The following is a 57671-nucleotide window of genomic DNA, read 5'->3' on the forward strand; positions in this document are numbered from 1 at the left end:
GCCTTCGCGCCAGGCCCCGCGCCGGAAGTCGCCGTCACCCTGGACTACCCGCAGGCTCATCTCGAGCTGCGCGCCGAGTGGCGCGGCGATCCCGACGAGTTTGCCCGCCGCATCGCGCCCGCGCGCACCTTTGCTCTCGCGGGCGAAATCGCCGCCCTCGCCGACAGTGGCATGATGGCGCACGTCGACCCGGAGAGCGTCGTCGTCGTGGACGAACACTCCGTGCACTCTGCAGGCATCCCCGCTGCACCCGACGAACCGGCTCGCCACAAGCTGCTCGATCTGGTCGGCGACCTCGTACTCCATGGTGGCCCGCACGAGGGCCGCATCGAAGCCTTTCGTCCCGGGCACGCGGCCACGCACGAGGCCATGGCCCGCGCACGCGCCATGGGCATCGTCGTCGATCGATAGTATCTACCGCACGGTGCCTCGGAGACTCGCGCCGCTCCTGCTCGTCCTCGCCGCATCGCTGCCCCGTGCGGCGTGGGCCGACAATGCGAGTCGTCTGAGCCGTTTGCCCTCCGCGCCGCGGCCGCCGACCCTTCCCGAGTTGGCCCACCCCGACCGCGAAGCGACCGTGGAGCTGACCTCGGGGGCCTACTACCCGCGCGATACCGGTGTGCTGCGCGGCCACGTGCCCATTCACGTGCTGCGTCTCGCCATGGAGATCCCGCTTCACGAGCGCGCCTACTTCATCGGCGGCACCTACGAGGCGGCCATGGGCTCGCCGGCCAGCCCTCGCGCGCCGTTCGTGCTCGGCGGCAACACGGAGATCTACGGTCGCGCCGTTTGGTCCACCACCACGGGCCTCGCCTTCGGTGCGGGGCTCGGCCTCGTGCTGCCGACGGCGAACTTCAACGTCAATTCCATCGATGCCTTTTCCCTCGCCTCGGCCGCGATTGCACTTCGGCCCTGGGACCATGTCTTCTTCCAAAGCGGCACCTTCGCGCTTCGCCCCTTCGTCGACGTGCACGACACCGTGGGGCCGTTCATCATTCAATTCCGCGAAGGCCTCGATTGGACCTTCGACGTGCGCGAGAACACCGGCCAGCGCGCCTTCTCGCTCGCGACGCTTTACGTGGCCATCCGCCCCGTGAGTTGGGTCGCCCTCGGCCTCGAGGCCTACCAGCTCTACATCATCGACGCCCCCGTGGCCGACGAGCGCCGCGCCTTCTTCGCCGTCTCGCCCACGGTTCGTTTGATGCTCAAGTACGTGCAGCCCTCCATCGGCATGATCCGCAGCGTGGGCGCACCGTTCTATCCCGGCACCGACAGCACCACCGCCATGCGCGCTGGGCTGACGCTTCTTTGGTGAACGCAGGGCGGCCTTCTTCTACGCTGCTCGCCCATGCGCGCCATCGTCATTCCTCGTTTCGGCGGTCCCGAGGTGCTCGAGCTCCGCCAGGTTCCGACGCCCGAGCCTTCCCGCGGCGAAGTCCGTGTTCGCATCCGCGCGACGGCGCTCAATCGCCAGGATCTCCTTCAGATCGCAAGGCCCTATCCCGTGCCGGCTGATGCGCCGCAGGATGTCCCCGGCATCGAATTCGCCGGCGAGGTCGATGCCGTCGGTCACGGCGTGACCGAGCTCGTCGCCGGCGATCGCGTCTTCGGTTTGGCCGGTGGCGGCGCCTTCGCGGAGTCCATCGTCGTCCACGCGCGCACGCTCGCCAAGATGCCCGACGGCCTCTCGTTCACGGATGCCGCCGCGATTCCCGAAGCGTTCATCACCGCGTACGACGCCATGGTTTCCCAGGCGCACCTTGCCGCCGGCGAGGTCGTCCTCGTCCACGCGGTGGGAAGCGGCGTTGGCACCGCCGCGGTCCAGATTGCACGCGCCATCGGCGCATCGTCCATCGGCACCGCGCGCACCGAGGACAAGCTTCCACGCGCGCAGGCACTCGGCATGACCCACGGCCTCTTGGTTCCCGATGGGAAATTCGCCGACGAAGTTCTGTCCCTCACCGGCGGACGCGGCGCCGACGTCATCCTCGATCTGGTGGGCGGCAGCTACATCACGGAGGACATCTCCTGCGCCGCGCCGCGCGGCCGAATCGCGATCGTCGGCCTCATGGGCGGCGTCTCGGCCGAGGTGCCCATCAACGTCGTGCTCTACCGCCGGATCACCATCTTCGGCACCGCCATGCGCTCGCGCCCCCTCGAGGAGAAAATCGCCGCCGCGCAAACCTTCGCCCGCCAAGTAGTCCCCCTCATCGCGCAGGGCAAGCTCACCGCCATCGTCGACCGCATCTTCCCCCTCGAATCCGCCGCCGACGCCCTCCGCCACATGGCCAAAAACCAATCCTTCGGCAAGGTCGTCTTGGAGATTTAGGATTCACAGGGAGGCGGGGAGACGGGGAGATTTTTTGGATTTCAATGGACCAAAGGTGCCAACTGAAAACCACAAAACCTCCCCGCCTCCCCGCCTCCCTGTGAAATCTTCTGGCTGCTCAGTGGTTCTTGGCGTGGGTGAGGCAGAGGTTGCGGGGTTTGCCGCCGCACTTTTCGCAGGAGCACACGCGGATGTCGGCATCGTCTTCCTCGCGGGCGCCGCAGATGGCGCAGCTTCGGCCGCCGGTGGGGGCGGCGGAGGCCTCGGCTTGGAAGGCGTTGCGGCGCGCGGCTTGGCGGACCTGGACGCCGCGTTGGCGGGTGAGGCCTAGCAGGTGACCGCCGAAGAAGATGAAGTAATTGGCCACCGCCGCGATGATCGCTGCGCGCCCTGCCCAGTGCATCTGCTGCACGAAGGCCAGCACCACGTAGCCGCCCGTGAGGACGCCTATCCATTTCATGCGCAGCGGCAGAATGAAGAAGAGCAAAATCTCGTAATCGGGAACGAGCGTCGCCACCGCGAAAATCAATGAGTAATTGAGATACTCATTGCCCATTCCGTAGCCGGTCAGGTACGCGGCCACGGTCGTGCCGATCATGCCGCAGAGGTAATACACGTTCAGCTTGAACGCGCCCCACTCCGACTCGAGCGTCGAGCCGATGAACCAGAGCCAGTACAGCGTGAAGAGGATGAAGAAGTCCGACCCGCGCGGGATGAACAGGTACGTGACGAGTCGCCATACCTCACCCCGCGACACCGCATCGAGATCGAGCGTCAGCCTGGCGAGGTAGCTTTGCTGAAATCTGCTCAGCACGTACACGATCGCCATACCGCCGATGATGAAGCCGGTAAGGTTGGGTACGGCAAATTTACCAAGTCGTCGTTCGAGGCGAGCCAGAAGCCATTCCATGCCTGGAACAACTTAGAGCATGCACCCCCCGAGGGAAACGCCTGGGCTCGAAATCACGCCGATCTAGTTATTCGGGGAGCCGCATTGGACCCACTCGTTGATCTTCGCGAGCTCGTCGGCGGTGATGCCCCCGCCCGGTGGCATTTGGCCGCACTTGTTGTCGAGGTTGCAACCGATCGACGATTCCGCGGGCGTCTTCGTGCACGGATTGATGTAGGGCTTACCGCCCCGCGATGCGCTGATCTTGTAGTTCGTGAGCTGCTGCCACGCCGTTCCTGCGTTGTCCGCACTGATCTCGGGCGGGGTGCTGTTCTTGGAGTGGCAGCCTCCCTTGCCGCAAGCCAACGTTCCGCTCCCCGCGATGGTCTTCGCGAAGATCTCGGACCACTTGGCGGTGCAATCGCCCGCGTCGATGGGACCTTGCCCGCCGCATATCTGACCCGGATCCGGCGGCCCACCGCCGCCGCCAGCACCGTTGCCGGGTTCGGGGTTGGGGAAAGGACGAGGGCCGAGGGCCTCCGCAGGTCCGAACGTCGTGCGCTCTTGCTCGGGGAGACAAGCGGTCACGCTCGCGAGCGCGCTCGCGACCAAAGTCGCGAACAGCGTCGCGACGCGAACCCACATTTGGCGTCGCATGATCTCCTTATTACGGACGCCGCTGGCGCGTGCAACTGAATCTAGCACCCGATTTTTCGGCCGGATCGTATGCGATCCATGGTGGGCACTGGAGTGCCCAATGCCATGTCCGCCAATGCGGATTTCGCGATAAGTGAGGCTCCGTAGCCGCTGGCGCGCGACATGCTTTTATGGAGCTCGATGTCCCGCCACGAAAGATTTCACCGTGTTCTCAAGACTGTCCTTTGCGCGATGGCGCTCGTCGCCATTGCAGGTTGCGCGAAGGTCATGCCCTACGAGCGCGGGACGCTCGCCCATCCGACCATGACGACAGAAGATGTTGGGAGCCCGATCGATGCCCACGTGCGTGACGTTAGCGAAGGCGCAAAAGGTGGTCTCGGCGGCGGCGGGGGCGGTTGCGGTTGCAACTGACGCGACATTCGATTGTTGCCTCGGACCTGGCATCGAACCCCTCACCCTTTCGGTACCGTAAGCCCGTGTTTCCGCGAGTCCGATTCGTCCTCGCGCTGGCCCTATGCCTCGTCGTAGGCCCAGCGTACGCGGCTCCTGATGATGCCGCGACCGAGTCCTTCGTGCAGGACGTTCTCACGAACGAGTATTCCTCCACGAAGTACGCCGACGCGAAGAAAAAGCTGCTCTTGCAGCTGGAGAAGTGTCGCCGCCCGGGTCGTTGCAGCGCCGGGGTGAAGGCGCAAATCTACGTCGCATTGGGAATGGTTGCTTCCCAGATCGGTATGGCCGACGAAGCGAAGAATCATTTCGTCAATGCCTTCTCCGAAGATACCAACGCGAAGTTGCCTGATCGCGGTGGTACCCCGACGATGAAGACGCAGTTCAGCGATGCGAAGGCGAAGAACGCGGGGCCCACGCAGGTGGCACCGCAGGATCCCCCGAGCGACAGCGGCGGTGGAAACGATGCTCCGGCCCCGACACCCGCCGTCGTTCCGGGTGGGAAAATTCCGGGTTGGGACAACAACGAGGCCTTTCAATACGCGAGCGCCGGCCTCAAGGCCGACCAAGCCGGAAAGCAAGACGAGTGCATCGAGAACGACAAAAAGTCGCTCGAGTTGGAAGACAAAGCGCGCACACGCTTGCACTTGGCGGCGTGTGAGAGCAAATCCGGAAAACTGCTCGACGCGCTCAAAGATGCGCAAAAAGCGCTGAAAACGGGCATCGAGCAGAAGGATGCGGGTGTCATGCGTGCGGCCCGCCAGCGCATCCAGGACCTCATTCCGAAGATTCCGCACGTCACCTTCGAGCCCCCGAGCGGCGTGACGGACCTGGAGGTGCGCTTCGACGATCGCGAGGTGAAGGGCGACCTCACGAAGAAATTCTCCGTCGATCCGGGCACGCACCAGGTTCGCGCCGAGGGCAAAAGCAACGGCAACTCCCTGGTGTTCGAGCGAGAGGTCACCATTTCGGAAGGGGAAACGGCCAAGATCGAGCTCAAATTGACCCCGAAGGCCCCCGAGTTCCTCACGCAGGGCCAGCTCGCGTGCATGACGTCGGCGAAGAACCAGGAGGAGGTGCTCAAGTGCCTCCCGTCCAACGCGAAGAACCTCGTCGCCAAAATCGGTTTCGACCTCGCCGCCTACACCGACAGCATCAACGTGCACACCCTCACGCCGGGCATCACCGCGGCGGTGATTTCGCCCACGGCGGGCTGGAACGTGGGTGGAAGCTTCGTCGTGGACTTCGTGACCGCCGCCTCACCGGACATCGTGTCGACGGCTTCGGGGCACTTCGTGGAGCGTCGCTACGGTGGTGGTCTCAGCGGAGGATACAAGCCAGGCAAATACGGTGTGCAGGGCAATGGCGGAGTTTCGAGTTCGCCGGATTATCTGAGCATCAGCGGTGGAGTCGCCCTCACGGCGGACTTGAACGACAAGCTGATCACGCCGCGCATTGCATATTCCCATTCCGACGAGACCGTCGGCCGGAACGACTCGCCATTTTCCAATGTGCCGCTTTATCACCTGGGCGAGAAACGAAAGCTGTTCGTCAATACGTTCGAGGTTGGATCCACCTTCGTTCTATCGCCCACCTCGGTGCTCGTGCTCGGGGCGACGCTGGACACCGAACGCGGTGATGGCTCGAAGATCTACCGCTACGTTCCCATGTTCTCTCCAAGCGTGGCCGGTAAAGTCACGCCCGGCATTCCCGCGGAAATCGTGAATGCCAATCGCCTCGCCTACCGCCCGCAGGAGCAGCTCCCCGTCGAGCGCGATCGCTACGCTGGAGCGCTGCGCTTCGTGCACAGGTTCACCACCGCCACACTGCGGCTCGAGGAACGCCTCTATTACGATACATGGTCCATCAAGGCCACGACGACGGACTTCCGCTACATGCAGGACATCGGCAAGCACCTGCGCGTATGGCCTCACTTACACTTCCACGCGCAGACGGGGGCGAGTTTTTGGCGCCTGGCCTATGCCGCCGTGACCAAAGACGACGGGTCCATCGTGATTCCCACGTACCGCACCGGCAATCGCGAGCTCTCTCCCTTCATGTCCGCGACCGTCGGCTTCGGGACGCGCCTCGCACTGGGCGACACGGAAGCTCCGACGCAATATGCGATTACGGTGACGGGCGATTACATGTACTCGTATTATTTCAATGCGCTCTACATCGTTTCGAGGCAGGCGCTCTATGGGTCGGTTGGCTTCGAGGTGGAATTCCAATGAGCGCAACCCATTTCACCACGAAGTACATTGCGCTGTTGGGTATCCTGGCCAGCGCCGCGGTCTTGGGGTCGTGCACGGACCCGGTGATCGACGACGCCATCGAAAAGCTGGGCGACGAACCGGCCAGCCCGGGCGAGGGGCCGGAGCATCGCCCGGGGCAGCCATGTGTGCTCTGCCATCGTGATGGTGGGCCGGCGAGCTCGCACTTCGCCGTGGCGGGTACGGTTTTCGACAGTGCGGAGCCGGGCTCGAAAGGGGTCGAAGGGGTCGAGGTGCTCTTGGTGGACTCGAATGGGAATTATCCCCGCTCGGGAGGCAAGAAGAAACCGGTCATCACCAACAAGGCGGGCAACTTCTACGTGCCAGCGGATGACTGGCCGGACTTGGCGTTTCCCTTTCACGTCAAGCTCGTGAAAGGGACGACCGAACGGCGCATGCTGAGCCACGTGGGACGTGAGCCCTCCTGCTCGGGATGCCATCGCGATGCGAACAAGAACGTAACCAACGACAAATTCGGAGCCCTGGGCCGTGTCTTCTTCTGATGAGCGAACGATGAGGCGAGCCGAGACGAGATGGAAAAAGGCGTTGGCCTTTCTGGCGTGTGCACCGATGGCCATCTTGGCCGTGGCGACAGCCTGGTCGTGCGCAGCACCGCCGGATGACACGCGTCTGACGGTCCTCAAGAACAAGCCCGACTACGGTGCGTTCGCCACCGGCAACGTCAGCTACTTTCTCGAACGGCGCTGCGGCACGCTCGATTGCCACGGCCGCATCGAGCGGCCCCTTCGCATCTACGGCCAGCGCGGTCTTCGGTTGCCGAACGACGCGGGCCTTACGCCGAGCAGCGGGGAAACATCGGAGGCGGAGAAGACCGCGAACTATCGCTCGGCCCTCGGTTTGGAGCCCGAGCAGTTGAATCGCGTGATGACCGGGGAAAATCCGGCCATCTTGCTGCTCATCTCCAAACCGCTCTCGTACGATCCCGACGTGCCCGGTACCGACAAGGGGGTGCGTCACCGCGGGGGGCCGCAGATCATCCAGGGCCAGGACGGCTACAATTGCCTTTTCAACTGGCTCGGAGGCACGTTCAACGACGATACGGTCGCGGCTTGCAAGAGGGCCGCGGAGGTGCTCCAAGTCCCCGCGAATTGAAGCAAGTCCCGCAAGCCGGCCCGGGACCAGGTATGATGACATGACGAACCATGTCCCGTTTGGATGACGGAACGCTTTCCATCGTCGAAGATTCGTCCGATGCCGGTGCCAGTTCGCGTGGCGCCCATCTTTTTCTCGTTCTCGAAAGCCTGAAGCCTCTCGCGCCACCCGTGCGCATCTCGCTCTCGGGGGTGGCCCAAGTCGTGTTCGGGCGCGGCAGCTCCCGCGCGATTGGGCGGCAGCAGCCCGGCAACCCCATCCAGCTCAGTGTGCGGATGGCCGATCCGTGGCTGTCGTCGATGCACGCGCGGCTCACGTACGTGCTCCGCCGCTGGATCCTCGAGGATGCCGGCTCGAAGAATGGGTGCACGGTGCAGGGCGTGCGGCAGACGCAGGCGCAGCTCGAGGACGGCGACATCATCGAGCTCGGGTACACGTTTTTCATTTTCCGGGAGGACCTGCCCCACGAGCCGGGCGACCCGATGATCTTCGAGGCCCCCGCCCCCGAGCGGCAGACCGGCAAGGGCAAGCTGGCAACGCTGTTGCCCTCGCTGGAGCGCGGTTTTTCGCGGCTTTCCTCGGTTGCGAAGTCCACCGTGTCGGTGCTCATCGAGGGTGAGACCGGGACCGGCAAGGAGGTCATTGCGCGGGCGGTGCACGAGCAATCGGAGCGAAAGGGCGATTTCGTGGCCATCAACTGCGGCGCGCTTCCGCGCGATTTGGTGGAGGGCGAGCTCTTTGGCTATCGCCGGGGCGCCTTTTCGGGGGCCACGGAGGATCGGCCGGGGCTTCTTCGCAGCGCGGATCGGGGGACGCTCTTCCTCGATGAAATTGGCGATCTGCCGGCGCCGTCGCAGGCGGCGTTGCTTCGTGTTCTTCAGGAGCGCGAGGTGAGGCCCGTCGGGGCGACGAAGCCGATTCCGGTCGATTTGCGGGTGGTGGCCGCAACGCACCGTCCACTGGAGCGGATGGTGGAGGAGGGGACCTTCCGCGCCGACCTGTTCGCGCGGCTCGCGGGGTATCGCGTGGAGCTGCCGCCGTTGGCCATGCGGCGCGAAGACCTCGGGGTCATCGCAGGGACGATCCTGCGCGAGCTCGCCCCGGAGCGGGCCGCGAATCTGGAGTTCGCACCACGCGCGGCCCGTGCCCTTTTGTATTACCCGTGGCCGGGCAACGTGCGCGAGTTGGAAAAGTGTCTCGAGTCAGCGTTGGTTCTCGTGGGCGACGGCACGCGCATCGAGCTGGAGCATCTGCCGCTCGCCGTCCAGGCGGCGCTCGTCGAGGCGACCACCGGCGGGCGGCGTAGCGCCGAAAGCAACGCCGAGCGGGAGAAGCTGGTCGGCTTGATGCGCGAGCACAAAGGCAACGTCGCCGCCGTCGCACGCACGATGGGAAAGGCGCGCATGCAGATTCAGCGATGGCTCAAACGCTACGACATCGACGCGGAGAGCTTTCGGAAGTGATCCCAGGCGGGGCTACTGCCCGGGCGAGCCTTTGCTCGCCTCGCGCATGATGCGCGCGGCCTCTTTGTAGGCAGGGTTGCCCGGGTTCTGCTGCGCGAGCTGATCGTACAGCTTCGCCGCCTCGCCGAATTTGCCCTCGACGACGGCGTCCGCGGCGAGTCGCTCCGTGGACTTCTTCGCCGGCATCGGGATGGCCTGCATCAGCGGCGGCAGCTCCGACGGCAGCTTGCCCACGACCGACGCGGCCGGATCGGGTGCCCCCGGCTTGCCACCGCTTGCTGGCGGTGGCGAGCCCGCGGGCGGTGCCGCCGAAGCTTGCGCGGGCGCGCTGGGTGGCGCAGAGGCAGCCGGTGGCGTGTTCACCACGTTGGACGTCGCCCCCGAGTTGACCGCCGCCACAGTGTTCGCGGCCGCCATCACGGATGCGGAGGCGGAGGCCGACGCCGCGGGCTTCGGCTTCGGGGCGGGCGCCTGCTCGTCCTCACTGAAGAGAAGCAGTCCACCCACGGGCAGCGCGATGACCATCAGCACGAGGGCTGCACGCTTCACGGGGCTGAACGACATGAACTCGGTCTTCAGCTTCGCAAGCGGCGAGGTGACCGCGCTCCCGGTCTGCGCACCGGCTTGCCCCGGCATGGCCGGTTGCCCCGGCATGGCCATGCCTCCCGGCGGCGCTCCCCAAGCTTGCCCAACGCCAGGCCCCATCGGGGCCGCACCTGCATGCGGCGGCGTGACGCCCACGCCCACCATGCCCGGGGGCAATGCACCGGCGGGCGCATACCCTTGCTGCTGCGCCATCGCCGCCGGATCGTACGCACCGCCCGCGCCGGCAGGAGCCATTCCCTGGGGCTGCGCCAGAGGCTGCGAACGCGTCACGTCCGCACCCGGCCCGCTGCCCGGCAGCTGCGCCCCTGGAATCAGCGCGGGCTGCGACGGGCGATCCGTCTGCAGATCGAGCGGCTTGTAGCGCGTCGACTCGTCGACCTCACCCTGAGGAGGACCCTGGTTCGAAAACGCACCCCCGTTGGGCACGAACTTCTGCTGCGCCGCCGAGACGCCTTCCGCTGGCGTGCCCGCCGCAGGGCGCGGTGCGCTGATGCGGTGCCGATTCGGATCGTAGCGCACCGTCTTCGGCTCATCGAAGCTGTTCTCCAGCGGCTGCGCGACGGTTTGGTCGGCGTCCTCGAACACGCTGGTGTCGATGCGGTAAACGAGTTGGACCTCGCCCAGCTCGATGGTGCTGGGCATGCGCACCTCCGTCCAGGCGCGCGCGATGCGATGGCGGTTCACCATCATGGGCGCATCGTCGTCGGCGCTCTGCACGAACAGCGCTTTGCCGTCGAAGTAGAGGTACCCGTGCACGTCGAGCACGCCGGCGCCTTCGATGCGCCACATGGCGGTTTGCCCGACGCTGGTGGGATCCAGCACGGAACCCGGTGTCAGGCTGATTTGCCTTGGTTCGCCGTGACCGGCGCGCAGTTCGATGACAGATGCTTCAGCCATGACCGTTTCTTTGCGCACCACCCTGCGCAGCGTTCGCAGCGTCGTAGATGCACGCGGGCAGATCCATGCCGTGCTCGTGCACCTGCTCGAGGCATCGCGGCATGATCCCCGAGGGGACGAACTCGCTCAGAATCTGCCCGTTGGGCCCCAACCCCTGATACTTGCGAACGAAGACATCCTGCGTGATGTACGTGTCGGTCTTTGGGTCGAATCCCAAGACCTCCGTGATGTGGGTCATCTTGCGCGAACCATCCTGCAAGCGCGAAACCTGCACGATCAAGTTTACCGCGGATCCCAGCTGGATGCGCATCGCGACGAGCGGCATGTCGATGTCGCTCATCATGGCCATGGTCTCAAGCCGGCTCAGCGTGTCGCGCGGGTACGTCGCGTGGAGCGTGGAAAGACACCCACCGTGACCGGAGGTCATCGCCTGGATCAAGTCGAGCGCCTCGCCGCTTCGGATCTCTCCAACGACGATTCGGTCGGGCCGCATACGCAAGGTGGCCTTGAAGAGGTCGCGGATGGAGACGGCGCCGCGGCCCTTGGGATCGCCCGGGCGCGCCTCGAGTTGCACGACGTGCTGGCGTTGGAGCTGCAGCTCGCGTGAGTCCTCGATGACGACCACGCGCTCGCCTTCGGGAATGAAGGACGAGAGGGCGTTGAGCATCGACGTTTTGCCCGAGCCCGTTCCACCGGCCACGAGGATATTGAGCTTGCTCGCCACCAGGGCGTGCAGCGCGCTCGCCGCATCTTCGGTGAGGGCGCCGAAACCAATGAGGCGCTCCACGGTGAGCGTCTCCTTGAAGAAGCGACGGATGGCGATGGCCGGCCCATCGGGCGCGCACGGCGGAAGCACCGCCTCGACGCGGGACCCATCGGGAAGGCGTCCTTCGAGGATCGGCTTGAACTCGTCGGCGTGCTTGCCGACGAACTGCGCGAGGTTGCGCAGTCCTGCGGCCAAGTGCTCGCGGCTCTCGAACTTGGCCTCGGTGAGCGTCAGCTGGCCTTTGCGCTCGATGTAAATCTGGCTCGGGCCATTGATCATGACCTCGCTCACCGCCGGGTCGTCGAGGAATGGACGAATCGGCGCGAAGAATTGGAGCAAGGTCTCTTCGAAGACTTCCTTGGGGATCTGATTGAAACCACCGCTCATTGGACACTCTTCAGGAGGGAGGATTGCGCCTCTTCGGCGTGCGATCCGCCGGGGCGGAGACGCAGGTACTCGCGGAAATGATGATCCGCAGCCACGGGATCCTCATGAGTGTCGCGCATGATCACCGCCAGCGCAAAGTGGGCCTCGGCATCGTCGGGTGTGGCCGTGAGCACCTTTTCCAAGTGCGCGCGCGCATGGACTCCGTCGCCGACGCCCAGGTAGAGCGAGGCCAGCAAAAATCGCGACCGATGGTCGGCGGGATGCTGCCCCAGATGGTCTTCCACGTAGTGAATGGCTACCTGATACCGCCCATCTTGAACACAGACACGCACCAGGCGCGGAAGGATCTTTCGCTCGTCGCCGCCGGCCGCAATGGCAGCGGCAAAATATTGCTCGGCACGGGTCAGATCGCCCGCGTCGGCGAACGCGCGGCCATAGTCGTACAAACGCTGCGGATTTTGCTCGCGCTTGAACGTGCGCACGTTCTGCCTGGCTTCGTCCGCCCTCGCGCCCTGCGGCGGCCCGCAGCCGATCGACCAGACAACCGACAATAGAACGAGAGCGGAGAAGGAGGAGAAGCGGCGCATGACAACTCGTTACGAGGCGGGACGGCCCAATTTCAATTTTAGACTACGGTCCAAATTGGATAGCCAAGTGACGTATTCACCCGGTTTCCCTTCGGTGAATTGAAGGAGGGTTTTGACTTCCTTCCGCGCGGTCTGAAGGTCTTCCACCTGCAACGCATGCTCGAGTCGTACCCGGTGGGTGCGGTAATCGTCGGTGATGTCCTGGCGGAGCGTCTTCGCCGCCTGCAGGGCCTCCGCGGCGGACGCGTCGTCGCCGGCCACCTTGTAGCAAGCCGCGGAGATCTCGTAGATGGGCACCGCGGCGATGCCATCCTGCACGTGGAACGGACGGCGCTCGCGGAGCGAGTTGGCTACGCCATAGCGCTCGAGCGCGAAGGCGGCCGCACGATCGCGTTGCGGCTGCGTGCACTGCACCAAGGGCGCGCCCCAGAGTTCCGGCGGCTTGTGCTGCGCGTTGTCGGTGTCCGCGGCTTCGTCCATGAAGAAGAACATGTACCCGCCCCCGAGCAGCGCGAGTATCGCCACGATGGCGATGGGGCCCGTGCCCTTCTTCTTCTTCGCCGTGGCCTGACCCGGGATGCCGCCGACGTTGGTCACGCCCTCGGCGCGGGTCACGTTGATTTGGAATTGCCCCACGCCCAGCACCGCATCGGCGGGCAGCGGACCTTGCGTGAAGGGGATGCCGTTGACCGTGGGCGGAGGCTGGAAGGCGAGAGCCTGCACGAACACGCCCGCGGGGCCGACCTGCACGAGGCAGTGCTCCACCGCCGCTTGATCGAGCGGGAGACGGATCTCGCAGTGGGCGCCGCTTCCGATGAGCACGCGCTCGGACTCGATGAAAATCTGGTCGATTTGTCCGCTCGGTTGCCGGATCTGGAAACGTAGGACGCTCACGATTGCACCATTGCCTTCATATCGCCCCGCTCGTGATCTGCATCATGGCGGGCGCGAGGATCAGTCCGAGGACGCACATGAACACCATCATCAAGGGACCGACGATCGCGACGCCGGCTTTGGCCGCGAGCTCCTCGGCGCGCACCGAGCGTCGGTTGCGCGACGTGGCCGCCTGAATCTGCAGCACCTCGGCGACCGGGTTTCCGCGTTCCTCGGCTTGCACGAGCGCGGCCACGAACTCCTTCACGGTTTCGTTGGGTGCGCGCTTCGCGAACTCGAGCAGTGCGTCCTTGCGCGTGCGCCCGAGCGTCAACGTTTGCATGATGAGCGTGAACTCTTCGACGAGCGGGTCGTCGGGGTTGCTCGACTTCTCGATGACTTGGCGAACGGCACCCGGAAAGTCGAGACCTGCGCCCATGGCGAGGGCCATCAGGTCGATGACGTAGGGGAGGCCGCGGCCGATGGTCTTGAGCCGCTCTTGCGAAGCGCCGGTGACCTGCATCCAGGGGAGCGCTCCGCCCACGAGGCCCATCGGAATGACGGCCACGCTGCCGACGCCGCTGACCAAGCCGAGCACGTAACCGGCGAGGAATCCGCCGATGGACGAAAGAATGCTCATCGCGACGAATTCGTCGGCGGTGATGCCCATGTAGTCGCCGGCGAGGGAGATCTGCTCGTCGATTTTCGCGCGGGTGCCGTCGCTGATCACGCCGCTGACGCGCACGCCGAGCCAGCGCACGAAGGGTTCGACGTTCTGCCACCCTTCGCTCTTCTCGAGGGTGCGCTGTCGCTTGAGGCCGCGCAGACCGAGGCGGCTCGCCACGCGGGTAGGGGCGGCCGCGATGACGTACACGCCGATCATGAGGCCGACCCCGATCACGAGCAACACGGCGTGACGAAGCAGCGTCGTTTGGAACGTCAGCGGGTAGGAGGAGGTCAAATACTGCAGCATGGTCTTTAGATATCGACGTTCAAAACTTTGCGGGCCAAGAGCAGCCCGCCGACCCACAGGCCGCCGCAGGCGAGGATGACGAGGTAGCCGGAGAGGCTCTGCGTGAGCACGTCGAAGTATCCGGGCCACTGCAGGTTGAGGATGTAAATCAGCCCGCCCGGTAGCAGCGCCATGACCCAGAGCTGCGCTTTGCCTTCGGCCGTCTTGGTGCGCACGACGCCTTCGAGGCGGGCCATTTCACGCAGCGACGATGCCGTCTGCTCGAGCACCTTGGGGAGATTTCCACCGACCTGCCGCCCGATGAGCACCGCGGAGAGCGCCGAGTCGACCTGCCGCGACCCAATGCGTGCGGCCATGTGCAAGAGCGCCTGATCGAGCGTGCTGCCGACCTTCATCTCTTTCACGGCAAGCTCGATCTCCTGCCGCGTGGGATCTTGCACGACGAGAACGACGGACTGAAATGCCGCGCCGATGCTCGGGATGGATTTGAGCGCGTTGGCCAGCGCCAAGATGGTTCCATCGAGCTGCGTCTCGATGAGCGTGACCCGGTCGCGCCGCATCTTCTCGACCCACACGGTGGGCCCGATGATGGTGGCGATCGACCCGAGGAGCAGGACGATGTTCGGCAGCTGGATGAGGACGTGGATGAAGAAGAGAGAAAACAGGGCCGCCGCTTGCCCCGCGGCGATGGTCGAGCCTTTGGTCCAGATGAACTGCGGGCGCAGCTTTCGCTCGAGCGAGGAGGTGTAACGCGCCCAGTAACGCCAGACGAAGCTTTGCGGATCCGCGGTGGTCGCCCACACGGCCACGAAGAGGCCTGCACCGGTGAGGGCCAAGCCACCGCCGCTGAGCAGGCTATTGGTGAGCGTGAGCCCCAGTTTCGGAATGCTCATAGATAGGCCTCGCCGCGCTTCACCAGGCCCATGACGATGAAGTCGTTCAAGTACGACGGCAGGTAACCCGTCGCGCGGAACTCGCCGATGACTTTTCCGCCCGGGCCGGTGCCGGTGCGGATGAATTCGAAGATGGGACGCATCTCGATGGTGCCTTCGTCGCCGACGCCCGTGACCTCGCTGATGGCGCTCACGCGGCGTGAGCCGTCGGAGAAGCGCGTCTGCTGGACGATGACGTGGACGGCGCCTGCGATCTGGTCACGGATGGCGCGCACGGGAAGATCGACACCGGCCATGAGCACCAGCGTCTCGATGCGGGAGATGGCCTCTTCCGGCGAGTTCGCGTGGGTCGTGGTGAGCGATCCGTCGTGGCCCGTGTTCATGGCCTGGAGCATGTCGAGCGCTTCGCCACCGCGGCACTCTCCGACGACGATGCGGTCGGGGCGCATACGCAGCGAGTTTTTCACCAGGTCGCGGATGGTGTACTCGCCCTTGCCTTCCAAGTTGGCCGGGCGCGTTTCCAGCGAGACGACGTGCGGCTGCGCGAGCTGGAGCTCGGCGGCGTCCTCGATGGTGACGATGCGCTCCTCCGACGGGATGGCGCCCGAGAGCACGTTGAGCAAGGTGGTCTTGCCGCTACCCGTACCGCCGGAGATTACGATGTTGCGCTTGGCGATGACGCTACGGGTGAGAAAGAGGCCCATCTGCGGCGTGAGCGCGCCGAAGCCGATGAGCTTTTCCAAGGTGAGCGGCGTCTTGGAGAACTTACGAATCGTGATGCACGAGCCGCGCAGCGCGAGGGGCTTGATGACGGCGTTCACGCGGGAGCCGTCCTTCAAGCGGGCGTCGACCAGCGGCGACGATTCGTCGATGCGGCGTCCGAGCGGGGTGACGATGCGCTCGATGACGGCGCGAACGCGTTCGTCGTCGGTGAAGCGCGTTTCGGACAAGGTGAGCTTGCCGCTGCGCTCGATGTAGATCGTGTTCGGGTCGACGACCATGATCTCGGTGATCTGCGGGTCGGCCAGAAAGCGCTCAAGCGGCCCGAGGCCGAGGGCTTCGTCGGTGAGCTCGCCGATGAGTTGATCGCGGTCGGTGTCCGCCGGAAGACGCGACTCGAGGTTCGCGATGATGCGTCGAAGCGCGTTGAGCACCTTGGGACGCATCGACGGGTCGTCGACCTTCGACGGATCCATGGCTGCGAGATCGAGGTGCTCCAAGAGCAGCTTGTGGATCTCACGGCGAAGCGCGACCTGCTTCTCGCGCTTCTGCAGCGCTTCCGGCGTGGTGATCGCACCTTGCGAGAGCACGCGCGGCTGCTGCGGACGATCGCCACCCGGAGCAGGCGCCGCGCCCGGCGGAGCGGCCACCGGCGGGGTGGGCTGTCCTCCGTGCGCTGCGGGCACCGCGGCGAGCGGCGGGCGTCCGTGCCCGCCGGGAATCTGCGGCAGCTGCCCAGGCATCTGGTGCGAGGGCTGCGCGCGCGGGGCCGGCGCCGGGGCGGCCCCGGCCGGCGGCATGAAGTAAACCGTGAAGTTGCCCAACACGACGGGCGTGCCGAAGGGCACATCCACCGCCTGACGGCGCAGGAGCATCTCGCCGGCGATGGTGCCGTTGGTCGAGACGTCCTCCACGCGCATCGACGCGGGGCCAATCTCGACCACGGCATGCTGGCGGGAGACCAAGTCACTGTCGAGACGCAGCACGCAGTTGACGTGGCGCCCGATGGTGATGGGTGCCCCGATGGGGACCATCTCCGTGCGTTCGCTGCCGTCGTCCGTGTGAATGACGACTTGAACTTGGTTGGAGCTTGGTCGTGCCGCCACGTGCTGCCTCTCGTCGCTCTTTGCGTTTGGCGCTTATTTCGCCGATGGTGGGGTCTTGTTGTAGCTGTCGACCCGATCGATATCGCCCGAGTAGTCCTCGTACGCCGTCAGCGCGTTCTTGATGACTTCCACCGCGGACTTGGGAACGGTTTCAATGACGCTGGGGATGATGAAAATAGCACCTTCTACTTCGTGCTGATCATCCTGGTGCGTTCCGAATAGGAGTCCCAAGATCGGAATCGAGCTGAGCCCGGGCAGGCCGGAGACGTTGTGGCGCTGGTCGCGTGTGCGGATGCCCGAGAGTACGAGTGCCTGACCGAGCTTCAGGTTGACCAACGTGTTCAGCTTCGTGGTGTTGCGCCCGGGCAACCCGGCCGACGACGACGGCGGGGTGAGATCGGACACTTCCGAGTCGAGTTTGACCTCGACCTCCTTGCTCGCCGCGTCGTAACGCGAGAGCACGGACACATTGGTGCCGAACGGAATCTTGACCAGGGACGCCGTGAGGCCGTTGGCGGCCGTGAAGTTCGACTCGCCGCCGGACTGGAACGTGGCTTCCGTTCCGTTGGCCGCGATGACCGTGGACTGCTTGAGCACCTTCAACCAACCGTGCTGCGAGCCAATGTCCAACTTGGGAAGCGGCTGGTTCACGATGGACGCCTGCGCGGCCGTCGTCGTGTTGTTGAGCAAGTCGCGATCGATGCGGGTCTGGAAGACGGGCTGCCCGTCCTGACCCAAGCCGCCGATCGTGGTGGGCCACCCGAGGCCGACGACGTAGCTCGAAGTCTTCTCGTACTGCACGAAGAAGAAGTCCATGCGCACGAGGAGCTTGCGGTCCGTGCCGCCCTGGCCCACGACGACGAGGTTGTCGACCTGGCCCGGGTAGCCCGCGGCAATCTGCTGGATGCGCCGGAGCTCGCCCTCGGTGGTCACGCCGCCCTCGATGAAGAAGCGACTGCCAACGCGACGCAGCTTCACGCCCGGGGTGCCCTCCAGAGCCTGCTGCAACTCCTTCTCGACCTGCGCCATCGACCGAGTCGTGACGGTGATGGGAATGGTAATCTGCGATTGATCGTTCTTGATCAGGAGCAGGGTGGTGGACCCGGCTTTTTTACCTGCAATGACGAACTGGGATTTGTCGCCGGTGAGCGAAACGGAGATGATGCCCTCGGCACCCAACGAGTAGTTCGCAACGTCCTTCGTGGGCAGCGTCTTGGTTTCGCCGATGGCGAGGACGATTTCGTCGTTCGCATGATCGTCGGCAGCCGCTGGCTTGCCGCGACCTTGTGCGAATGCCGGATTGCTCGATGAAACGACTGCAACGCCGGCAAAGGTGGTCGCAAGGGCAATTGCGACCGCGTTAAGCGTGAGCCTCATTTGTTCTCCGTGCCTCCAATGACTTGGGGTCCGCTGGTGTTGCTACGTCGAATGTTGAGGTTGGCGCGCTCTTTCGCTTCGAAGAGCTGCTTCGAGGACACGTCGTTCACCGTGGCCGCCACGCGCTGATCGTTGGGCGGCCGGAGAATGACGGCGAGGCGTCCTTTCTCGGCAGCGAGCGCCAACACCTGCGCCTCCTGCAATGTCACGCTCAACGTGAGGAGCGTGCTGTCTGCATTGTTGAATTTGATGCTGCCCGTCGACGGATCCACCGGATCTTGCGGGGAGACGTTCAACCCCGACGCGAGGACCAGCACGCGCTGCATGAGCACCACGGACGACAGGTGCTCGCTTTGCCCGCCGCCGCTGCCCTCGGGCATGACGCTGATGACGTCGACGTAATCGCCCGGGCGAATCAGCGCGGCATTGGAGTCGTCGCGTGAGGTGCGGATGGTGACCGCACGGCTGCCCGGTTGAATCAATCCGCTCAAGTCGCGTGCTTCTTCGTTGGACGCCAAATCTGTCCACATGAGCGTCTGCTGCGCGAGAACGAGGTTGCCGATGCGCAACCCCATGATTTTGGCCCGCTCGCCCTCTTTGATGGCGCGGTCTTCGACGTACGCCATCGGCACTTCGCGGGTGGCGATCATGTCGTCGGTGATGACGGTGCCCCGCTCGATGGGTTTGACCGCGATGAGCAGTTTGACCTTCTCACCGCCCGAAGCCTCGGTCTCGAACCGTCGCTGGTACAACGCCAGGAGGAAGACACCTATGACCGTGACGATGAGGGCAATGATAAATGCACGACGGTTCATCGAGGGGGGCTCAGCTTAGCTGGGTTTGAAACGTACCGGGTCTCATACTTGTGAGGTCTGCGATGATTTGGGCCCGCAGCCCCCACCGACGAAGTGGGCGAATGGCCGCTAATCGCCCATGTTAAAGCAAACTTACCTCTGCCAGAGAAAAATCGCCTGGTACGTGGAATTGTCACCGTCGAGCGTCCAGGATCGTTGACCGGGATCACGTGCGCCATCCTTCGCGTCCTTCGCATCATTCGCGGAAGTGAAGGGCGGCGGCGATGATCGTTCCGAGCAAGATTGCAGGGCCCATACGCATCCAGCTCAGCATCTCTTGTTCGATTTGAACTTTTTTGTCCTTCGGCATGAAGGGATTGATCATCAATCCGACCGCATTCTTCAACGTGCGCAATAGTTTGCCGTCGTAGGCGAGGCGCGCCGGTGCAATGAGGCATGCCGCGAGAAAACCGTACATTTCGGCCTCGAAGCCGAGCATCGTTTGGCAGAGCGCACCGATGGCTGCAAAGACTTTCACGTCGCCGCCGCCAATTGCGTTTTTCTGAAAGAGAATCCAGGGTACGAGCCCGCAAACGACCGCTCCAAGAACGGAATAGCCGCCTTCGAGCAGGGCGGCATCTTTCTCGATCCCCATGGAAAACGCGCGAACGATATGAACGATGGGGGCGAGCCCCAGAACGCCGAACGTCAGCCAATTGGGAATGAAACCAGTACGCCAATCGGTCCACGCGGCGACCGCGGCGAGAATGATAGCGGCAATCAGGAAGGGAAACATGCTCTCTTAAACGAGAACAGGCCGGCCTTCCCCTCGGGATCGGGCTCGCCAAAGGCGACCCTCCGAATAGGGGAGTGAGGCCGGCCTGCAGTCTCAGAACTCGCCTTTTGCGTCGTTTGCAGCGCCTTTGACGGCCTTGCCGAGCTTCTTGTACGCGCCGGCGACGATGAGGAGAATCGCGACGAGGAGCAGGCCGTACTCGATGGCGGTCGCGCCCTTCTCGTCTTTGACGAGCTTCATCATGTCCTGGTTCATTCGTGATTCTCCCTTTGTGGGTCTTTGGTGTCGTTGATTGGGTATTAGGGTGAAACGGCGACCACTCTAGCTTAGTCCGAGCCCGCTTGCGAAGGCCCACGCTCGTGCTCTGCGAGTTCTCGCTCGCACAGCAAGTAGTACACGGCTCATGCCAGCTGACCCGCGGTCGACGATGTCCCACATGCCCGCGCACTCCTTGGGAATTCCGCGGAATCTGCGAGGTCAGGCTCGTTTCATCTGTAATGAAAAATGCGCGCTGAAACTGGATACGCCTCCGTCCAGTGACCGGTCAGCGGCGATCCACGCCAGAGAGGATTGAACAGGGAGAGGGGGAGGCGGGGAGGGATACGGCACAAATCCCACCGCGCACCGAGGCTTTTTTTTATTTTCAGTTGGCTTCGCGAGCCAAGTGAAAACCCAAACCATGCTTCGGTGCGCGGTGGGATTCGCGTTGTTTCCCTCCCCGCCTCCCCCCCTCCCTGTTCAATCTTCTGGGAGGGTCAATCCTCGGCTTTTTTGCCGATGAAGACGGGGCCGGTGCGGACGGGGCCCGTGCGGATTTTGCCTTTTTCGAGGCTGAATTTCGCATTCAAGGGCAGCACTTCGTCCTTGGGTTTCACTTGAAAGGCGAAGATGGGATTCTGTGGTCGGAGTCGCTCATATCCCTTCATCGACGTATCCAGGCCAAGCTCGAATTGGTCGCCCGGGCGCATGTTCAGGAGAATCGTCGCGGACCCCGATGCATCGGTCGTGGCCACTCTCTGTTGCAGATAAGTGATGGGCAGGTTGGGGCCACCGTCGGCGCGCACCGCAATCACGAGCTTGCGGATCGATGGGGGGCACGACACCGGGTATTCCGGCGGCTTGTTCTTGTCCACCACGCGGCGGAGGACCACCGTGATGGGCTTGGGCGGCGACTCGTAATCTTGCGGGCAGCGAACGAAATAGTCGAACGCCGAGCCTTCGTTGCCGCGCACGGTGAGCTTCGCGCGGCCGGTCGCATCCGTGGTGCCTACGTCTTTGTTCTCGCGGCTCAATACGGCGCCCGGAAGCGGGACACCGGGATCGCTCTCGACATGGATGACGACGTCGAACGTCGGCACTTGGGGTTCTTCGCAGGAAATCGTGAGGGCGGCGGCCACCACGACGGCGGCGGCAGATGTGGGCGCGGACCAAAGACTCCAAGTCCTCATCCGAATGAGCCTACCACACGGATTGCATCAAGTCTTTCTCTTCGGATGGGACTTTTATTGGTCAGTCATCATCCGGCTTTTTGCCGATCTGGATCGGACCGATTGGTTTTGGTTTGTAAAAGATTTTTCCTTTTGCCAACGCGAACTTGGCATTGAGGTTCAATACTTCGTCTTTGGGTTTGACCGAAAAGGCGAAGATTGGATTTTGCGGTCGCAACCGTTCGTAGCCTTTCATCGACGTGTCGATGCCGAGCTCGAATTGGTCGCCGGGACGCATGTTGAGAAGGACGGTGGCCGCCCCCGAAGCGTCCGTCGTCGCCACCCGTTGTTGCAGGTACGTGATGGGCAAGTTCGGTCCGCCCTCCGCACGCACGGCCACGACCACGCGGCGAATGGTCGGCGGGCAAGCTACCGGGTACTCGGGCGGCTTGTTCTTGTCCACGACCTGCCGGAGCACCACGGTGATGGGCTTGGGCGGCGATTCGTAGTCGGCCGGGCAGCGAACGAAGTAGTCGAAGGCGGTGCCTTCGTGGCCGCGCACGGTGAGCTTTGCGCGGCCTTCGGCGTCGGTCGTTCCGACATCCTTGTTGTCGCGGCTGATGACGGCGCCGGGCAACGGGACATCGGGATCGCTCTCCACGCGAAGCACGACATCGAACTGCGGCAACGGTGGGTCCTGGCACGATGTCGTCGTGCCCACGAGCACGGCGAGCACGCTGCTCGCCCAGAGAGCTCTCGTCATGCCCTCACGACATAGCAAGCGACGGACCACGGTCTCGCCACATCGTGAGAGCTTCGCGAATGTGGTCTAGCGTACGTGCTCGCGTGCCTTGGCGAGTGCGAGGCGAATCATCACCTCGTGCTCGGCCGGATCGGCCCAGCGACGGCGCATGGTGTCGCTCAATTGATCGAGCGGATCGTAGTAAAGAAAGAGCTGCCCAGCCTTCACCGCCGGTGCGGAGTAGACGCTGATGCCGCTCTCGCGATCGTAATACTCGTACGAGTGCGCGTCGCGTTTGCCGCCGCCGCCGGGGGCATCGACCACGAAGATGGGCGTATTGAAACCCGCCGTTGCACCACGGACGTGTTTTTCGATGTAGAGCGCCGTGTCCAGCGTGGTCCGAAGATCCTCCACGCCCTTCACGAGATCGTGCACGTAGACGTAGTACGGATGTACGTTCACGTGACCGAGCCGCTTGACCAGTTGGGTCATGATCTCGGGCGTGTCGTTCACCCGACGCTGCAGAACGCTCTGGTTTCGCACGGTGATGCCGCGCTCCATGAGCTTGTTCATCGCATCTTGTGTGATGCCCGTGATCTCGCGCGGGTGATTGAAATGGGTGTGAAGGACGACTTCCTTGTGAAGGGCGCGGCCCTTTTCGACCACCTTGGTGAGCGCGTCCGTCCACGCGTCGTCGGTGAGGATCTTCATGGGCATGACCGCCGGGCCTTTGGTGGCAAAGCGCAGGCGGCGCACGTTGGGCATCGCCAACAAGGTCATGCCGATGTCTTCGATCTGCTGCGCGCGAAGCTGGTACGCATCGCCGCCGGAGATGACGATGTCTTCCAGCTCGGGTCGCGAGGCGATGTACTCGTACGCCTTGCGCCAGCGCTCGTCGTTGGCGCGCAGGTGGACCTTCTCCACGCCCTCCGTGTCCAGGCCGATGGCGTAGCTGCGCGTGCAGAAGCGGCAGTACACGGGGCACGTGTCCAGCGGAAGGAAGAGGGCCTTGTCCGGATAGCGGTGGGTCAATCCGGGAACCGGCGCATCTTGTTGCTCATGCAACGAATCGAGGTCCAGCTTGGGGTGGTCGGGCAGAAGCCGCGAGGCCACGGGAACGAACTGAATGCGCAGCGGATCGCCGTAGGGGTCGTTCCAATCGATCAGCGAGAGCAGGTACGGGCTGACGCGCACGCTCATGGGGGCGCGCTTGAATCCCTCTTCGGCGTCGGCGATGAAGGCCGGGGACACGAGCCCCTCGAGGGCCTTGAGCAGCTTGGCGATGTTCGTAATCGTGTGTTTGGCCTGCCACGAATGATCGAGAAACTGCTTTTCGTCGACTTCACGATACGCCGGAATCTTCTGCCAAAATGGGCCGCGCTCCAGGTCTCTGTACGTCAGACTCGTGGCCTCGACGGGCGGCTTGATTGCGGGAACGGGCACAGTCGGCAAAAGATTGAGGACGGCGGTGGACATCAAGTGCCTTTTCCCACGGGCGCTCGCGCCAAGCAACCCCGTGCAGAGTGACAAGTTGCGTCTTAATACCGGTCTAGTGCAGCGCGTAATGACGCACGGATGTCTTCGATGAGCTCGGCGGGCTCCAGGACCCGCGCGCTCGAGCCAAACCCCAGAATCCACCGGCGAACCTCGTCGATTTTGCCCACGTTCATCGAGAGGCGGATGCGCCCATCGGGGGCGGTGGCCACCCGCTGGCTCGGGTGTACTTTGCGGGCGCGGATTTCGTCGGCGACTTTTGCGTCGAATTCGATGAGGACGCGCGTCTTTCGGGTGGCGGCGGCTATGCCGAATTCCCCCTCGAGGAAGTCTTCCACATTGAAATTCTCGGGCAGCGCGAAGTGCTGATCCAAAATGGTGAGATCTTGCATCCGATCGAAGACGAACACGGCGACCTCGCCGGCCGGCGTTCGCCCGATGGAGTGAATCGCGCCACGGTGCAAGACGAGCGCAAAGGGATGAAGTGTGACGCGCTCCGCCGGAGCGTCCTTCGTGGAGCGGTAGCGAAACGTGGTCGCACGCAGGTCGGCGACGGCTTGGAAAAGGCCATCGAGCTCCTCGCCGCGCTGCGCATAGTTGTGGGCGGGCGGAGGCAGGTAAAAAAGGCGGTCCTCGAGGCGCTGGTCGCTGGGGATTTCTCCGCGCACGCCGGCGCGGGCCACCGGCCGCTGCGCAAGCAGGAGCAGCTGGCGTGTGACGAGCTGCAACTCGTCGTAAAAGGCGGAGCCGCGCATCATGTCGAAGATGCGCCGCGTGGAGAGGAGGCCATAGGCCTGGGTGCGCCGCAAAAGAAGCGCGCGGCCGCGTTCACTCGGTTTGATGCGCCAGAGGTGCGCGCCGCCCGGCTGCGTGGGCACCGACTCGAGCTGCGTGACCCGATCGAGCTCCGCGAGGTAGCGGCGCACGGAGCGCTGGGTTACGTGGAGCATGCCGGCAATCTGGTCGAGCGCGAGGCCGCTGGGATGCGACTCGAGGACCTCCCGCAGCCGATCGAGACGTCGAAATTGCGTAAAGCGACCCGTAGGACGCCCACGACGGGGGGCTCTTGGCTTCGGAATCACCGGCATGCAGAGGCAGAGGAGAGAATCACATGAAGGCGGGAAGGCGGGAAGGTTTTGGGGTTTCCAACTAGTCCCCTGCGCCAGCTGGAAACCAAAAAAACTCCCCGCCTCCCCGCCTCCCTGCTCAATTCTCAGGAGGGGGTGGGACGGGGCGATCGCGCATTTCGAGTTTGTAGCGGGCGCGGTATTGCGTGTGGCAACCGCGGCATGCGGCCTTGACGGCGTCGATGCGGTTGGCGCGTGCCGCGGCGGCGCCGTCTTTGGCGATGGAGGCCCAGTGCGAGTACTCTTTTGGGGCGAAGGTCGCCAGCTCGTCGAGCGCATTGGCGAGGGCGAAGGGATCCTTCGCCGCCATGGCCGCCGCGGTGTTGGCCTTCATCCATGCTTGAAGCGGGAAGGTTTTCGCCTTGGGGTCAGGCGTGGGGTCTGCAGCCGCCGCTTGGATCGCGAAGAAGGCCACGCAGGCGAAGGCAACGAGATAATGTCTGTGTGATCCCATGAAACGAACCCTCGTCGAATTGATCTCCGCGAAACGCGATGGCCTCAAGTTGGGGACGGACGAAATCAAGCGCCTGATTGCGTCGCTCCTCGATGGGAGCCTGGCCGATTATCAGATGGCCGCCTTCTTAATGGCGGTCTTTTTTCGCGGGCTCGACGATGAGGAGACCGTTGCGCTGACCCAGGCGATGCTCGAGTCCGGGCAGGTACTCGACCTCTCCGATGTGCGTGGCGTGAAGGTCGACAAACATTCGACCGGCGGTGTCGGCGACAAGGTGTCGATCTGTCTTGCGCCGCTGGTGGCGGCGTGTGGGGTGCCGGTGCCGATGGTCAGCGGACGCGGGCTTGGTCACACGGGGGGAACGCTCGACAAGCTGGAAGCGATCCCGGGGTTTCGCACGGATCTCGATGTATCGGATTTTTCGCGCATCGTGCGAGACGTCGGGACGTGCATGATCGGGCAAACGAAGGAGATCGCGCCGGCCGACAAGCGAATTTACGCGCTGCGGGACGTGACGGCGACGGTGGAGTCGGTGCCGCTCATCGTCGCGTCGATTCTATCGAAGAAGCTGGCCGAGGGAATCGATGCGCTCGTGCTCGATGTAAAGGTGGGGCGCGGGGCCTTCATGAAGACGGAGGCGCAGGCGCGCGTGCTGGCCGAGGCGCTGGTGCGCGTCGGAACGCGCGCAGGCAAGAAGGTGAGCGCGCTGTTGACGAACATGAACGCACCGCTGGGCGAGGCGGTGGGCAACGCCAACGAAACGCGCGAGGCGCTGGAGATTTTGCACGGGCGCGGGCCTGCGGATTTGCGCGAGTGCACGTTGCTGCTCGGGGCGGAGATGCTGGTGCTCGGCGGCAAGGCCGCGGATGCGAACGAAGCGCGGACGGAGCTTCTGGCGGCGATTGCCGATGGCAGCGCCGTGGCCGTGATGGAGAAGATGGTGACCGCGCAACATGGCGACGCGCGCGTGGTGCGCGATCCGTCGCTATTGAAGATGGCCCCGGTGGAGGTGGCCATCGAGGCGCCGCGCGAAGGGTTCGTCACGGCGGTGGATGCCCTGGAAATGGGGCTCTCGGCGGTGGCGCTGGGGGCGGGCAGGACGCGCACGGACCAAGCGGTGGATCCCGCGGTGGGCATCTCGGTGCTGGCCAAGCCGGGCGCGCGCGTGGGGAAGGGCGACGAGCTGGCGCGCGTGATTGCGCACTCGAAGGAGGCCGCGGCGCCCATCGTGGAACGGGTGCGCGCGGCCTTTGCGCTGGGGGACGAGGCGCCCCCGGCGCAGCCGCTTCTTCTTTCGCGTATCGGCTGAGAGCTACTTGAGGCGCGAGCCGGGGGGCGCGTCGCCTTCGACGGTCGCGAGGTGCAGCGCTTCGCTCGGGCCCGTGGCGAGGAGCATGCCTTGCGAGACGAGGCCCTTGCCAAAGCTGCGCGGCTCGAGGTTCGCGACGACGATGATCTTGCGCCCGACCAGGTCCTCCGGTTTGAACGAGAGCGCCAGGCCCGCGATGATGGTGCGCGGCTCCGCCTCGCCCAGGTCCACGGCGAGCTTCAGCAGCTTGTCCTTGCGGGGCACCCGCTCGGCGGTCTTCACGAGGCCGACGCGCAGATCGACCCCGAGGAACGTGTCGTAATTGATCGCGGGAGGCGCTTCGGCCGCCGGGGATGCGGCTGCCGCAGGCGCTGCCGTCGCGGGTGCCTCGGCGGCGGGTGCTCCGTGCATGTGCGGCGCAAGCTTCGTGAGCAGCGCCGCCTCGGCGTCCTTGTCGATGGTCGGAAACAACGCCGCCGCGAGCGCCAGCGGCTCCCCCGCGGGGCGCGGCGTGAAGCCCTTCGGCCAGAGATCTTCACCGGCCTTCGGTGCGAGTGGGGCAAGTCCGAGTTGCGCCCGCAGCCCATCGCTCTTCTTGGGCATGGCCGGCCAGATCATCACACTGAGCTGCCGCAGTGCCTCCAGCAGGGTCGCCAAAATCGTATGCGTGCGCACCATGTCGCCCGCTTTGGCCGATGCCCACGGTGCGGCCTTGTCGACGTACGCGTTGGCCGCGGACGAAAGCGTCCACGTTGCCTCCAGCGCGCGATGCGGCGCCAGCTCGTCCCACGCCGCGCGTGCAGCTGCGGATGCGTTGGCCGCGGCCTCGGCCAGCTCGCGCTCAAGCGGCCCGATCTCGCCCATCGGCGGCGTCTTCCCGTCGGAGAACTTCACGCAGAGGCCCAGGGTGCGGCTCAAAAGGTTGCCCAGGTTTTTCCCGAGGTCCGCGTTGTATCGTTCGATCAGCGCGGTGTGCGAGAAGTCGCCATCTTGCCCGAAGGCGATGGCGCGCAAGAGGTAGTACCGCAGCGTGTCCGGCCCGAGCTCGCGCGCCAGCCGCAGCGGATCCACCGCGTTGCGGAGCGACTTGCTCATCTTCTGTCCATCGACGGTGAGGAAGCCGTGCGCGAAGACTTGGCTCGGCAGCTCCTTTTCGGTGTAGCCGGCCGAAAGCAAGAACGCGGGCCAGTAGATGGCGTGGAAGCGCAGAATGTCTTTGCCCACCACGTGCACCGCGCGGCCGTTCGGCGGCCAGTAGCGCCGCAGCGGATCGCCTTCCTTGCCCAGCGCCGTCAGGTAATTCGTGAGCGCATCGAACCACACGTACATGACGTGCTCGGGCCGATTCGGAACGGGGATTCCCCAGGTGAAGCTCGTGCGCGACACGCTCAGATCGCGCAGGCCGCTGGAGACGAAGCTGATCACCTCATTGCGGCGTGAGGCCGGCTCCACGAACGACGGGTTGCGCTCGTAAAAATCGAGCAGGGGCTTTTCCCAGCGCGACAGGCGGAAGAAGAACGTCTTCTCTTTGACTCGCTCGACCGGCTTGTGATGGATCGGGCAGAGGTTGCCCGGCAGAAGCTCTTTCTCGGTCTTGTACGATTCGCAGCCGACGCAGTACCAGTCCTCGTACTCGCCCTCGTACAGATCTCCGCGCTCTTCGATGCGGCGCCAGAGGTCCTGCACGTACGCCTTGTGGCGCGGTTCGGTGGTGCGAATGAAGTCGTCGTTCTCGATGTCGAGCACCGGCCACGCTTGCCGAAAGCGCTCGGCCATTTCGTCGACGAAGGCTTGCGGGGTTTTGCCTTCCTCGTGGGCCTGGCGTTCCAGTTTCAGCCCATGCTCGTCGGTGCCGGTGAGCATGCGCGACTCGTCGCCCACCAGGAGATGGAACCGGCGGAGCGCATCGACCACGATGGTCGTGTAAGCCGTGCCGACGTGCGGGATGTCGTTGACGTAGTAGATCGGTGTCGTGACGTAGAAGCGATTCACACCCCGGGAAATAGCACGCATTTTCCCCCTCCCGATCCCGATCCCGCTCCCGAAGTCTCAAAGACGGAAGCAGGGGGAGCGGGTCGGCCGAATCGCGCTCTATTCGCGCTCTATTCGCGCGCGCTGGGATTGAGCGCGCGCACGGGCGGGAAGCCGGCGCGGGAGGCACGCGGGGCGCGGTCGAGCGCCTGACGAAGCGGCAACATGAACAGCCGCTCGACGCCGATGCGCAGTTCGTGGGGCGGTGCCGCGTCCGGTGTGGACTGCATCAGCTTGAGATCGCGAAGGACGGCGCGCTGCTCGGCCGCCTTCATGTCGGCGGCGGCCCCCGGCGGCAGGGTCGTGGTGATTTCCGCGGGCATGGGGGCTACGAGCACGACCTCGACGCCGCCTTGGCGGATCCACGTGGCTTGGTAAAGCGTGGCAATGGGGCCGACCGCCTCGTGGAACATGAAGCCGCGCCACTCGAGTGGCAGCGACAAATCGAAGGTGCGCCCGTCGATCTCCAGGTTGGTGCCATCGAGGACGAGGTTTTCGCCGCGCGAGCCGGTGAGGTAGATGCGCTGCAAAGACTGCGGCGCATAGCACTCGGCGACGCGGAGCAATTCTGCGGCGTGGGTGGCGGTCATCGCGCTTTCCACGCCTTGCGAGCCGACGGCATCGGCATCGGGCACGGTGATGGCGCGGCTCAACATGTCGCGGGCGGCAAGGGCGTCGGTCGGGCTGCTCACGCGCACGCGCTGGTAGCGGGTCTGGTGCGCGGTGGTGAAGGCCAAGAGGGCCTCGCTTCGCATGTGGTTGGCCAGCACGGTGATGCCGAAGGGCACTTGGAACTCTGCCAACACAGTTGGCTCGGCTCCAGGTTCGAGCCGCACCAGCGCCGATCCTTCGGCGGTAACGGCACCGCGCGGGCGACGCGGCCTTCGCGCGCGCAACGTTTGCGCGACCCGAACGAGCCCCCCGAGCGCCACGCCGATGAGTACGACGCGGTCGAACGGTGCCATCGGCAACGTACACCCGAGCGCCCCGAGGGCGACAAAGGCGAGCGCAACCGATAACTCCCGTCGCCGGGACGAGCTGTTCGGCGGCTCACCGAGAGGCCATTGCCACCGCTGATCCGCTCGGACACTCCTCATGAAGCCCTCGCCGCAAAACGATCCCGCGGCACCATCGCCGCGCGGGATAGCCCGTTCATTAAGTAACTAGCACCCGCCGTCCACCTTGGCTTGTTGGATGAAACGAAAAAGCTTTGGGGGGCGCCGCCGCCGCACCGCGCGCCGCGCTAGTGAAGCGCGGCGCGTTCTCGTGCGACGGACGAATTACTTGCTTGCGGGAACGTTCGGCTCCGGATCCGTGTCGTCCGGTAGCTTATCGCCGTCGATGTCGCGGACGGGCGCCGGGAAGCCACCTTTGGCCGGGTCCGTGACGACGCGAGGCACATCGCCCTTGAAGCCGTCTGCAAGAAACGTGGCTACCGTCGATTGGAGCTGGAGGTACTGCGGAGCAAGGGTGATGAGGTAGCCCTCCGCTCCGGCAGCGGAAGACTTGGGGAACGGGTCCGAGGTGTCGAACCGGGCGAACGGCGCCTCATAGGTGCGCCGGGTTGCGGCCGACACCAAATTGGAGGAGTGCTGCGACGGAGACGATTGCACGACAACCGCAGTGACACCTTCCGTCATGTTCTTGCTGATGACGCCTTCGGTGGCCGCGATGTTCGGCAGCAATTGGTCGTTGCGACCCGTCAGCGTCTTGACGTTCGAGATACCCGCATTGGAGCCCGCGTTCGGCGCTGCGAGGCCCCAGCCACCTGCACGTGCCAGCGCTTCGTTCGCCTCGTTCGGGACGACTTCGTCGTAGAGGACTTCGAGCTGGAGGATGTTGCGCGGCGGCACCGGTGTGCCTCCAACGCTGCGCGGCGACTTGATGAGCAGGTCGGCATAGTTCAGCGGATCGCCCGCGTCGGCGATGGTCTGCAACAAGGTGATGAGCGGGTGCGATTCGCTCAACTTGTCATCGGTGAACCCGAAGTTGATGCCCGCGGCCGCCTTGAGCAGCTCGAAGATGCGTGGCGAATGCGTCGCGAGCTCCACGAGAAGCCCTCCGCCGCCGACGTTGAGAACCCAGTTCTTGATGTTCGGTTCGATGGCGGCCGCCGTGGCCCCTTGAATGGCGCCGAGCGAGTCGCCCACGTACGCGATTTTCGTGGTGTCGAGTTTCGGTGCTGCGGCATCCGATGCTCGCTTCAATTCCGTGATCCCCGCGGCAGGGATCCCGCGAAGGGCGCGCACGAGTTGTGTCGTGTCGAGGGCGGCCTGACGCATTTGATCGCGCAGGGCGCCAATGTTGATTAGTCCGCCGAACAATGCGGTCGACCCAGGTTGGCTGCCGTCGAGCAAGCCATCGCCCTTGTTGCAGCTGGTGTCGCTGGCCGGGCATCCCCAGGTTGCGTTGTTGTCCTTCGTGCCGAAGTAGCTGCTCGTGACATCTTTGAGCGCGGTGGGAGCGACGCCGCGGGCGCCGAAGGTGATGCTGTCGATGGCGACGGTGGCGAAGCCCCGCGCGGCGAACGAGTTCGCGAGGGCGAACATGTAATCGCGTGAGCTGTTGAGACCGTGCTGGACGATGACGACGGGCCAGCCGTCGGCCGGCATCTCCGCGTTGGGAATCGCGACGGTGACCCAGATCCGGGCCTTCGAGGAGACGGACGTGTCGAGCGTTCCATCGGCTTTGCGCGCGAAGGTGGCGTGACCCGGGGTGGTGTAGCCGCCGCTCTTGGCCTGGAGGAACGAGACGGCTTCGAAGGCGGCCGTGCTGATCGAGGCCAGCTTGTCGTGCGCACGCACGGGGAGGTGCGTCGAGGGATTGTCCTGGCTGAATGGCGCCGGGAGCTTGTTCGCGTCCGCCACCGTGCCCAAGTACTCGTCGAGCGTGGCGGTCCATCCTTCGGCCGCACCGGTGCCACCGAAGCGCGCCGCGCTGAGCGGGCCCGTGGCCTGTTGGGTCCAAGCCAGCGTCGGCGCCGGCGTCGCGTCGATGGCCTCGCGAAGCTTGAACAGCTCGTCGGCCATGCTGTTCGTGGTAAACGGTGCCAAGGCAACGATTTCCGCGCTGCCGAGCGCCGAGCCGAGTACGCTCTTCGCCTTGTCGTACGCTTCGCCGTAAATCTTGGCCAATCCAGCGCGGTCGCCTTTGCGGATTCGGTCGAAGTCCGGGCTCGTGGTGAGAGCATTGCCCGACGCGAGCTTCACGCGATTGGTGAGCACGGCGGCGTACTTGTGCCCTTCCTTGAGAACGGTGCCACGCGCGGGGCCGACGGCGATGGATGAGCGCGTGCCGGCTCGCTCGTTCGTGTGGAACGCGGCCCGACAGCCGATGCGCGCTTGCGCCGCGTCGGAGGCCTCCAGGTCGACGAGGAAGACCGAGCTTGCGTCGCCTTTGCAATCGGCCTCCGTGGCGGGAAGGCTCGCCTTGTCGATTTCGGCGGCGGCCGGTTGGCCATCCACGGTGCTCGACGAATCGTCGACATAGAAGAGCGACATGGCCACGCGCGAGAAGCCGTTGTTGGCCTGAAGGTCGTTCGCGATGAAGGCGGCGCCTCCCTGCGAGGGAATGACGGCGTCGATGCCTCCGATGGGCCCGATGCGGCCATTCGAGCCGAGATAGACGTCGCTAGGGAACGGCACGTCGAGAAGGGCCGGCGGCGTGGTGGCACCAGCAGCCAGGCGGAACCTTGCGATGCCGTTCGCGCCGGCGTCGCCTCCGTCGGGGGAGGGCACCGAAACGTGATCGACCTTGTCGACCCAGTCACACCCCGCGGCGCTCGCGAGGATGGGGGTCAAAGTAACGGCGAGCGGAAAGAGTACGCGCTTGGCGTGAAGGCGAAACATGGATATCTCCAGGATTATCGTAGGCGCGAGGCGGGCGCTAGAGGCAACGGCGCGCTAGACGTTATGGCGTGCCCGGTGATGGGCAACCCAGGGCGCAAGGCGGGACCCTTGCTCGCCGACCACCGCTTCTTTGGCGCCGGTTTCCCGCTCCATGCGCGCTGCGGCAATGGCGACGGCCACGGCAACCGCGCGGCTCCGGTCGGCGGGCGGGGGTGCGTAGCCTAGCAGGCTGTCCTTGTGTCGCTCGAGAAAGCCCGTGTCGTAGCGCCCCGCGATGAAATCCGGGTGGGCGAGGAGCTTCTCGTGGAAACTCAGGTTCGTGCGGATGCCGGTGACGACGTATTCGCTCAAGGCGCGCCGCATGCGGGCGATGGCGCGGTCGCGGGTGGGGGCCCACACACTGAGCTTGGAGACCAGCGGATCGTAGTAGCTCGAGATTTCGCTTCCCGGGTACGCACCGCCATCGTCGCGCACGCCCGGGCCCGCCGGGACGACGAGCTGCTCGATGGTTCCAGGCGACGGCAAAAAGCCGGTGGCGGGATCTTCTGCATAGACCCGGCACTCGATGGCCGCGCCGCGCGCGACCAGATCGCGCTGGCCGAAGGTGAGGGGCTCGCCCTGCGCAACGAGGACCATTTCGCGCACGAGATCGAGGCCGGTGATGAGCTCCGTGACCGGATGCTCGACCTGCAGGCGCGTGTTCATTTCGAGGAAGTAGAAGCTTCCGTCCTGCGCGAGGAGGAACTCGAAGGTGCCCGCGGAGTGGTAGCCCACCGCCTTGGCGCCCTGCACGGCAATGGCGCCCATCTGGGCGACGAGTTCGCGCGACGCGGCGGGCGAGGGCGTTTCCTCGACGACCTTTTGATTGCGCCGCTGAATCGAGCAATCGCGCTCGAAGACGTGCACCATGTTGCCTTCGCGGTCGCCCAGCACTTGGATCTCGACGTGGCGCGGAAGGAGAATCGCTTTTTCGATGTAGACCGTGTCGTCGCCGAAGAACTTCTTGGCCTCGCTGCGGGCGCGTTCCCACGCGGAAGCCATTTCCTCGGCGCTGTCGACGCGGCGCATGCCCTTGCCGCCGCCGCCGGATGCCGCCTTCAGCATGACCGGGAAGCCGATTTTTTTCGCAGCCGCGGTGGCCTCTTCGGAGGTGTCGCACAAGGCACCGGGGACGATGGGAACGCCTGCATCTTGCATGCGTTTCCGCGCCGCCGTTTTGGAGCCCATTTGCCGCATGGCGCTGGCCGGTGGCCCGATGAAGGTGATGCCCGCCTGCTCACAGGCCTCCGGCAACAGCGGGTTCTCGCTGAGAAAGCCGTACCCCGGATGAATGGCATCGCAGCCTGCGCGCTTGGCCGTATCGACGATCTTGTCCACGCGAAGGTAACTCTCGGCCGCGGGCGCAGGCCCGATGGGATAGGCCTCGTCGGCCACCCTCACATGGAGCGCCGCCCGATCCACGTCGGAATAAACGGCCACCGCCGCAATCCCCATCTCATGAAGCGTGCGCACGACGCGCACCGCAATCTCACCACGGTTTGCGACCAGGACCTTGCGAAACGGCTTGGACATGGCCGCGCACTATAAGCCGCCCGCCCGCCCGACGGAAAACCGTCTTCGTGGCCAAAAGAGCGGTAGCTGCATACATCGCGCGCTCGGGCGGCTAGACTCGGCCGGGACGTGACCATTCCGTTCGACTTCAGTCGGAAGCCGCCGCCGCCTCCGCCCCCGGCAGCGCCGCCCCCGCCTCCGCCCCCTTCGGAGGAGCGGCGGATCGTGTCGGTGGCCGAGCTCGGGCGTGTGCTGCAGCGCACGCTGGAGGAGGTGCACGCGGCGCCCATTTGGGTGCAGGGCGAGGTGTCCGGCGTGCGGATGGCGCCCAGCGGGCATGTGTATTTTACATTGAAGGACGAGCGCGAAGAGGCGGCGATCGATACGGTCATGTACCGCACGAACGTCACCGTGAGGGCGCGCCGGTTGCTCGCGGAGGGGGCGCGGGTGCGCGTGCGGGGGAGGCCCACGTATTGGGCGCCTCGAGGGCGGCTGCAGTTCGTCGTCGATCGCGTGGAGCCCGATGGCAAGGGCGCGCTGCTCGAAGCTCTGGAGAAGCTCAAGGAAAAGCTACAGGCCGAGGGGCTCTTTGCCGTCGAGCGAAAGCGGCCGCTCCCCGCGGAGCCGCGCATCATCGGCGTGGTGACCAGCGCCACGGGCGCCGTGATCCACGACATCTGCAAGGTCGCCTTCCGGCGCGGCGGCGCGAACATTTTGCTCGCGCCGGCCACCGTGCAAGGGCCCACCGCGGAGAGCTCCATCCGCTACGCGCTGCATATGTTGCAGCGGGTGCGCGGGGTCGACGTCATCATCGTGGGACGCGGCGGCGGCTCCAGCGACGACTTGCGCGCCTTCAACGACGAATCCGTCGTGCGTGCCGTGGCTGCGTGCCGCGTGCCCGTGGTGAGCGCGGTGGGGCACGAGGTCGACGTCACCTTGACGGACTTCGTCGCCGACGCCCGTGCGGCCACACCGTCGCAGGCGGCGGAAATGGTGGTGCCCGACGCGCGCGCCCGGCGCGATCTCTTGGACCATGCGCGGGCCCGCCTCGATCGCGCCATGCGCGCGCGCCTCACGGAAGACCGCGTACTTCTCGGCCGCATCGAGCGCAAGCTGGGCGATCCTCGCCTGGCCATCGCCACGCAGAAGCGCACCCTCGATGAAGCCACCCGCCGCATGCAGCGCGCCCTGGCGCGGGAGCTCGAGGCGCACAAAGGCCTGCTCGCGCGCATCGAACCACGCCTCGCGGCGCAGCACCCGGGGCGCGTCATCCTGCGCGAACGCACCGAGCTCGAACGCTACGAACAGAGACTCGTGCATTCTGCACGCAAGGCTCTGAGCGCGCGCGCGGGGCTCGTGGGGGGCCTCGCGGGCCGGCTCGATGCCATGAGCCCGCTCAAAGTGCTGGGTCGCGGGTATGCCATCGCGACGCTACCCAACGGGCACGCGCTTCGCTCGGCGGACGAAGTATCCATCGGCGAGCGCGTCACCGTGCGCCTTTCGCGCGGACGGTTCGAGGCGGAGGTCGTCGCGCGGAGCGAGGAAGAGCAGCCAGAGAAGGACGAGAACGAGGAGACATCATGACGACCCGCAGGTTCGCGGTCATCGGCGATCCGGTGGCGCATTCGAAGAGCCCGCGCATGCACGGGGCCGCGTTCCGCGCCCTCGGCTTGCCGCACACGTACGAAGCCGTCCGCGTGGGGCCGGACGAGCTCGAAGGCCTCGTGCGCGACCTGCGCGCGGGCAAGTACGACGGCGTGAACGTCACCGTGCCGCACAAAGAGAGAGTGCTCGCCTTCGTCGACGAGCTCGATCCCAGCGCGCGGGCCGTGGGCGCCGGCAACACGCTGGTCCGCCAGGAAAATGGCGCCGTCGTGGCGCACAACACCGACGTGCCCGCGCTGGTCGCGGAGTTGCGCGAGCTCGCACCCGAGCGCGATGCCGAAGGGTGGGCCGAAAAGCAGGCCCTCGTTCTCGGCAGCGGCGGTGCCGCGCGTGCGGCCGTCGTGGCCCTCGCGGTCATGGGCGTACGCCTCATCACCGTGCGCGCGCGGTCCGTGGAGCGCGCAACCACGCTCGCCGAGCTGGTCATGCGCGCAGGCGCACCGGCCCTGCTTCGTGCGCAGCCGCTCGCACCGAGCGAAGACGATGGCGGGTTCAACGTCATCGTGCAGACCACGAGCTGCGGCATGGAGGGCGCTGCACCTGGGGAAGCGGTCTCGGGCGCCGTCGATTGGGACCGCCTCGCGCCCGATGCCGTGGCCCTCGATGCCGTGTATTCGCCGCCGGAAACGCCGTTTTTGCGCGCCGCCTTCGGCCGCAACCTGCGCGTCAAAAATGGACTCGGCATGCTGACCGCCCAAGGTGCGCTCGCCTTCGAGCTCTGGCTCGGTGTGCGCGCGCCCCGGGAGGTCATGCGCGCGGCCCTCGTCTCGTGAAAGCGCAGCGGTAAAATGCCCCGTGTGTCCACCGGTCAGAACTTTCAGCGCCTCGGGTACCGGCGGATCGTCCAGCTTCTCATTTACCTGGTCATCATCCCCACCGTCCTTCTGCTGACGTTGGGCTTCGTCCTGATGTTCATCGGCGAGGGCAGCATCAACTTGCTGCTCGGCATCTTGACCGTGACGTTCGTCTCCGTCGTCGTCACCGGCGTCATTTTGGTCCTCGTGTTCGTGCGCCGTGAGGCCAACTTGAGCGAGCTGCAAGCCGACTTCGTCTCCAAAGTGAGCCACGAACTCCGCACGCCGCTCACGGCCATCCGCCTTTTCGCCGAGACCATCGAGCGTTCGCGCGAGGACGAGAGGACCGTCGACCAGTGCCTCGATCTTCTTCTCGGCGAGTGCGAACGCCTCACCGGCCGCATCGAGCGTTTGCTCGACTGGGGGCGCATGGAGGCCGGGCGGCGCCTCTATCATTTGAGAGAGCAAAGCGTGACCGAGGTGTTCGAGCACGCCGTGTCCGCCTTTTCCGCGCTGCGAACGGACAAGATCGACTTCGAGAGCGAGCTCGAGCCGGATCTGCCGAAGATCCACGCCGACCGCGATGCGCTGGTCGATGCGGTGGTGAACCTTCTCTCCAATGCACACAAGTACGGCGGGACTCCGCCCGTCGTGCGACTGCGGGCGTATGCGCCAGCCACGGGCGGTGTGGCCATTTCGGTCACCGACAATGGACCGGGCATTGCGCGCCCGGAGCATCGGCGCATCTTTCAGAAATTTTACCGCATCGACGATCGCCTGTCGCGCGAGCGCGAGGGAAGCGGACTCGGTCTGGCCATCGTGAAGCACGTGGTGCGCGCCCACCGCGGACGCATCGTGCTGGAGAGCGAGCCGGGGAAGGGGAGCACCTTCACCTTGGTGCTGCCGACGCCACGCCGATCGCGTAAGAAGAAGACCAGCGGCGCCCACCCGGCGGCGGAGGTCTCCGGCTGATGCGAGAGAACCAACCCAAGACGCAACGCAAGGTCTTGGTCGTCGAGGACGACCACAGCATCGCACTCGGACTGCGCATCAATCTGGAGAGCGAGGGCTACACCGTCTTTCTCGCGGACGACGGGGAACGCGGGCTGGAACTCGCGCAGGGCGAGGAGCCCGATTTGGTCATCTTGGACATCATGCTTCCCAAGATGAACGGCCTCGAAGTGCTGCAGGCCATTCGCCGCAGCGGCCGCACCATGCCCATCATTTTGCTCAGCGCGCGTACCGCGGAGATGGACAAGGTGACGGGCCTGGAGCTCGGCGCCGAAGATTACGTGGCCAAGCCTTTCAGCCTGGCCGAGCTGCTCGCGCGCGTTCGCGCCGCCCTGCGTCGAGGGGCGATGGCGCCCCTGGCCACGATGCATGCCTTCGGCGACGTGATCGTGGACGAAGGCGCCCGCAGCGTTCGCAAGGGCGGCCAGCCTGTCGACGTGACGGCGACCGAGTTCGATCTGCTGGTGTGCCTGCTTCGCGCCAAGGGCCGCGTGCTCACGCGGGAGGCGATCTTTCAAGAGGTGTGGGGTCCGAACCACCACGGCACGCCCCGCACCATCGACAATTTCGTCCAGCAGCTCCGGGCCAAGCTGGAGACCGATCCCCAGAGCCCGCGGCACTTCCAAACCGTGCGCGGCGTCGGCTACCGCTTCTCGCCGAGCTAGAGCACCTTCGGCGAGGCTGTGCTATCCCCGGGCGACGATGGATCAAGCTCTCCTTCGTCAGTACATCTCCACGGTTTACGAGCTGCCCACGCCCGATGGCCCGCTTCGCGTTTCGCTCGATGGAGACTCCGCGACGGATCCCTCCATGCTTCCCGAGCTGCTCACGCGCCCCTTTGCCGTCCTCACGGCGTACAACCCGCGCTCGATGCTCCTGCCGCGCAAGGTGAACGAAGGCCGCCATACGGTCATGCGCGACCTGCTCATCCTCGGTTGCTACCGCGTCGAGCAGTGCGTCGGCTACGACGAGGAGCCCGATGGTACGTGGCGCGAGCCCTCGTGGCTGGTGCACGCGATGGATCGCGACGAGGCCGTGGCCTTCGGGCGCGTGTTCCGCCAGAACACGATCCTCGTGTGCCACAACTCCCGCCCCGAGCTGATCGTGACCGATCCCACGTGCGACGACGTTGGCCGCGTCATCGTGGGCACGTGGCGCCTCAGGGCCTAGCTTTCAATGGCTCGTGCCCCGCTCGGTCGTAGCACGACGATTCGTCGCGCGTGGGCGCCGCGGCTGAGGGGCGTGGGTGTCCGGGACAGGGGCGTGGGTGTCCGGGACAGGGGCGTGGGTGTCCGGGACAGGGAGAGGCGGTTTGGTTCGGGCATTTTCCGGCTGGAAGCGGATTGGCACCGCAATGGCAATGCGTCGGGTCAGACCCTTCGTGCTCGGTGTTCCGGACACCGCGCCCGCAAGGTCGCAGATCAGGATGATGGGTTGCCATTGGTATGATTGGGAGGCAACAGCCCTCCACGTGCCCGTTGATAGCGAGGAGCCACTCCTACGGGAGCCTCGCCGGCGGGAACAACATGCGGAGCGGTGACGGGATGCGCAGCGGGCGCGGACCGGTGGCCGAATTCCTCGTTGGGTGAAGCTGCGTAAACAACTGCTCGCTCCACCGGAACTTTTCCTACCCTCATCATTTTTGTCTGGCAGAGAAGTCCAGAAGAAGAACGTGTGCGATTGCGCGGATGCGCGATCACGCACCCGTTTGTCCCCCGTGCCGGTCGTGGGCCCTTTGTCGGAGGCCATGCGATTTCCAGTCTCACTGTGCACCGAGAAACGAGCCGCCCGGCGACGACTACGCCCCGTCTTTGGCGCAGCGGAAGCCGGTCATGACGAGGCGGTAGGTGCCCGGGTGGTGCACGCGGTTGGTGCTGCGCAGGCTCGGGCCGTCGTAGTTGTAGGCACCGCCGCGTAGAACGCGCTCGCAGATGCGCGGAATGGGGTTCGACCCCGTGAAGCCTTGCTTGCCCTCCTCGCGAAGCTTGTTCAGCGCGGCGAGGATCTCGGGGCAGCTTCCCGGCTTGCCCTCACTGGCCGTGGGGCGCGTGTACGCGATGGGATCGTACTCGTCCTCCATCCATTCCCACACGTTGCCCGCGAGATCGTCGTGGCCGTAAGGGCCTTTGCCCTTGGGGTGCGACCCCACGTCGTCGGTGGCTTGGCGCCCGAGATCGCGCCCGAAGACGGTGAGCTCGGGGGTGGCCGGCTGGTTGCCCCAGGGAAATTTGCGGCCGTCGTCGCCGCGGATGGCGCGCTCGTACTCCGCCTCGCGCGGAAGGCGTTTGCCGCGCCAGGCGCAGTACGCGTGCGCGTCGTCCCAGCTCACGCCGTTGATGGGCTGCCGCGGCCCATGAAAGAGCGACTCGCGCGCGGCGTGCGAGCGGGTGGCGATGTTCGCATCCGCAGGCCGGCACGCGTGGGCGGCGACGCATTCCGCGTAGGCGGCGTGCGTGACCTCGGTTCGGTCGAGCAGAAAAGGCTTCAACGTGACCGCGTGGGCCGGATGCTCGTCGTCCTGCCCTCCGCGATCGGCGCCCATGGTGAAGGTTCCGCCAGGAACAGGCAGCATCTCCGCGTCTTCCGCTCGAAGGGGGGCGGAGCCGGCCAAGATGGCCACGAAGCCCGCGCAAAGCGCAACAAGAACAGGCCCGCGAACCGAAATCACCGTACCCCTCGATTACCACGAGCGCGGGCACCCGTGCTAATCGGGTTCCGTCCGTGATTTCCGTCTCCCACCTCGTCAAGCACTACGGGTCCCACGTCGCGGTGGACGATGTCTCGTTTCGCGTGGAAAAAGGCCAAATCGTCGGCTTTCTGGGCCCCAACGGCGCCGGCAAAAGCACCACGTTGCGCATCCTCTCGGGCTTTCTCGGAATGACGTCGGGCAAGGTCGAGATTTGCGGGCACGACATCGAGGAGGCCTCGCTCGAGGCGCGCCGCTCGGTCGGCTACATGCCCGAGGCCGTGCCGCTCTACCCCGAGATGCGCGTCGTGGAGTACCTGACCTTTCGCGCCGAGCTCAAAGGCGTGGCCCGCGCCAAGCGCCGCGCTCATGTCGACGACGCCATGGAGAAGGCCAGCGTCTTCGACGTGGCCAACACGCTCATCGGCAAGCTCTCCAAGGGCTACCGCCAGCGGGTCGGGCTCGCAGATGCTCTGGTGGCGAATCCGCCGCTGCTCATTTTGGACGAGCCCACGGCCGGGCTCGACCCGAACCAGATCCGGCAAGTGCGCGAGCTCATCGCCGGGCTCTCGGGCGAACACACCGTGCTCCTGTCCACCCATATCCTGAGCGAGGTCGAGCAAAGCTGCGATCGCGTGATCCTCATCGCGAAGGGCAAGCTCCTCGCCGAGGGCAAGACCGCGGACATCCGCAAAATGCGCCGGCCCACCGCGCTCGACATCACCGTGCGCGGCGATGGGCAAGCCGCAGCGCGCGTGCTGAAGGCCATCCAGGGCGTGGCCAAGGTGAAAGAGGCAACGGCGAAGCAGGAGGACTCCGCGAGCTTTCAGGTCACATGGGCGAAGAAGCTCCCCGACGCCGACATCGAACAGACCATCGAGGCCGCCGTTTCGGCATTGGTGGCTGCGGGACTCGGCGTGCGTGAGGTGCGGCCGGTGGGCAGCTCGCTCGAGGACGTTTTCACCGAACTGACGCGCGGACCCGCACCGGAGGAGCCGTCGTGAGCGGGTTCTGGCCGATTTTCAAGCGCGAGCTCTTCGCCTTTTTCGTCACGCCCATCGCGTGGGTGCAGATCTTCGTCTTCTGCCTCGTGCAGGGGATGCACTTCTACTTGGTCATCGACCATTTTGCGTCGCAGCCGGAGCTCGCGGGCGATCAGACGCCGCTGCAGGCCTTCTTCGGCAACACGGTGCTTCTCTACATCGTGCTCTTTCTGCTCGTGCCGCCCATGACCATGCGGCTCTTCGCCGAGGAGCGGCGCTCGGGCACCATCGAGACCTTGATGAGCGCTCCGGTCTCGACGCCGGCGGTCGTTCTCGGCAAGTACCTCTCGGCGCTCACGGTCTATGCGGCAATGTGGCTGCCGACCGTCGCCTACCTCGTGATTCTGCGGCGCACGGGCGTGGTCGATTGGCATGTGGTGGCGGCGAGCTACCTCGGCGTCGTGCTGGTGGGCGCGGGCTACCTCTCCGTGGGCACCTTGATGAGCGCCATCACGCGCACGCAGTTTCTGGCGCTGGTGGGCACCGCGTTCGTGCTCCTGGTGCTCTTCATCCTGGGCGTGGGTGAGTTCGTGACCCCTGCCGGAAGCACGCTGCACGACATCTGCGCGCACGTTTCGGTGTGGGCGCAGATGAACGACTTTGCCAGCGGCATCGTCGACTCGCGCAGGCTGGTCTACGACGCAACCTTGATCCTGCTGCCGCTCTACGCCACCGCCCGCGTGGTCGATGCGTGGAGGTGGGGATGAAAAAGAGAGTCCTCGACGCGGGCAAATCCCTCCAACTGGCCGGCATCGTCGCGGCCGCGGTGCTCGCGATCGTGCTCAACGTGCTCGCCGCGCGCCACTTCCGCCGCTGGGACTGGACCAGCGGCAAGCTTTACACCTTGAGCACGGCGACGCTCTCCACGTTGCGCAACCTGCAGGAGCCGGTGCAGATCTGGGTGCTCCTCGGCGGCGGCGATCCGCTCGAGCAGAGCGTCAAGCAGCTCCTTTTGAGCTACACGGCGGAGACGGACAAGCTCGACATCCACTACATCGATCCGGATCGCGACTTCGTGGCGCTGCAGGACATTCGCAAGCGCTTCAACATCGACGTCGATCGCACCGATCAGGGCCGCATCGTGACCGACGCCATCATGGTGGTCGCACGCGGCGACCGGCATTGGTTCCTTCTGCCGGGCGACATGTTCGAGGCGGCGGGCGAGGATACGCAGGCCAAGCCGCGCGAGGAGCAGGCCATCACCGGTGCGATCCGCAGCGTGCTCGGTGGCGAGAAGGTGAAGATCTGCTTCACCACCGGGCACGGCGAGCTGTCGCTCCAGCAGATGGGCCCCGATGGGCTGCGCGTCTTTCGCGACATCCTGGAGAAGAACAACTACGAGCCGGTGACCATCGACACCACCGAGCCCAACGCGTACGAGCCCTTCAAGGGCTGCGCGGTCGCCATCATCGCGCGGCCGCAGGGGCCGTTCGCCAAGGACGAAGAGGCGCGGCTGCGCACGTATCTGCTCGAGGGAGGAAGCTTGCTCGCGACCCTCGGGCCGATCAATGGCACGGGCGAAAACGGCATGAGCCCGCCCGGACTCGCCGACGCGCTCGCACCGTTCGGCATTGCGCTGGACGAGGACTTCGTCTTCGAGATGGCGCCGCGCCTGGCCATTCCGCGGACGAAAAATGCGCAATTCGTGGTGACCCCGAAGGATCACGCGGTGACGGCGGGGCTCGTGCCCGCGGATGCGTCGCATCAGCCTCCGCGCGTGGTGATGGCCATTGCGCGATCGCTCCACCGGGTGCAGGCCGATGCGACCATCTCCGATCTGTTGGTGACCAGCGACGAGGCCTTCGGGAGGCGCAGCATCGCGGGCGCGGCCGATTGGACCGATGCGCCGGACAAGCGGCCGCAGGATCCGGGCGGGCCGCTGGTGGTGGCCATGGCCTCCGAGCGCGCGAAGATCGGACCTTCGGCTCCGCACGGCCCGCGCGTGGTGGTCATCGGAGCGCGCAGCGTGATGCAGGAGCAAGATTGGACCGAGCCGAGGGCCACCCGCGGTGCGGCGATCCTCGTGGAGAATGCCATCGCGTGGCTCGCGGCCAAGCCGCAGATTCTCGACGTGCCGGCCAAGGCCGAGGTGGCCGCGGGGATCAAGATCAGCGACGCGGAGCGCTCGGACGTGCGCAATTACGTCTTGTTGCTGCTGCCCGGTGCGGTGGCGTTCCTCGGTGTGGCCGTGGCGCTGGCGCGGCGCTCGACCGAACGGCGCCCCCGCACCCGCGAGCCGGGCAAGGCCGACAAGTCTCAAAAGAAAGGTGCTTCGTGAAGGTGAAGGGCGGCGTACGCCGGCATCTGACGTCCATCGTCTTCATCGTCGCGGCGGTCCTCGTGTCGATTTATGCGTACGTGGTCGATCGCGGCAAGGTGAGCGATCCCGAGCGCAACCAGCGCGGTGCCGCGCTTTTTCCGGCGTTTCGTCGCGACGAGATCTCGCGCATCGAGCTCACGGGTCCGAGCGAGAACCTGGTGCTGGAGCGCGGCACAGCGGGGCAAGCGGAGCAAGCCGATTGGCGCATGGCCTCCCCCGTGCCTGCCGCCGCGGAGCCTTCCGCCGTGGAGGCGCTGCTCGGCGCCCTCGATGGCGGCAACGTGATCCGTCGCGCCGAGGGGCAGAATTTCGACAAGCCGCGCCTGCGCGGAACCATCGCGATGGGCAAAGTGATCTACCGATTTGCCCTGGGTGGCGAGGCGCCGGTTCCGGAGGGTGCCGCGTATTTGCAGCTCGATGGCGAGGGCTCCTTCGTCGTCGGGCGCGACTTGGTGACGCAGCTCCTGAAAGCGGCGGATACGTACCGCGAGCGCACGATCGTGCCGTACCTCTCGATTGCGCTCCGGCGCCTCGAGGTCCGGGCCGGCGAAACGTGGGCCATCGAGCGGGTCGACGAGGTGAGCTTTCGATGGGCGCCTCCGCAAGAGGGCCGCATCTCGCGCGATGGAATCGACCGCGTGTGGAAGGCGCTCGCCGAGACGCGCGCGGACGTCTTCATTTCCGATGCGGAGGCCGAGCGCGGGCAAGAGCAGACGACCCCCGTCATCGTGGTGATGACGCCGAAGGACGCGGGCAAGCCCCCGGGCGAACTCGCCGTGGGCGGCGTGTGCCCGGGGCACCCGGAAGACGTCATCGTCGTGCGGCGCTCGCCGACGCGGCTTTCGGCGTGTGCGCCCAAAATGGTTCTCGATGGATTGGGCACCCCGAAGGCGGATTTGGCCGACAAGCACCTGTTCGCGGCCCGCTTCGACGAGGTGGAAGAATTGGTCCTCGAGTCCCTGGATCCGGGCGGCCCGAAGCTCGAAATGGCGCGCATGGGCAGCGGCTGGCACGAGCGCTCTCCGGAAGACCGCGAGCTCTCCAAGGATGAAGTCGAGATGGCCAACACGCTCGTGAGCCAACTGGTGCGCGGCGAGGGGCGGTTGATCGATGCCGCCAAGGAAACGACGGCGTTCACCCCGCGCCTGCGCGCGGTCATCGGGCGCGCGGAGAGCCAGGTGCGCGAAGAGGTGCAGCTCGATCGCACGCCGAAGTCGCGCGCGGTACCGGGCGCGGTGTCGCTGGCCGACGAGTTCCTGGTGAAGCGCACCGCCGACGGTGCGCTCTTGGCCATCGACCGCGAGCTCGAGCGCAAGCTCGAACCGCGTGCGACCGCACTGCGCGGTCGCGAACTCTGGACGCCGCCGCTCGAGGGCAAGGAGGTCGCTTCCGTGGCCGCCCGCTGCACGCGCGGCATCGAGCAGGAACTCGTGCGCGAGGGCACGTCGTTCATCATGCGCAAGCCCGCAGGCTACCCGGCGGACAACGGCGGCGCGCTCGATCTGTTCGAGGCCGTGGCCCACACCAAGGCCGAAAGCTGGGTCGCCGATGCCGACGACGGCACCTTCGGCCTCGCCGAGGGATGCCGCATCGACGTGGGCGTCAAGGACACGACCGGCACGCGCAACGAATCGCTCCTCCTCGGCCGCGACGCCGAAAACGGCGTCTATGCGCAAATCGCGGGGCGTGCCCCCGTCTTCGTAGCCCCCAAGGCCCTCAAGGACATGGCGGCGCGGCCGCTGGTCGATCGCAACGCCTTCTTCATCGATCCGCCCAAGCTCACCGCGGTGACCCTCAAGCGAGGTGACAAGAGCCTCACCGGCACCGAGCCCATCTTCCAAGCCTTCTCCAGGCTGCGCGCCGAGGAGGTGAGCCACCTCGGTCCCGCGCGCCCGGACGAGGGCTTCGGCTCGCCCTCCCTCGAGGTGCGCGCCAGCGTGGGGACGGACGCAGGCCCCCGCACGTCGCGTTTCGTCTTCGGCCGCGCCACCTTGCTGCGCGACCAAAAAGTGTACTTTGCACGCATCGAAGGCATCGATGCGACGTTCCTCGTCGCCAAGGAGCGCCTCGACCCATTCCTGGACGCGTTCTAGCTATTCGAACAGGCCGCGGCGGCCCCAGTTCAGGACCAGGAGCTCGTTGGTTTCGCCGCGCTTGGTGGCGTCGCGGTTGATGAGGCGCGGGGCGCGCACCACGTGCACCGCAAAGTCGGCGTAGAGCGCGCGCGTCTCTTCGGTGTCGGCGTTGGAGAGCATGGCGCGCACGCCGCGTTCGCGCAGCGCGCTGAACTCGGCGACGAGGCGCGCCTGATCGTCCGGGCCGAATCCGCCCGAGGCGTAGCTCGTGAAGTCGGCCGTCTCCGAAACGGGAACGTACGGCGGATCGAAATAGACGAAGTCGCCCTCGCCGAGGGGGCGTGTGGTCTCGCAGAAGTCGCCCACCTCGATGTCCACGCCCTGAAGCGCCCGCGAAGCGGCCTCGAGCCGTTCCTTGTCGAGAATGCGCGGATTGGCGTGCCGCCCGAAGGGTACGTTGAATTTTCCGCTCGCGTTTACCCGCCACAGACCATTGAAGCAGGTGCGATTGAGAAAAATGAGGCGTGCGCCGCGCTCCACGTCGCTCATGTGCGACGGGTCCAGATCCCGCGTTGCGTAATAAAGCTCGGCTTCGTACCGGTACTGGCCCAGAGCTTCGATGACGGAGTCTACATCGTCGCGTACGGCACGGTAGCATGCGACCAAATCTTCGTTTCGGTCGGACAAAACGGCCCGTTCGAAAGGGCCCCGTTTTCGTTTTCCTTCGAGCCGCTCGCCTGCCAGGGCGAAGAACAGGGCGGCGCCGCCGGCGAAGGGCTCGGCGTACGTACGGATCCCGCCGCGGGCGACGCGCACTCTGCTCTGCAATTCAGGAAGCAAGCGCGATTTGCCACCGGCCCATTTCACGATCGGCTTCGGCGTCAGTGCTTGCACGTTGGCACCGCGTGTTACCATAACCGTTGCTTTGAAAGAACCCGGTTCTTTTCCCGATAATCAGGACGACGTCCTGCGGCGCCGTGTGAAGGCCGAGCTCCGCAAACGTATGCGCGGCCTCCGGGCGGCCACGCCCGAGAGTGCGTGCGCCGAACGATCCGCGCGCATCGTGGCGCGCCTGCGGGAGCGGCCGGAGCTCGGGTCGGCCCGCGGGGTCGCCCTCTTCTGGCCCATCACCACGCGGCACGAGGTCGATCTGCGCGCGCTCGACGCGGAGCTTCGGGCGAAAAATGTGCGTCTTTATTACCCGGCCATCGATCCGGAGTCGCTCGTCATGACCTTCAAAGAGGTGCGCGACGTGGCCACCCTCGAGGAGGCCGGTTTTGGCTTTGCCGAGCCCCCGGCCGACGCCTACGTGCCCGCCGCGGGGGAAATCGACGTGATCGTGGTGCCGGCGTTGGCGGTCGACGCGGCGGGGTATCGTATCGGCTACGGCAAGGGCTATTATGATCAGGCCCTCCCGCGTTTTGCACCCCCCGCCGTGACCATGGCCGTGGCTTTCGATTTTCAGCTCATTTCCGAAGTCCCGGTGACCCAAGGCGACGTGTCCGTCGATTGGGTCGTGACCGACGCGCGCCTTTTTCGCGCCGGGCAGGGTGGAGACTAGTGCTGCCGATCAGCGTCGAGCCGCTCTATCTGATCCTCTCCGGCACCGCGCTCGCGGCGGCAGCCGCCTACGGGTTGGCCCGTTCGAAGTACCAAGAAGCCTTCCTCCAAGAGGTGCGCGAGCGCGAGCCGCGGATTGACCGGGCCCGCGCCGAGGAGCGGGAGCGCTACGACAAGCTGGCGCGCGAAACGCGCGAGCAACTGGAAACCGCGCGCGACGAGGCGGAGGAACTGCGTCGCTCGCTCGATGCTGCACGCCAAAACGCAGAGACCGCGCGCCAGGTCGCCACCGTCGAGGCGCGCGAAATGGCTTTGCGGGCGATCGAAGAGGTGAAGGAGGAAGCGCGCAAGCTGGTGGAAGAGGCCGAGGGCCATGCCGAGACCGCGGAAAAGCGCGCGCAGACTCTGGAAAAAGGGGCTGCCCAAAAAGAAGAGCACCTGCAAAAGAAGGAAGAGGAGCTCGAGAAGCTGGAACAAGCGCTCTTGGCGAAGGAGACGAGCGCCATCCAGATGCAGCGCCAGGCCGCGGAGCTGGTGAACGCGCGCCGCGCGCGGCTGGAGGCGCTGGCGGGGCTGAGCGGCGAACAGGCGCGGCAAACGCTCATGTCCGAGGTGATGCACGACGTGCGCGAGGACATGGCCCGCGAGGTGAAGGCCATCGAGGAGGCCGCGCGCACGGAGGCAGAGTCCCGCGCCAAGCGCGTTTTGGGCATCGCCATCCAGCGCTACGCGGGCGAGAGCGTGCAAGAGCGCGCGGTCACCACCGTGCATTTGCCCAGCGACGACATGAAGGGCCGGATCATTGGCCGCGAAGGTCGCAACATCCGCGCGCTGCAAGAGGCTTGCGGGCTGGACATCATCATCGACGAAACGCCCGAGACGATTCTCATCAGCGGCTTCGATCCCGTGCGGCGTGAAGTCGCGCGCGTGGCACTCGAGCGCCTCGTTCAGGACGGCCGCATCCAGCCTTCGCGCATCGAGGAAGAGGTCGCGCGCGCGCAGCAAGAAGTGGAGAAGATGCTCGAGCAGATGGCCGAGCGCGCGATGATCGACCTGGGCGTTCTCCAGGTGCATCCGGAGATTCAAAAGCTGCTCGGGCGTCTGCACCACCGGTATTCGCTGGGGCAGAACGTTTTGCGGCATTCGTCCGAGACGGGTTTTCTCACGGGCATGATGGCCGTCGAGTTGGGACTCGACGAGCGGATCGCGCGCCGGGCGGGCTTTCTGCACGACATCGGCAAGGCCCTGAGCCACGAGCAGGAGGGCGGACACGCGGTCATCGGCGGTAAGTTCGCGCGCAAATACGGCGAGGACCCCATCGTGATCAACGCCATTGCGGCGCACCACGAAGACGAGCCGGTCACCAGCGTGTACACGCATTTGGTGACCGCGGCCGACGCCCTGAGCGGCGCCCGCCCCGGCGCCCGCCGCGAAGTCCTCGAGGGCTACATGAAGCGCCTCCACGATCTAGAACAGATCTCCTCCCGCTTCATCGGGGTAGAACGCGCCTACGCGCTGCAAGCCGGCAGAGAGGTGCGCGTCATCGTCGAACCCAGCGAGGTAAGCGACGCCGAAGCTGTGCTCTTGGCCCGCGAGATCTCGAAGAGAATTGAGAAAGAGATGAGTTACCCCGGCCAGATTCGGGTAACCGTCATTCGAGAGACAAGAGCGATCGATTACGCGAAATAGAGGCGGCGGCTAGAAGAACGCGCACGCGCACGTGTCACGATCACGTGCCACGATCACGTGTCACGATCACGATCACGTGTACGACGCACGTGCGCGTGCGCGTGCGCGTGCGCGTGCACGAAGACGATCACGATCACGATCACGATCACGTGTCACGATCACGTGGTCGTGCTCGTCTCACATGGTCGTGGTCGTGGTCGTGGTCGTGCACGCGCACGCGCTCGTTTCTCGTGATCGTGGTCGTGACTCGTGCGCGTGCGCGAAGAGGATCACGATCACGTGTCACGATCACGATCACGTTCACGATCACGAAGCGCCCCAACTCCCCCCGCACGCCATTGAGCCCCCACTATTTGCACTTCCACCCTTCCTTTTCCCCTCTTCTCAGAATGAGTGGTCGCATCAAATAATTCTTCATCCCGCAAATCTTGGCGCGTGCGGCCTCCATCGAAGTTTTGTCGCCCCCCGCCTCGTAAGCCAATTGAAAGACATACAGATCCTGCACGTCCTCGCGCTTCGCGATGTCCACCTTCCTCGCGAAGGCGATGGCCTCTTTCGTCTTTCCCTGGCGCGCGGCGAAAAAGGTCTCCAAGGCCGCGAGGCCGTCGTGATCGTTTTCCTGTTTGGCCAGTGTCTCGTACGAGGTACGTGCTTCGTTGGCCGCGGCCAGCGCCTTTGCACGCTTGTCGCGAGGGGCGGTCAAGGCCATCTCCAGCAGGATGTATGCGCGATCCCAGCGCTCGTGTAGCCGGAGCGCGGTCGTGTGCTTGGCGGGCAACGTCGCATGATCCAAGGTCGCGCGCATGGCGTCGACCTCGGCGAGTGCGCCCGGTAAGTCATCCTGCGCCCATTTCACCCACGTGAGCTCGTTGTGCAGCCAGAACTCGAGATCGTCGTCGGGGTGCGACTTTGCCTCGGGCACGAAGGCCGCGAGAAGCTTCTCCGCCTCGGCCACGTTCTCCAGCGCCACCGCGCTCGCCTTTTGGTACGCCGCATCGTAGCGATCGCGCAGCTTGACCGGCGGCGGCGCCGCGATGCGCTCCACGATGTCCTTCACGCGCTCGTTGGGAATGGGAATCGACAGATCGTAGTGGGCAATCTTCCATCTCCCTTCCTCGCGCACGACCACCCCGCTTCCGCGCGAGGGACCCAGGTTTCCGGTGTGCAAATCCTCGTCGAACCAGGCTGTCCGTCCGTCGGTCGCGATCGTGATTCCGCGGCGCGTCGCGCGAAAGCTCCACGCTTTTCCCTTTGCGAAATAAGGGTGCGCGAAGGCGCGAAAGGCGGCGACATCCCATCGCTCCGTGGCGTCGGTGCCGAGAAAGATCGCGTCGTTCGTGAAGTGCCCGAAGTACCGGGCCTCGTCGGCCTTTGCGGCTGCGTCATGCCAATCGTCGAGCATCGCACCGATGGCCCGCCTCTCCGTTTCGGCATCCACGGGAGTCGCAGGCGCCCTGGGCGGAGGCGCCTCTGCGCAGGCCGTGAGCAACAGAGAGAACGAAAGCCCGAGGACGTAAGTCAGCCGCACCCGTCCACTCTATCGGCAAACGAACGCGTAGAGCACGAATCGATCCGGTGGTTGCGGCGGGGCCTCGCCCAGAGGGACGAAGCATGCATCGGTGATTGCCGGATCGCCCGCGTGCCGCACGAAGGCTTCGCGGTTCCATGTCCAATCGGCGAAGTGCGTCATGCCGCGGGCACGCGCGAAGGCGGCCAGGCGGTGGGCATGGAACGCGGCCTTGGCCTCGTCGTCCACCACTCCGTCGAGGTTCACCACACGCACGTTCCGACCATCGGCGAAGTACGAGAGCGCCCCGCTTTGCAGCGCACCCACCACCGCCCCCGGTGGCGTCATGTCCAAAACGGCCAGCGCGGCCTCGCGGTAGCCTTTGGCTCCGTGCAGATCCTCGTCGGGGGTTCGCTCGGGGCGTGCGAGCACGTAGCCCACGTCGACGGCGCATGACACGGCGAGCACCAGGGCCGCGGCGTTGCGCGTCCAAGGCCATGCCCGATGCCGCATTTCCGCCAGATGCGCGAGCCCCACGGCCGCGAGCAGCGCGAGAGCCGCGTGGACTGGCGCGAGGTAGCGCGGGAAAAACCACAGGGCCGGCACGTAGAGCGCGTAAAAAGGAAACAGCAAAAGCGCCCCCGTGACGAATCCGGCGATGGGACGCGCCACGCGCGCACGCCACACGGCCGCGAGCAGGGCCGCGGTCCCTACGGGGGCCACCACCGCGGTCAGCCAGGTTTGCCGGTAGAAGAAGAGGCGCAGATCCAAGAGCCGCGCGCCCCATGGCTCCAGCACGGCACCGAGCGCCCACCCCATCTGGCCCAAGGTCGTCAAATACCGCGCCCGATGCTCGGCGACCTGCGCCCGCACCGCTTGTCCGCTCGTGGGCACGATGGTTCCGAGCCGCACGGCCTCGTACGCCCACCACGGCGCCAGCACCAGCCCGGCGCCCAGCGCCGCCCAGCCCAGCGCACGCACATCGCGCACACTCGTGAGCGCGAGCACCCCGAGAACGATGACCGCGTCCACGCGCGCGAGCAGTGCCAAGCCCGCCAATGCGCCGGTGAGGAGCCATGCCCCGCGGGTCGATCGCTCACGGGCCGCGCACCACGCCTCGACGCACGCGAGCTCACAGGCCACCGCGAGCGACGCCTCCAGCCCGCCCATCGCGTTCGCAATGGCCACCGGCGACAACGCCCAGAATGCACACGCACAGCATGCAGCTACTTCGCGCCCCGTCGCACGCCAGGCAAGGCGTGCGAGCAAGAGCGCACTCGCCACATCGGCGAGGATCAACAGGAACCACGCCCAGCGCAACGGCCCGATCGGATCGGCGGTCACCCAATAGGCGGGCGCGACCAAAAAGGCGATCAGCGGCTGGAAGCCGTTCGTCAGATGCGCGCCATCGATGGACGGTCCCCACCCGCGCGCGAGCCCTCGCGCAATGCCCAAGGTGTAATACGTGTCATCCGGCACGAAGAGCCGATCGAGCACGGTTGCATCGCGCACCACGAGCAGGAGCCGCAGCAACAGCCCCGCGGCCGCGATGGCCAGCACACGTTCACGTGTCCGCGTCAGTTGCGGCGCGGCTTCTTTCGGCACTTTGGACAGACGCCGTACATCTCGTGCTTGTGGCTCTTCAGCTCGAAGCCGTACTGCGCCGCCACTTCTTCTTGCAGATCCTCGATGCGCGGCTCCTCGAACTCCGTGATTTCACCGCACTCGATGCAGATCAAATGGTCGTGGTGGTGCGAGTCGTCGGCCAGCTCGTAGCGGGTGAGGCCGTCGCCGAAGCGGCGCTCGAAAGCGACGCCGCACTCCGTGAGGAGCTTCAACGTGCGGTACACGGTGGCATAGCCGACGCGCGGATCCTGCGTGCGCACTTGAGCCAAAAGCTCCTCGATGCTCACGTGGTTGGGCGCCTGGAAAAAGGTCTCGATGATGAGGCGGCGCTGATCCGTCGAGCGCAGCCCTTTCTTGGCCATGTGCGCGTGGAGCAACTGCCGGAAATGTTCCAGGCTCGCCTGCGCGTGGCGATTATCGGTCGGATGCTCCATCTTCGTCGCCATCAGCCTTATCTATCATGTCGCTGTCCTCACTGCTCGCGTCAAGGCAAGCTTCATGGACCAGCTCGTCCAGGCCGCAATTGATTTTCGTTTGCGTCTAAAAGTCGCCTTATTTAGGGGCGTTCGACCGGGAGGCCATCGGATTCCCAGCCGAGAAATCCTCCTTCGAGAAACGCCACGGCAACATCTTGCTCGGCAAGGCGGGCGGCGAGCTCTTTGGACTTGTCACCTGCGCGGCAATAGAGGACGGGCCGGTCGGCAAGCATGTACAGCTCCGCGAGGCGGCTTTCGATCTCCTCGAGCGGCATGTGCGCGGCGCCGGGGATGTGAGCCCGGTCATAGGCGCCTTTGTCGCGCGTGTCGACGGCGGTGACCATGCCTTGGCGGATGGCCTCGGCCAATTCGAGCGGCTTGATGGCTCCTTCCGCGCGCGGCAAGAAGGGCTCGACCATCGCGAGCATTTGCTTTTTGCCGATGGCGCCAACCTGCACGTCGACGATGCGTTGCTGGGCGAACACCATGAAGGTGGGAACGGATTGAACGCGCAGCTCGCGCGCGAGCATCGGCGAGCGGTCGATGTCGACCTTCACCACTTTGACCTTGCCGGCGTTCTCGCGTGCGAATGCCTCGACTTGCGGGGCGATTTGCTTGCAGGGTGCACACCAGTCGGCGGAAAATTCGATGAGCACGGGCAGCTCGCTGGTGAGCACCTCCCGTTCGAACTCGCGCTCGCTCACCTGCACGATGGCCGAGTCGCCCGCCGGCGCTCGCCCACCTGCAGGCCCCGCAGGCCCACCTGCAGGTCGCGCTGGCGCTGCGCCACGCGCGCCGAGCTGAACCGCACCACCGACTGACTTCTTCCCACCGAGAATCGACATGGGCCCCACGATAACCACCGCGGCCCGAGAATTCATCTCCTTGTTAGACGCGCAGCCGCGGATCCAGTGTGTCGCGCAGGGCCTCGCCCACGAGATTGAGCGAGGAGACGACGGCGAAGACCGCGAGCCCGGGCACGACCAGGAGCCACCATGCACCGCTGTAGTCGCGGAGCTCGCTCAGCATCTCGCCCCACGAGGCGGTGCCCGGGGGAACGCCGACCCGAAGGAACGAAAGGGATGCCTCGATGAGGACGACCTGGGCAATGCCGAACATGGCGGCCACGACGATGGGCGCACGCGCATTCGGGATGATGTGACGAAGCAGGACCCGCCACGGAGAGGCTCCGAGGGCACGTGCCGCGGTGACGTAGTCGTTCGACAGCACGACGAGCACCTCGGCGCGAACGAGGCGGGCAATCTCCGGCCAGCGCGCGAGCGCGATGGCGACGAACAAGGTGGTGCGCGTGGGGTGGGGGAGGAGCGCCTGCACCACCAGGACGAGCACCAACGTGGGAAACGAGCTCAAAATTTCGATGGTGCGCGACACCAGCCCGTCCACGATGCCGCCGAGAAAGCCCCCCAGGGCACCGAGCACGCTCCCCACCGCGAGAAACGCGACCACCGCGAAGAGCGCCACGCCGAACGAGGTGCGCGTGCCATGAATGACCCGCGCGAGCACGTCGCGCCCGCGACCATCCGTTCCGAGCGGGTGCGCACGCCGCGCGAACGGTGGAAGGAGCGCATCGCCCTTCGACTCCTGCGCAGCACCGTAGGGAACGAGCGGCCCGAAGGCCCAATCGTCGGGAGCCATTTGCCCGGACGCGCGCGCCTCGACGAAGGGGCGAAGCTCCGATGGGTGCGTGATGTTGGGCAGGATGTACGTCGTGCCAGAGACGCGGCAAAGTATGGGAAATTCACTGGCGACGAGATCCGCGACCACCGCGAGAAACGCGAAGAACGCGAGCACGATGGCGCCGGCGAACGCCAGGCGCGATTGCCGGAGCCGCGCCATGGCCGCACGCGCACCGCCCCCCGGCGCGAGCATGCTGGACGGCGGTCCCGATGACGGAGGTGCGCCGCTCGCGGCGCCCGACTTTCCACGCAGCGGTGTGGCGCCCTTCCTCACGCGTGCGATCCTTCGCGCCGCAGAAAGAGCTCGCGCACGCGCGGGTCGAGCAGCGCGTAGGCGAGATCGCTCACGATGAGGCCGACCGTGGAGACCACCGCAGTGAGCAAGATGGTGGCGATGAGCCACGCATTGTCGTGCCCATCGACCGCGCGCAGCGATTGATAACCGAGCCCCGGCACGGCGAAGACCTCCTCGACGATGAAGGCGCCGCCGATGAGCACGGGCAGCTGCAGCCCGGCCAAGGTGACCGTGGGCATCATCGCATTGCGCAGGGCATGCACCACGAGGACGCGCAGCTCCGACACGCCTTTTGCGCGGGCGGTGCGCACGTAGTCGAGCCCGAGCACCTCGAGCATCGCCGTGCGCTGGTAACGCGAGAGGCTCGCCAGCGACGCCACGGTGAGCGCCAGCGCCGGCCATACGATGCGGCCCGCCGAGCCGGGCGGCATCACGCGGACGAAGATCTCCGCGACCCAGAACGTGGGCAGCGAATACAAGACGAAGAGCACCAACGCGAGCGTGCGATCGACGGCCCTGTTGTGGCGCCACGCGCTGAGCAGGGCGAGCGGCAGCGCGATGAGGTAGCTCGCGAGCATGGCCAGCCCGGTGAGCGAAAAGGTGATCTCCGCGCCGGCCATCAGCTTGGGAAAAATGGGCCGGTTGTCGATGGGGCTCACGCCGAACTGCCCCAGCGCGGCCCGCGCGAGCCACTTGCCGTAGCGCGTCTCGCTCACCGCCGCCGTGATGCGCTCCGGCCCGGTGAACGCGACGTAGTCGCTCTTGTGCACGTACCACCACGCGAGCCACGCGTCCGCCGTTTGCCGAGGATCGGCCTGCGCCTCTCGCGTTACGTCGGGCGTCTCGACGGAGCGGCCCGTGGCGTGGGCAGCGAGCTCGGAGAGCCTCAGGATGGTGCTCTTGTCGCGGAGATCCTTCAGGGCAAGCATGATCTCGCTGAGCGCGAAGGTGTCGATCTCGATGATGTCGCGCTCGCGCAGCTCGCTGGTGTGGCGCAAGAGGCGTGAAACGGTGCGTCGCACCGAGGGCTCGGTGAAGTCGAGCGAGCGATCCTCCCAGAAGCGCGTCCAAAACGCCGCCGCCCGCTCGGGATCGCGCAGTTCGGAAGCCTGCCCCACGCCCATGCGCTCGCCGATGGGCGCCAGCGCGAGGGCGACTTTGGTTCGTGCGGCGGGCGCGAGCCGATCGAACTTGGGCAACACGTGCGGAAGCGCCGCGCCACCGAGGCGGGCCAGGGTGTGGGCGGCCAGAAGCGCGTGCGGATCGTCCGCGGCGATGTGCGTGACGGCGTCTTCCGTGCGCGAGCGCACGTCGGCCGGGTGCTCGTTGACGAAGCGGGGAAGGTCCAGAAAGCGCTCGCGCCGCTCTTCGTCGAGCGCATCGTACACGGCGGGGTCGAGCGCGACCAGCGCCTCGGGCGAGGCGATGGCGGGGGGCTCCGGGATGAGGCTCGTCAACAAAAAGACGATGACGCTGATCCCGAACAACGTCGGAATCGCCCAGAGAAGCCGCCGGGTCGAAAACCTTAGCATCGCCTCGTCGAAGCCCCTTGCGCGTGTCTTCGCATTGGGAAAACACTTCTTATCATGAGCTCTGCAACCTTCGAGGATCTGAAAACCGTCGTGCAGGCGTGGATCGAGGCAGACCCCGATCTCGAGACCCAAGCCGAGCTCCGCGCCCTTTTGGCCGCGGCCGATCCAAAGGGGACGGATCTGGCCGACCGATTCGCGGGTGCGCTCGAATTTGGTACCGCGGGGCTTCGCGGCGTGCTGGGCGCGGGGCCGAATCGCATGAACCGCGCGGTCGTGATCCGCACCACGTGGGCGCTGGCGCAGTACCTGTTGGCGCAAAAGGTCGACGCGGAGAAACGCGGCGTGGTCATCGGCTTCGATGGACGGAAGATGAGCCGCGAGTTTGCATCCGAGGTGGCCAGCGTTTTGGCGGCCGAGGGCATTCCGTCGCACGTGTTCGAGGGCCTCGTGCCCACGCCGCTCGCGGCCTTCGCCGTGACGCACCTTTCGGCGGCCGCGGGCGTGATGATCACGGCGAGCCACAACCCGCCCGAGTTCAACGGGTACAAGCTCTACTGGGGCGACGGTGCGCAGATCGTGCCGCCCATCGACGTGGATATCGCCAACTTGATCCTGCGCGCACCCGCCGCCCGGAACGTCCGCCGTGTGCCGCGCGCCGAGGCCGAAAAGAGCGGTCTTTACCGCGCCCTGGATGGCACCGTCGAGCGCGCCTACCTCGACGCCGTGCGCGGCTTGGAGGTGAACCCCGGGGGCGCCCGCGATTTGCGCATCGTCTACACGCCGCTTCACGGCGTGGGCGATCATCTGCTCCGCGCGGCCTTGGCCGAGGCGCGCTTCACCAACGTGACCTCGGTGCCCGAGCAGCAGAAGCCCGACGGTGCCTTCCCCACGGTGGCCTTTCCCAACCCGGAGGAACACGGCGCCATGGATCTGGCCTATGCGCTCGCGCGCAAGCAAAAGGCCGACTTGGTGCTGGCCAACGACCCCGACGCCGACCGGCTCGCGGTGGCCATTCCGCACGCGGCATCGCCCACCGGGTACTTGCAGTTTACAGGTAACCAGGTCGGTGTGTTGCTGGGGCATTACCTGCTGACGGAGCGTAAGGTTTCGCAAGACCAGAAGCGCCTGGCGCTGGCTTCGCTGGTCTCGTCACCGATGCTGGGAACCATCGCGCTGGCGTTGGGCGTGCGCTACGAGGAGACGCTGACCGGCTTCAAATGGATCGCGCACCGCGCGATGGACCTGGAGAAGGAGGGCTACACCTTCGTCTTCGGCTACGAGGAGGCCATCGGCTACACGGTGGGCGACGTCGTTCGCGACAAGGACGGCGTCAGCGCCGCCGTGATCCTCGCCGAAATGGCGGCGGTCCTCAAAGAACGCGGCCGCACCCTCGGCGACGAGTTCGAGCTTCTGGCGCGCAAGTACGGCCTCTTCGTGAGCGGGCAAATCAACGTGACCCGCAAAGGCGCTGCCGGTGCAGAAGAAATCCGCACCATGATGACGCGGCTGCGCGAAAACCCGCCCGAGCGCGTCGGCGCGCTGAACGTGGTCGCCGTCGTCGACATCGCCGCCGGAACGCGCCGCCAAGTCGCCGACGGCAAGGTCGAGCCCTTCCATTTGCCCAAGAGCAACGTCATCGTCCTGGAGCTCGCGAGCCGCAGCCGCATCATCGTGCGCCCCAGCGGCACGGAGCCCAAGATCAAGGTTTACATCGACCTGCGCGAACCCGTCCTCGAAAGCGAACCCTTCTCCGAAGCGGAGAA

The 57671-nt window shown here is 65.7% G+C and carries 49 protein-coding genes and 2 pseudogenes (2 of these 51 running past the window's edge); 21 read left to right on the forward strand and 30 right to left on the reverse strand.

The features are described from left to right. The 3 genes in view from LZC95_07070 to LZC95_07080 are tightly spaced (at most 33 nt apart) and all read left to right on the forward strand, a layout consistent with a single transcriptional unit that may run on beyond the window. Window positions 1–411, forward strand: partial view of a UDP-3-O-acyl-N-acetylglucosamine deacetylase gene (locus tag LZC95_07070; GenBank protein WXA96596.1) — the 3' portion only. The gene continues 384 nt to the left of window position 1, outside the view; only the last 411 of its 795 coding nucleotides appear in the window; its start codon lies beyond the left edge, outside the window; its stop codon occupies window positions 409–411. A 13-nt stretch (window positions 412–424) separates the two neighbouring features. Next, complete coding sequence (locus LZC95_07075) at window positions 425–1315, forward strand: hypothetical protein (protein WXA96597.1); 891 nt, start codon at window positions 425–427, stop codon at window positions 1313–1315. Window positions 1316–1348: 33 nt separating this feature from the next. Next, entirely contained in the window at window positions 1349–2329 is a 981-nt protein-coding gene (locus LZC95_07080) for an NAD(P)H-quinone oxidoreductase (GenBank protein WXA96598.1), read from the forward strand. Window positions 2330–2447: 118 nt separating this feature from the next. Here LZC95_07080 and LZC95_07085 read toward each other — a convergent pair whose 3' ends face one another. Continuing rightward, window positions 2448–3239, reverse strand: coding sequence for a rhomboid family intramembrane serine protease (locus LZC95_07085; GenBank protein ID WXA96599.1), 792 nt, complete (start codon window positions 3237–3239; stop codon window positions 2448–2450). 63 nt (window positions 3240–3302) lie between these two features. Beyond that, a complete protein-coding gene (locus LZC95_07090) occupies window positions 3303–3875 on the reverse strand; it encodes a hypothetical protein (GenBank protein WXA96600.1) in 573 nt (190 codons plus the stop codon). A gap of 476 nt (window positions 3876–4351) precedes the next feature. Between LZC95_07090 and LZC95_07095 the strand changes: the two genes are divergently transcribed. The 5 genes and pseudogenes from LZC95_07095 (at window position 4352) to LZC95_07115 (ending at window position 8724) form a co-directional block, all read left to right on the forward strand. Then, window positions 4352–6559: a DUF3570 domain-containing protein gene (locus tag LZC95_07095; GenBank protein ID WXA96601.1), complete on the forward strand. Its 2208-nt coding sequence runs from the start codon at window positions 4352–4354 to the stop codon at window positions 6557–6559. After that, a complete protein-coding gene (locus LZC95_07100) occupies window positions 6556–7101 on the forward strand; it encodes a hypothetical protein (GenBank protein ID WXA96602.1) in 546 nt (181 codons plus the stop codon). The genes LZC95_07095 and LZC95_07100 overlap by 4 nt, the downstream gene beginning before the upstream one ends. 10 nt (window positions 7102–7111) lie before the next feature. After that, window positions 7112–7711: a hypothetical protein gene (locus LZC95_07105; GenBank protein ID WXA96603.1), complete on the forward strand. Its 600-nt coding sequence runs from the start codon at window positions 7112–7114 to the stop codon at window positions 7709–7711. A gap of 275 nt (window positions 7712–7986) precedes the next feature. Further along, window positions 7987–8082, forward strand: a pseudogene (locus LZC95_07110) (FHA domain-containing protein). Window positions 8083–8307: 225 nt separating this feature from the next. Then, window positions 8308–8724, forward strand: a pseudogene (locus LZC95_07115) (sigma-54 factor interaction domain-containing protein). Between the two features lie 462 nt (window positions 8725–9186). On the opposite strand, the gene LZC95_07120 reads toward LZC95_07115, so the two are convergent. From LZC95_07120 to LZC95_07195, 16 genes are all read right to left on the reverse strand, one after another. After that, window positions 9187–10677, reverse strand: coding sequence for a hypothetical protein (locus tag LZC95_07120; GenBank protein WXA96604.1), 1491 nt, complete (start codon window positions 10675–10677; stop codon window positions 9187–9189). Further along, entirely contained in the window at window positions 10670–11830 is a 1161-nt protein-coding gene (locus LZC95_07125) for a CpaF family protein (GenBank protein WXA96605.1), read from the reverse strand. The genes LZC95_07120 and LZC95_07125 overlap by 8 nt, the downstream gene beginning before the upstream one ends. Further along, window positions 11827–12417, reverse strand: coding sequence for a tetratricopeptide repeat protein (locus LZC95_07130; GenBank protein ID WXA96606.1), 591 nt, complete (start codon window positions 12415–12417; stop codon window positions 11827–11829). Before LZC95_07130 ends, LZC95_07125 begins: the two co-directional genes overlap by 4 nt. 9 nt (window positions 12418–12426) lie before the next feature. Next, window positions 12427–13311, reverse strand: coding sequence for a hypothetical protein (locus tag LZC95_07135; protein ID WXA96607.1), 885 nt, complete (start codon window positions 13309–13311; stop codon window positions 12427–12429). A 16-nt stretch (window positions 13312–13327) separates the two neighbouring features. Further along, complete coding sequence (locus LZC95_07140; protein WXA96608.1) at window positions 13328–14263, reverse strand: type II secretion system F family protein; 936 nt, start codon at window positions 14261–14263, stop codon at window positions 13328–13330. Between the two features lie 5 nt (window positions 14264–14268). Further along, the gene (locus tag LZC95_07145) at window positions 14269–15156 is read right to left on the reverse strand and encodes a type II secretion system F family protein (GenBank protein ID WXA96609.1); all 888 of its coding nucleotides are present in this window, start codon (window positions 15154–15156) and stop codon (window positions 14269–14271) included. Further along, window positions 15153–16982 (reverse strand): Flp pilus assembly complex ATPase component TadA, encoded by a 1830-nt coding sequence (tadA, locus tag LZC95_07150; GenBank protein WXA96610.1) that lies wholly within the window; start codon window positions 16980–16982, stop codon window positions 15153–15155. The genes LZC95_07145 and tadA overlap by 4 nt, the downstream gene beginning before the upstream one ends. Before the next feature lie 33 nt (window positions 16983–17015). Continuing rightward, window positions 17016–18359, reverse strand: a complete 1344-nt coding sequence (locus LZC95_07155) for a type II and III secretion system protein (GenBank protein WXA96611.1) — start codon at window positions 18357–18359, stop codon at window positions 17016–17018. After that, window positions 18356–19174, reverse strand: a complete 819-nt coding sequence (gene cpaB / locus LZC95_07160; GenBank protein WXA96612.1) for a Flp pilus assembly protein CpaB — start codon at window positions 19172–19174, stop codon at window positions 18356–18358. The genes LZC95_07155 and cpaB overlap by 4 nt, the downstream gene beginning before the upstream one ends. A gap of 235 nt (window positions 19175–19409) precedes the next feature. After that, window positions 19410–19949, reverse strand: a complete 540-nt coding sequence (locus LZC95_07165; GenBank protein WXA96613.1) for an A24 family peptidase — start codon at window positions 19947–19949, stop codon at window positions 19410–19412. Window positions 19950–20042: 93 nt separating this feature from the next. Next, on the reverse strand, window positions 20043–20204 hold the full coding sequence (locus LZC95_07170; protein WXA96614.1) for a Flp family type IVb pilin: 162 nt from the start codon (window positions 20202–20204) through the stop codon (window positions 20043–20045). Between the two features lie 500 nt (window positions 20205–20704). Continuing rightward, window positions 20705–21397 carry a hypothetical protein gene (locus LZC95_07175; protein ID WXA96615.1) on the reverse strand — a complete coding sequence of 231 codons (693 nt, stop codon included), beginning with the start codon at window positions 21395–21397 and terminating at the stop codon, window positions 20705–20707. 61 nt (window positions 21398–21458) lie between these two features. Further along, window positions 21459–22139: a hypothetical protein gene (locus tag LZC95_07180; GenBank protein WXA96616.1), complete on the reverse strand. Its 681-nt coding sequence runs from the start codon at window positions 22137–22139 to the stop codon at window positions 21459–21461. A gap of 66 nt (window positions 22140–22205) precedes the next feature. Beyond that, window positions 22206–23594 (reverse strand): KamA family radical SAM protein, encoded by a 1389-nt coding sequence (locus LZC95_07185; protein WXA96617.1) that lies wholly within the window; start codon window positions 23592–23594, stop codon window positions 22206–22208. Between the two features lie 62 nt (window positions 23595–23656). Further along, window positions 23657–24562, reverse strand: a complete 906-nt coding sequence (locus LZC95_07190; protein WXA96618.1) for a WYL domain-containing protein — start codon at window positions 24560–24562, stop codon at window positions 23657–23659. 256 nt (window positions 24563–24818) lie between these two features. Further along, window positions 24819–25193 carry a hypothetical protein gene (locus LZC95_07195; protein ID WXA96619.1) on the reverse strand — a complete coding sequence of 125 codons (375 nt, stop codon included), beginning with the start codon at window positions 25191–25193 and terminating at the stop codon, window positions 24819–24821. On the opposite strand from LZC95_07195, the gene LZC95_07200 reads away from it, so the two are divergent. Beyond that, window positions 25192–26502, forward strand: a complete 1311-nt coding sequence (locus LZC95_07200; protein WXA96620.1) for a thymidine phosphorylase — start codon at window positions 25192–25194, stop codon at window positions 26500–26502. The two genes, LZC95_07195 and LZC95_07200, sit on opposite strands and share 2 nt — an antisense overlap. A gap of 3 nt (window positions 26503–26505) precedes the next feature. Here the strand turns inward: LZC95_07200 and metG are convergent, their stop codons facing one another. From metG to LZC95_07220, 4 genes are all read right to left on the reverse strand, one after another. Further along, on the reverse strand, window positions 26506–28515 hold the full coding sequence (metG, locus tag LZC95_07205; protein WXA96621.1) for a methionine--tRNA ligase: 2010 nt from the start codon (window positions 28513–28515) through the stop codon (window positions 26506–26508). Window positions 28516–28604: 89 nt separating this feature from the next. After that, the gene (locus LZC95_07210; protein ID WXA96622.1) at window positions 28605–29630 is read right to left on the reverse strand and encodes a hypothetical protein; all 1026 of its coding nucleotides are present in this window, start codon (window positions 29628–29630) and stop codon (window positions 28605–28607) included. 183 nt (window positions 29631–29813) lie between these two features. Beyond that, window positions 29814–32381 (reverse strand): hypothetical protein, encoded by a 2568-nt coding sequence (locus LZC95_07215; protein WXA96623.1) that lies wholly within the window; start codon window positions 32379–32381, stop codon window positions 29814–29816. Between the two features lie 54 nt (window positions 32382–32435). Beyond that, the gene (locus tag LZC95_07220; protein ID WXA96624.1) at window positions 32436–33953 is read right to left on the reverse strand and encodes an acetyl-CoA carboxylase biotin carboxylase subunit; all 1518 of its coding nucleotides are present in this window, start codon (window positions 33951–33953) and stop codon (window positions 32436–32438) included. Between the two features lie 108 nt (window positions 33954–34061). Here LZC95_07220 and xseA point away from each other — a divergent pair, with 108 nt between their 5' ends. The 5 genes from xseA to LZC95_07245 are packed head-to-tail and all read left to right on the forward strand — an operon-like array spanning window position 34062 to window position 38572. After that, window positions 34062–35516: an exodeoxyribonuclease VII large subunit gene (gene xseA / locus LZC95_07225; GenBank protein ID WXA96625.1), complete on the forward strand. Its 1455-nt coding sequence runs from the start codon at window positions 34062–34064 to the stop codon at window positions 35514–35516. Continuing rightward, window positions 35513–36370, forward strand: a complete 858-nt coding sequence (aroE, locus tag LZC95_07230; GenBank protein ID WXA96626.1) for a shikimate dehydrogenase — start codon at window positions 35513–35515, stop codon at window positions 36368–36370. Before xseA ends, aroE begins: the two co-directional genes overlap by 4 nt. A 24-nt stretch (window positions 36371–36394) precedes the next feature. Continuing rightward, window positions 36395–37363, forward strand: a complete 969-nt coding sequence (locus LZC95_07235) for an ATP-binding protein (protein ID WXA96627.1) — start codon at window positions 36395–36397, stop codon at window positions 37361–37363. Continuing rightward, complete coding sequence (locus LZC95_07240) at window positions 37363–38067, forward strand: response regulator transcription factor (protein WXA96628.1); 705 nt, start codon at window positions 37363–37365, stop codon at window positions 38065–38067. The genes LZC95_07235 and LZC95_07240 overlap by 1 nt, the downstream gene beginning before the upstream one ends. A 37-nt stretch (window positions 38068–38104) precedes the next feature. Beyond that, on the forward strand, window positions 38105–38572 hold the full coding sequence (locus LZC95_07245; GenBank protein ID WXA96629.1) for a DUF3293 domain-containing protein: 468 nt from the start codon (window positions 38105–38107) through the stop codon (window positions 38570–38572). 628 nt (window positions 38573–39200) lie between these two features. Here LZC95_07245 and LZC95_07250 read toward each other — a convergent pair. Further along, a complete protein-coding gene (locus tag LZC95_07250; GenBank protein WXA96630.1) occupies window positions 39201–40070 on the reverse strand; it encodes a formylglycine-generating enzyme family protein in 870 nt (289 codons plus the stop codon). 53 nt (window positions 40071–40123) lie between these two features. Here LZC95_07250 and LZC95_07255 point away from each other — a divergent pair, with 53 nt between their 5' ends. From LZC95_07255 to LZC95_07270, 4 genes are read left to right on the forward strand one after another with little or no spacing between them, the layout of a single operon-like run. Continuing rightward, on the forward strand, window positions 40124–41092 hold the full coding sequence (locus LZC95_07255; protein WXA96631.1) for an ABC transporter ATP-binding protein: 969 nt from the start codon (window positions 40124–40126) through the stop codon (window positions 41090–41092). Then, window positions 41089–41838, forward strand: a complete 750-nt coding sequence (locus LZC95_07260; protein ID WXA96632.1) for an ABC transporter permease — start codon at window positions 41089–41091, stop codon at window positions 41836–41838. Before LZC95_07255 ends, LZC95_07260 begins: the two co-directional genes overlap by 4 nt. After that, a complete protein-coding gene (locus LZC95_07265; GenBank protein WXA96633.1) occupies window positions 41835–43409 on the forward strand; it encodes a GldG family protein in 1575 nt (524 codons plus the stop codon). The genes LZC95_07260 and LZC95_07265 overlap by 4 nt, the downstream gene beginning before the upstream one ends. Then, window positions 43406–45544, forward strand: coding sequence for a DUF4340 domain-containing protein (locus LZC95_07270; GenBank protein ID WXA96634.1), 2139 nt, complete (start codon window positions 43406–43408; stop codon window positions 45542–45544). Before LZC95_07265 ends, LZC95_07270 begins: the two co-directional genes overlap by 4 nt. On the opposite strand, the gene LZC95_07275 is transcribed toward LZC95_07270, so the two are convergent. Next, window positions 45545–46420, reverse strand: a complete 876-nt coding sequence (locus LZC95_07275; GenBank protein ID WXA96635.1) for a DNA adenine methylase — start codon at window positions 46418–46420, stop codon at window positions 45545–45547. It lies immediately after the preceding gene. Between the two features lie 109 nt (window positions 46421–46529). Between LZC95_07275 and LZC95_07280 the strand changes: the two genes are divergently transcribed. Both LZC95_07280 and rny read left to right on the forward strand, forming a co-directional pair. Continuing rightward, window positions 46530–47087, forward strand: a complete 558-nt coding sequence (locus LZC95_07280) for a 5-formyltetrahydrofolate cyclo-ligase (GenBank protein WXA96636.1) — start codon at window positions 46530–46532, stop codon at window positions 47085–47087. Further along, window positions 47087–48775, forward strand: coding sequence for a ribonuclease Y (gene rny / locus LZC95_07285; GenBank protein ID WXA96637.1), 1689 nt, complete (start codon window positions 47087–47089; stop codon window positions 48773–48775). Before LZC95_07280 ends, rny begins: the two co-directional genes overlap by 1 nt. A 349-nt stretch (window positions 48776–49124) precedes the next feature. On the opposite strand, the gene LZC95_07290 is transcribed toward rny, so the two are convergent. The 6 genes from LZC95_07290 to LZC95_07315 all read right to left on the reverse strand — a co-directional run bounded on the left by LZC95_07290 (window position 49125) and on the right by LZC95_07315 (window position 55908). Then, window positions 49125–50303 (reverse strand): nuclear transport factor 2 family protein, encoded by a 1179-nt coding sequence (locus LZC95_07290; GenBank protein WXA96638.1) that lies wholly within the window; start codon window positions 50301–50303, stop codon window positions 49125–49127. A gap of 9 nt (window positions 50304–50312) precedes the next feature. After that, entirely contained in the window at window positions 50313–51887 is a 1575-nt protein-coding gene (locus LZC95_07295; GenBank protein ID WXA96639.1) for a hypothetical protein, read from the reverse strand. Next, window positions 51860–52354, reverse strand: coding sequence for a transcriptional repressor (locus tag LZC95_07300; protein ID WXA96640.1), 495 nt, complete (start codon window positions 52352–52354; stop codon window positions 51860–51862). The genes LZC95_07295 and LZC95_07300 overlap by 28 nt, the downstream gene beginning before the upstream one ends. A gap of 110 nt (window positions 52355–52464) precedes the next feature. Next, window positions 52465–53229: a thioredoxin domain-containing protein gene (locus tag LZC95_07305; protein WXA96641.1), complete on the reverse strand. Its 765-nt coding sequence runs from the start codon at window positions 53227–53229 to the stop codon at window positions 52465–52467. Between the two features lie 43 nt (window positions 53230–53272). Beyond that, window positions 53273–54355, reverse strand: a complete 1083-nt coding sequence (locus LZC95_07310; protein WXA96642.1) for an ABC transporter permease — start codon at window positions 54353–54355, stop codon at window positions 53273–53275. Beyond that, window positions 54352–55908, reverse strand: coding sequence for an ABC transporter permease (locus LZC95_07315; protein WXA96643.1), 1557 nt, complete (start codon window positions 55906–55908; stop codon window positions 54352–54354). The genes LZC95_07310 and LZC95_07315 overlap by 4 nt, the downstream gene beginning before the upstream one ends. A 54-nt stretch (window positions 55909–55962) precedes the next feature. Between LZC95_07315 and LZC95_07320 the strand changes: the two genes are divergently transcribed. After that, window positions 55963–57671: the 5' portion of a phospho-sugar mutase gene (locus LZC95_07320; protein WXA96644.1), read on the forward strand. Its footprint extends 61 nt past the window's final position; the window shows 1709 of its 1770 coding nt (coding positions 1–1709); its start codon is at window positions 55963–55965; its stop codon lies off the right edge, out of view.

The sequence above is a fragment of the Sorangiineae bacterium MSr12523 genome (genome assembly GCA_037157775.1).
Lineage (GTDB): Bacteria > Myxococcota_A > Polyangia > Polyangiales > Polyangiaceae > Pendulispora > Pendulispora brunnea.

Excerpts from the sequence above, each read along its gene's own strand:
- LZC95_07165 (WXA96613.1), bottom strand. The coding sequence starts at position 19,949 with ATGTTTCCCTTCCTGATTGCCGCTATCATTCTCGCCGCGGTCGCCGCG.
- LZC95_07215 (WXA96623.1), bottom strand. The coding sequence starts at position 32,381 with ATGTTTCGCCTTCACGCCAAGCGCGTACTCTTTCCGCTCGCCGTTACT.
- LZC95_07305 (WXA96641.1), bottom strand. The coding sequence starts at position 53,229 with ATGTCGATTCTCGGTGGGAAGAAGTCAGTCGGTGGTGCGGTTCAGCTC.
- LZC95_07120 (WXA96604.1), bottom strand. The coding sequence starts at position 10,677 with ATGGCTGAAGCATCTGTCATCGAACTGCGCGCCGGTCACGGCGAACCA.
- LZC95_07195 (WXA96619.1), bottom strand. The coding sequence starts at position 25,193 with ATGGGATCACACAGACATTATCTCGTTGCCTTCGCCTGCGTGGCCTTC.
- LZC95_07085 (WXA96599.1), bottom strand. The coding sequence starts at position 3,239 with ATGGAATGGCTTCTGGCTCGCCTCGAACGACGACTTGGTAAATTTGCC.
- LZC95_07240 (WXA96628.1), top strand. The coding sequence starts at position 37,363 with ATGCGAGAGAACCAACCCAAGACGCAACGCAAGGTCTTGGTCGTCGAG.
- LZC95_07090 (WXA96600.1), bottom strand. The coding sequence starts at position 3,875 with ATGCGACGCCAAATGTGGGTTCGCGTCGCGACGCTGTTCGCGACTTTG.
- LZC95_07315 (WXA96643.1), bottom strand. The coding sequence starts at position 55,908 with ATGCTAAGGTTTTCGACCCGGCGGCTTCTCTGGGCGATTCCGACGTTG.
- LZC95_07100 (WXA96602.1), top strand. The coding sequence starts at position 6,556 with ATGAGCGCAACCCATTTCACCACGAAGTACATTGCGCTGTTGGGTATC.
- LZC95_07210 (WXA96622.1), bottom strand. The coding sequence starts at position 29,630 with ATGAGGAGTGTCCGAGCGGATCAGCGGTGGCAATGGCCTCTCGGTGAG.
- cpaB (WXA96612.1), bottom strand. The coding sequence starts at position 19,174 with ATGAACCGTCGTGCATTTATCATTGCCCTCATCGTCACGGTCATAGGT.
- LZC95_07140 (WXA96608.1), bottom strand. The coding sequence starts at position 14,263 with ATGCTGCAGTATTTGACCTCCTCCTACCCGCTGACGTTCCAAACGACG.
- LZC95_07300 (WXA96640.1), bottom strand. The coding sequence starts at position 52,354 with ATGGCGACGAAGATGGAGCATCCGACCGATAATCGCCACGCGCAGGCG.
- LZC95_07180 (WXA96616.1), bottom strand. The coding sequence starts at position 22,139 with ATGACGAGAGCTCTCTGGGCGAGCAGCGTGCTCGCCGTGCTCGTGGGC.
- LZC95_07190 (WXA96618.1), bottom strand. The coding sequence starts at position 24,562 with ATGCTCCACGTAACCCAGCGCTCCGTGCGCCGCTACCTCGCGGAGCTC.
- LZC95_07185 (WXA96617.1), bottom strand. The coding sequence starts at position 23,594 with ATGTCCACCGCCGTCCTCAATCTTTTGCCGACTGTGCCCGTTCCCGCA.
- LZC95_07245 (WXA96629.1), top strand. The coding sequence starts at position 38,105 with ATGGATCAAGCTCTCCTTCGTCAGTACATCTCCACGGTTTACGAGCTG.
- LZC95_07170 (WXA96614.1), bottom strand. The coding sequence starts at position 20,204 with ATGAACCAGGACATGATGAAGCTCGTCAAAGACGAGAAGGGCGCGACC.
- LZC95_07155 (WXA96611.1), bottom strand. The coding sequence starts at position 18,359 with ATGAGGCTCACGCTTAACGCGGTCGCAATTGCCCTTGCGACCACCTTT.
- LZC95_07130 (WXA96606.1), bottom strand. The coding sequence starts at position 12,417 with ATGCGCCGCTTCTCCTCCTTCTCCGCTCTCGTTCTATTGTCGGTTGTC.
- LZC95_07125 (WXA96605.1), bottom strand. The coding sequence starts at position 11,830 with ATGAGCGGTGGTTTCAATCAGATCCCCAAGGAAGTCTTCGAAGAGACC.
- LZC95_07220 (WXA96624.1), bottom strand. The coding sequence starts at position 33,953 with ATGTCCAAGCCGTTTCGCAAGGTCCTGGTCGCAAACCGTGGTGAGATT.
- LZC95_07080 (WXA96598.1), top strand. The coding sequence starts at position 1,349 with ATGCGCGCCATCGTCATTCCTCGTTTCGGCGGTCCCGAGGTGCTCGAG.
- aroE (WXA96626.1), top strand. The coding sequence starts at position 35,513 with ATGACGACCCGCAGGTTCGCGGTCATCGGCGATCCGGTGGCGCATTCG.
- LZC95_07175 (WXA96615.1), bottom strand. The coding sequence starts at position 21,397 with ATGAGGACTTGGAGTCTTTGGTCCGCGCCCACATCTGCCGCCGCCGTC.
- LZC95_07280 (WXA96636.1), top strand. The coding sequence starts at position 46,530 with ATGCGCGGCCTCCGGGCGGCCACGCCCGAGAGTGCGTGCGCCGAACGA.
- metG (WXA96621.1), bottom strand. The coding sequence starts at position 28,515 with ATGCGTGCTATTTCCCGGGGTGTGAATCGCTTCTACGTCACGACACCG.
- LZC95_07200 (WXA96620.1), top strand. The coding sequence starts at position 25,192 with ATGAAACGAACCCTCGTCGAATTGATCTCCGCGAAACGCGATGGCCTC.
- LZC95_07265 (WXA96633.1), top strand. The coding sequence starts at position 41,835 with ATGAAAAAGAGAGTCCTCGACGCGGGCAAATCCCTCCAACTGGCCGGC.
- LZC95_07105 (WXA96603.1), top strand. The coding sequence starts at position 7,112 with ATGAGGCGAGCCGAGACGAGATGGAAAAAGGCGTTGGCCTTTCTGGCG.
- LZC95_07145 (WXA96609.1), bottom strand. The coding sequence starts at position 15,156 with ATGAGCATTCCGAAACTGGGGCTCACGCTCACCAATAGCCTGCTCAGC.